Annotated in this window: 42 protein-coding genes, 1 tRNA gene and 2 pseudogenes (2 of these 45 cut by a window edge); 25 read left to right on the forward strand and 20 right to left on the reverse strand. The window is 33.2% G+C overall.

The window, feature by feature from the left end; translation table 11 throughout:
- Window positions 1-3,902, reverse strand: the 5' portion of a protein-coding gene (locus tag PZ898_RS06560) for an alpha-2-macroglobulin family protein (RefSeq protein ID WP_277695086.1). 2,041 nt of this gene lie to the left of the window's left edge; the window shows 3,902 of its 5,943 coding nt (coding positions 1-3,902); it begins with the start codon at window positions 3,900-3,902; the stop codon falls past the left edge of the window.
- A gap of 18 nt (window positions 3,903-3,920) precedes the next feature.
- Between PZ898_RS06560 and PZ898_RS06565 the strand changes: the two genes are divergently transcribed.
- From PZ898_RS06565 to PZ898_RS06585, 5 genes are all read left to right on the forward strand, one after another.
- Window positions 3,921-4,676: a hypothetical protein gene (locus PZ898_RS06565; protein ID WP_216444334.1), complete on the forward strand. Its 756-nt coding sequence runs from the start codon at window positions 3,921-3,923 to the stop codon at window positions 4,674-4,676.
- 3 nt (window positions 4,677-4,679) lie between these two features.
- Entirely contained in the window at window positions 4,680-5,759 is a 1,080-nt protein-coding gene (locus PZ898_RS06570; protein ID WP_277695087.1) for a DNA replication/repair protein RecF, read from the forward strand.
- A 137-nt stretch (window positions 5,760-5,896) separates the two neighbouring features.
- Window positions 5,897-6,274, forward strand: coding sequence for a four helix bundle protein (locus PZ898_RS06575; RefSeq protein WP_277695088.1), 378 nt, complete (start codon window positions 5,897-5,899; stop codon window positions 6,272-6,274).
- 81 nt (window positions 6,275-6,355) lie between these two features.
- Window positions 6,356-6,649, forward strand: coding sequence for a hypothetical protein (locus PZ898_RS06580; protein WP_062671740.1), 294 nt, complete (start codon window positions 6,356-6,358; stop codon window positions 6,647-6,649).
- 104 nt (window positions 6,650-6,753) lie between these two features.
- A complete protein-coding gene (locus tag PZ898_RS06585; RefSeq protein WP_157885754.1) occupies window positions 6,754-6,921 on the forward strand; it encodes a hypothetical protein in 168 nt (55 codons plus the stop codon).
- Between the two features lie 50 nt (window positions 6,922-6,971).
- Here the strand turns inward: PZ898_RS06585 and PZ898_RS06590 are convergent, their stop codons facing one another.
- From PZ898_RS06590 to PZ898_RS06600, 3 genes are read right to left on the reverse strand one after another with little or no spacing between them, the layout of a single operon-like run.
- On the reverse strand, window positions 6,972-9,002 hold the full coding sequence (locus PZ898_RS06590; RefSeq protein ID WP_062671738.1) for a recombinase: 2,031 nt from the start codon (window positions 9,000-9,002) through the stop codon (window positions 6,972-6,974).
- A gap of 13 nt (window positions 9,003-9,015) precedes the next feature.
- Complete coding sequence (mtgA, locus tag PZ898_RS06595) at window positions 9,016-9,660, reverse strand: monofunctional biosynthetic peptidoglycan transglycosylase (RefSeq protein WP_062671736.1); 645 nt, start codon at window positions 9,658-9,660, stop codon at window positions 9,016-9,018.
- Between the two features lie 43 nt (window positions 9,661-9,703).
- Window positions 9,704-10,750 (reverse strand): ABC transporter substrate-binding protein, encoded by a 1,047-nt coding sequence (locus PZ898_RS06600; RefSeq protein WP_062671734.1) that lies wholly within the window; start codon window positions 10,748-10,750, stop codon window positions 9,704-9,706.
- 59 nt (window positions 10,751-10,809) lie between these two features.
- Here PZ898_RS06600 and PZ898_RS06605 point away from each other — a divergent pair.
- Window positions 10,810-10,883: transfer RNA gene (locus PZ898_RS06605), tRNA-Arg, on the forward strand.
- On the opposite strand, the gene PZ898_RS06610 is transcribed toward PZ898_RS06605, so the two are convergent.
- From PZ898_RS06610 to PZ898_RS06620, 3 genes are all read right to left on the reverse strand, one after another.
- Complete coding sequence (locus PZ898_RS06610) at window positions 10,849-11,250, reverse strand: hypothetical protein (RefSeq protein ID WP_277695089.1); 402 nt, start codon at window positions 11,248-11,250, stop codon at window positions 10,849-10,851. The two genes, PZ898_RS06605 and PZ898_RS06610, sit on opposite strands and share 35 nt — an antisense overlap.
- A 114-nt stretch (window positions 11,251-11,364) precedes the next feature.
- Window positions 11,365-12,420 carry a recombinase family protein gene (locus PZ898_RS06615; protein ID WP_277695090.1) on the reverse strand — a complete coding sequence of 352 codons (1,056 nt, stop codon included), beginning with the start codon at window positions 12,418-12,420 and terminating at the stop codon, window positions 11,365-11,367.
- Window positions 12,421-12,519: 99 nt separating this feature from the next.
- The gene (locus PZ898_RS06620; RefSeq protein WP_277695091.1) at window positions 12,520-12,747 is read right to left on the reverse strand and encodes a hypothetical protein; all 228 of its coding nucleotides are present in this window, start codon (window positions 12,745-12,747) and stop codon (window positions 12,520-12,522) included.
- 646 nt (window positions 12,748-13,393) lie between these two features.
- On the opposite strand from PZ898_RS06620, the gene PZ898_RS06625 reads away from it, so the two are divergent.
- The 3 genes from PZ898_RS06625 to PZ898_RS06635 all read left to right on the forward strand — a co-directional run bounded on the left by PZ898_RS06625 (window position 13,394) and on the right by PZ898_RS06635 (window position 15,520).
- Window positions 13,394-14,311, forward strand: coding sequence for a putative phage abortive infection protein (locus PZ898_RS06625; protein WP_277695092.1), 918 nt, complete (start codon window positions 13,394-13,396; stop codon window positions 14,309-14,311).
- A 78-nt stretch (window positions 14,312-14,389) separates the two neighbouring features.
- Window positions 14,390-15,310 (forward strand): hypothetical protein, encoded by a 921-nt coding sequence (locus PZ898_RS06630; RefSeq protein WP_277695093.1) that lies wholly within the window; start codon window positions 14,390-14,392, stop codon window positions 15,308-15,310.
- A gap of 6 nt (window positions 15,311-15,316) precedes the next feature.
- Complete coding sequence (locus PZ898_RS06635; RefSeq protein WP_277695094.1) at window positions 15,317-15,520, forward strand: hypothetical protein; 204 nt, start codon at window positions 15,317-15,319, stop codon at window positions 15,518-15,520.
- Window positions 15,521-15,602: 82 nt separating this feature from the next.
- Here the strand turns inward: PZ898_RS06635 and PZ898_RS06640 are convergent, their stop codons facing one another.
- Window positions 15,603-16,562 (reverse strand): hypothetical protein, encoded by a 960-nt coding sequence (locus PZ898_RS06640; RefSeq protein WP_277695095.1) that lies wholly within the window; start codon window positions 16,560-16,562, stop codon window positions 15,603-15,605.
- 291 nt (window positions 16,563-16,853) lie between these two features.
- On the opposite strand from PZ898_RS06640, the gene PZ898_RS06645 reads away from it, so the two are divergent.
- The gene (locus PZ898_RS06645) at window positions 16,854-17,138 is read left to right on the forward strand and encodes a DNA-binding protein (RefSeq protein WP_277695096.1); all 285 of its coding nucleotides are present in this window, start codon (window positions 16,854-16,856) and stop codon (window positions 17,136-17,138) included.
- Entirely contained in the window at window positions 17,125-17,430 is a 306-nt protein-coding gene (locus tag PZ898_RS06650; protein ID WP_277695097.1) for a hypothetical protein, read from the forward strand. The genes PZ898_RS06645 and PZ898_RS06650 overlap by 14 nt, the downstream gene beginning before the upstream one ends.
- 521 nt (window positions 17,431-17,951) lie before the next feature.
- Here PZ898_RS06650 and PZ898_RS06655 read toward each other — a convergent pair.
- Together PZ898_RS06655 and PZ898_RS06660 are read right to left on the reverse strand one after the other, a co-directional pair.
- Window positions 17,952-22,322 carry a hypothetical protein gene (locus PZ898_RS06655; RefSeq protein WP_277695098.1) on the reverse strand — a complete coding sequence of 1,457 codons (4,371 nt, stop codon included), beginning with the start codon at window positions 22,320-22,322 and terminating at the stop codon, window positions 17,952-17,954.
- A 3-nt stretch (window positions 22,323-22,325) separates the two neighbouring features.
- Window positions 22,326-23,396 carry an MBL fold metallo-hydrolase gene (locus PZ898_RS06660; RefSeq protein ID WP_277695099.1) on the reverse strand — a complete coding sequence of 357 codons (1,071 nt, stop codon included), beginning with the start codon at window positions 23,394-23,396 and terminating at the stop codon, window positions 22,326-22,328.
- 305 nt (window positions 23,397-23,701) lie between these two features.
- Between PZ898_RS06660 and PZ898_RS06665 the strand changes: the two genes are divergently transcribed.
- The 3 genes from PZ898_RS06665 (at window position 23,702) to PZ898_RS06675 (ending at window position 30,620) form a co-directional block, all read left to right on the forward strand.
- Window positions 23,702-25,009 carry a hypothetical protein gene (locus tag PZ898_RS06665; protein WP_277695100.1) on the forward strand — a complete coding sequence of 436 codons (1,308 nt, stop codon included), beginning with the start codon at window positions 23,702-23,704 and terminating at the stop codon, window positions 25,007-25,009.
- 505 nt (window positions 25,010-25,514) lie between these two features.
- Entirely contained in the window at window positions 25,515-28,604 is a 3,090-nt protein-coding gene (locus PZ898_RS06670) for an SIR2 family protein (RefSeq protein WP_277695101.1), read from the forward strand.
- A 627-nt stretch (window positions 28,605-29,231) separates the two neighbouring features.
- Entirely contained in the window at window positions 29,232-30,620 is a 1,389-nt protein-coding gene (locus PZ898_RS06675) for a hypothetical protein (RefSeq protein WP_277695102.1), read from the forward strand.
- 345 nt (window positions 30,621-30,965) lie between these two features.
- Here PZ898_RS06675 and PZ898_RS06680 read toward each other — a convergent pair whose 3' ends face one another.
- A complete protein-coding gene (locus tag PZ898_RS06680; RefSeq protein ID WP_277695103.1) occupies window positions 30,966-32,294 on the reverse strand; it encodes a recombinase family protein in 1,329 nt (442 codons plus the stop codon).
- A gap of 291 nt (window positions 32,295-32,585) precedes the next feature.
- On the opposite strand from PZ898_RS06680, the gene PZ898_RS06685 reads away from it, so the two are divergent.
- From PZ898_RS06685 to PZ898_RS06700, 4 genes are all read left to right on the forward strand, one after another.
- Window positions 32,586-32,837, forward strand: a complete 252-nt coding sequence (locus PZ898_RS06685) for a hypothetical protein (RefSeq protein ID WP_277695104.1) — start codon at window positions 32,586-32,588, stop codon at window positions 32,835-32,837.
- A 149-nt stretch (window positions 32,838-32,986) separates the two neighbouring features.
- Window positions 32,987-33,532, forward strand: a complete 546-nt coding sequence (locus PZ898_RS06690; RefSeq protein ID WP_277695105.1) for a hypothetical protein — start codon at window positions 32,987-32,989, stop codon at window positions 33,530-33,532.
- Between the two features lie 56 nt (window positions 33,533-33,588).
- Window positions 33,589-34,752, forward strand: coding sequence for a hypothetical protein (locus tag PZ898_RS06695; RefSeq protein ID WP_277695106.1), 1,164 nt, complete (start codon window positions 33,589-33,591; stop codon window positions 34,750-34,752).
- Window positions 34,753-34,808: 56 nt separating this feature from the next.
- Complete coding sequence (locus tag PZ898_RS06700) at window positions 34,809-35,672, forward strand: restriction endonuclease (RefSeq protein ID WP_277695107.1); 864 nt, start codon at window positions 34,809-34,811, stop codon at window positions 35,670-35,672.
- A 247-nt stretch (window positions 35,673-35,919) separates the two neighbouring features.
- Here the strand turns inward: PZ898_RS06700 and PZ898_RS06705 are convergent, their stop codons facing one another.
- On the reverse strand, window positions 35,920-37,167 hold the full coding sequence (locus tag PZ898_RS06705) for a DUF3945 domain-containing protein (protein ID WP_277695108.1): 1,248 nt from the start codon (window positions 37,165-37,167) through the stop codon (window positions 35,920-35,922).
- A gap of 882 nt (window positions 37,168-38,049) precedes the next feature.
- On the opposite strand from PZ898_RS06705, the gene PZ898_RS06710 reads away from it, so the two are divergent.
- The 4 genes from PZ898_RS06710 (at window position 38,050) to PZ898_RS06725 (ending at window position 45,778) form a co-directional block, all read left to right on the forward strand.
- A complete protein-coding gene (locus PZ898_RS06710; RefSeq protein ID WP_277695109.1) occupies window positions 38,050-40,848 on the forward strand; it encodes a P-loop NTPase fold protein in 2,799 nt (932 codons plus the stop codon).
- Complete coding sequence (locus PZ898_RS06715; protein WP_277695110.1) at window positions 40,839-43,181, forward strand: hypothetical protein; 2,343 nt, start codon at window positions 40,839-40,841, stop codon at window positions 43,179-43,181. Before PZ898_RS06710 ends, PZ898_RS06715 begins: the two co-directional genes overlap by 10 nt.
- 137 nt (window positions 43,182-43,318) lie before the next feature.
- On the forward strand, window positions 43,319-44,743 hold the full coding sequence (locus PZ898_RS06720) for a hypothetical protein (protein WP_277695111.1): 1,425 nt from the start codon (window positions 43,319-43,321) through the stop codon (window positions 44,741-44,743).
- A 57-nt stretch (window positions 44,744-44,800) separates the two neighbouring features.
- The gene (locus PZ898_RS06725) at window positions 44,801-45,778 is read left to right on the forward strand and encodes a hypothetical protein (RefSeq protein WP_277695112.1); all 978 of its coding nucleotides are present in this window, start codon (window positions 44,801-44,803) and stop codon (window positions 45,776-45,778) included.
- Between the two features lie 199 nt (window positions 45,779-45,977).
- Here PZ898_RS06725 and PZ898_RS06730 read toward each other — a convergent pair whose 3' ends face one another.
- The 8 genes and pseudogenes from PZ898_RS06730 to PZ898_RS06765 all read right to left on the reverse strand — a co-directional run bounded on the left by PZ898_RS06730 (window position 45,978) and on the right by PZ898_RS06765 (window position 54,601).
- The gene (locus PZ898_RS06730) at window positions 45,978-46,874 is read right to left on the reverse strand and encodes a 3-hydroxyacyl-CoA dehydrogenase (RefSeq protein ID WP_277695113.1); all 897 of its coding nucleotides are present in this window, start codon (window positions 46,872-46,874) and stop codon (window positions 45,978-45,980) included.
- Window positions 46,875-46,957: 83 nt separating this feature from the next.
- A pseudogene (locus PZ898_RS06735) lies at window positions 46,958-47,641 on the reverse strand (oleate hydratase); the annotation flags it as partial.
- Window positions 47,642-47,929: 288 nt separating this feature from the next.
- On the reverse strand, window positions 47,930-48,625 hold the full coding sequence (locus tag PZ898_RS06740; RefSeq protein ID WP_277695114.1) for a hypothetical protein: 696 nt from the start codon (window positions 48,623-48,625) through the stop codon (window positions 47,930-47,932).
- A 319-nt stretch (window positions 48,626-48,944) separates the two neighbouring features.
- Window positions 48,945-50,042 carry a serine protease gene (locus PZ898_RS06745; protein WP_277695115.1) on the reverse strand — a complete coding sequence of 366 codons (1,098 nt, stop codon included), beginning with the start codon at window positions 50,040-50,042 and terminating at the stop codon, window positions 48,945-48,947.
- On the reverse strand, window positions 50,035-52,368 hold the full coding sequence (locus PZ898_RS06750; protein WP_277695116.1) for a hypothetical protein: 2,334 nt from the start codon (window positions 52,366-52,368) through the stop codon (window positions 50,035-50,037). The genes PZ898_RS06745 and PZ898_RS06750 overlap by 8 nt, the downstream gene beginning before the upstream one ends.
- Before the next feature lie 360 nt (window positions 52,369-52,728).
- Entirely contained in the window at window positions 52,729-53,160 is a 432-nt protein-coding gene (locus PZ898_RS06755; protein ID WP_277695117.1) for a CinA family protein, read from the reverse strand.
- 104 nt (window positions 53,161-53,264) lie between these two features.
- The gene (locus PZ898_RS06760) at window positions 53,265-53,534 is read right to left on the reverse strand and encodes a heme oxygenase (RefSeq protein WP_277695118.1); all 270 of its coding nucleotides are present in this window, start codon (window positions 53,532-53,534) and stop codon (window positions 53,265-53,267) included.
- A 506-nt stretch (window positions 53,535-54,040) separates the two neighbouring features.
- Complete coding sequence (locus PZ898_RS06765; protein WP_277695119.1) at window positions 54,041-54,601, reverse strand: AraC family transcriptional regulator; 561 nt, start codon at window positions 54,599-54,601, stop codon at window positions 54,041-54,043.
- A 165-nt stretch (window positions 54,602-54,766) separates the two neighbouring features.
- Here PZ898_RS06765 and PZ898_RS06770 point away from each other — a divergent pair, with 165 nt between their 5' ends.
- The 3 genes and pseudogenes from PZ898_RS06770 to PZ898_RS06780 form a co-directional block, all read left to right on the forward strand.
- Complete coding sequence (locus PZ898_RS06770; protein ID WP_277695120.1) at window positions 54,767-54,898, forward strand: hypothetical protein; 132 nt, start codon at window positions 54,767-54,769, stop codon at window positions 54,896-54,898.
- A pseudogene (locus tag PZ898_RS06775) lies at window positions 54,899-55,927 on the forward strand (pesticidal protein Cry7Aa).
- A gap of 248 nt (window positions 55,928-56,175) precedes the next feature.
- Window positions 56,176-57,671, forward strand: the 5' portion of a protein-coding gene (locus PZ898_RS06780; protein WP_277695121.1) for a glycosyltransferase. 565 nt of this gene lie beyond the right edge of the window; only the first 1,496 of its 2,061 coding nucleotides appear in the window; the start codon lies at window positions 56,176-56,178; the stop codon falls past the right edge of the window.

A 57,671-nucleotide genomic window follows, 5' to 3' on the forward strand; every position in this document is an offset into this window, starting at 1 on the left:
TTATCGGTAAGATTGGATAACTTCGACTGTAGATTCAACTCGTCTCCTTCTCTCAGGAATCTAGGATAGTTTGGCGTTACTGAGAATTCTTTCTGCGTTACCACTTCTTTTTCCAGGGTAGCTGCTCTTGCATCTTTGGTGTGGGCAAGGAACATCAGTTTCCATTTTGTCAGTGCTTCCGGAGAGGTGAACTCGAAGCTTACATTACCTTCTATATCGGTTTTCAGATCCGGATAGAAAAATGCTGTTTCATTCAGGTTTTGACGAACAGCTACTTTATCCAAGTCTTTCTCTACATCAACAGAGCCAGGAACGTCTGTATATCTTTTTCTCTTCTCTTCCGTCAATTGTCTTCCTGAATCAAGGAGATCAATCGCACTATCATTCAATACCACAGCTTCTTTTGCCACGGCAGCTCTTGCTGTTTTAAATTTGGCACCAGCAATTGGTGACGGAGGAGATGCATACGCAGGAGCTTTCACTCCTTCCTGATTGCTAAATCCTACTATAGTTTCCCTTGAAATTGAATAATAATTTCCATCAAACCAGTTAAACTGAGGAACAGTTATATATCTGTCTTCAAAATACTTTAATCTCTTCTGATAGTTTTGCTGCTGCAGATAATTTCTGATTCCATAAGAAGTCACCATTACAAATGGAGTATATAATTTTCTCCAGCTGTACGTGTTTTTAGCAAACTGATCCAAAGATATATCATACATATTCGCTAATACCTCGGCATTGATCTTTTCCTTGTCATTTCCGGTAACTTTTACCGTCCATTTTTCCTTAGCGTTAGGTTCAAGCTTATCTCTGAAGGTTACAGTTTCGATTTTTAAAGGTTTTTCTGTGTCTTTTATTTTTAAGGAAACAGATTCTGTATTCACATCATTAAATGCTACCAGCTGAAACTGAAGGTTCAGATCTGAAACACTTTTATCTTTAGAAATCTCAGCCGTGTATTCTAATATTCCCTTTTTCATCTGATGAACTTCAGAAACGGTTTTTCCGGATCCGTCCTGTACAAAAACATTGATTAAAGCATCAGGAACAGCTGAGTAAACATACACTTTTGCTTTTTCTCCTCTTGATAATTCTTCTTTGGGAGCGATAACTGTAAGGAATGTTTTCTGAGTGGGTTTTAAAGCGGTTTTATCCCAAACACTGAAATACTGTGAAGTTTTGATCGTATCTCTTCCTTCTATATTGAAAAGTTCAAGTTCATAATCCCCTGCTTCCAGTTTTCCTAAATCAAGACTGGCTGCTGCCTGAGAATTATCAGCGGATGGCTGCTGCTGTTTTTCAATCAATACTTTTTCGGTTTTCCAGTTTTTGATCTCATCATTTTTATCAAAAAGATCATGTGGAAATTTGCTAATGAACTCTTCCTTTGAATATTTCGGAAGATTCTGAACATCAGATTTGAAATTATCTCTGAAGATCCTGTCCGGAGCAGTCAGCTTCGATAACTTAACCTGATAAGGTTTCTTTAGATTCTGATCGTTATAATTTTTGGTTTCCACCTTTACTTTTACATTTTCGTCTGTAAAAGTATTGCTGATATTTTCTGCCTGAATGTAATGAGAAACCGAAGCTACTTTTAATTGAGTATTGGCAGTCTGCGTTTCCCCGTTGATGTCTGTAACAGAAGCATTGATGGCATAATTATCAATCTGTATTCCTTCCAGCTTTTCATCTTTTTTAAGTTCCAAACGAATCGTAAACTCTCCTTTTTCATTGGTTTTTGCTTCGCCTAAAATTGAATTTTCATTGTCATCATTCTGCGGATACCAGCTGAAATATCTCCATCGGATATTCTGTTTTTTGATTTCATAGTTTACGGCTGTATTACTCAGCGGAACACCGGAAAACATAACAGCTTTTCCTTTCAGTTCTATAGTCTGGCCATATTTGTATTCCTCTTTAACAGGAGCAAAGGTTACTTCAAATTTTGGTCTTTTATACTCTTCTACCCTGAAATTTTTATATCCAGCACTTTCCCCTTCTATTCTCAGGTAAAAATTACCATTCAGTTTTCCTTTTGGAAGGATGAAACTTCCATGATAAGAACCGAATTCATTAGTGGTAAAATCTTGTGAAGAAACTTCTTCACTATTGGTATTTAATAAAGTGATTTTTTGTTTTAGTCCTGAAAGAACTGCTTCAACTTCCTTATTCATTCTGGTGTTGATCACCTTGAAATAAACAGTCTGTCCGGGACGATAGATCCCTCTGTCGATAAAAATCTGAGCCGTTGAACGCGTTTGTTTATTTGGATTATAATCATCGGCATATCCTCTGTTTCCGTACACCTGCATGATCTGGAAATCATTAGTTTTAGGTTGTTGAATCAGGAATGTTCTGTAATATTCTTTGCTGTCTGTAGCAGGAAGCTTAAATACTCCGTTGGCATTGGTTGTTCCTTCAATCTTATTTAATGTTGTATTAGAAACAAATTCATAAAACCGAAGCCCTTCATTAGCCAAAGGCTTACCGTTCTCACTATTCACCAATTTCAGCTCGTCGGAAAGAGGGCTTCTATCCGTTTTGGATTGATAAATAATCTTGTTTCCGGAAACCAGAAAATATAAATTATGTCTGGAGTCTGTATCTTTCATATCTGCTCCTGCAACTGTAAATTCTGCGACATACACTCCTGAAGGAAGGGGTTTCACTTCCAAAGAAGTTTTATGATTCTGATAATCTTTAGGATCCGGAAGCTGGAATGTTTCCTTCCTTACAAGATTCTTCTTTAGTTTGCTAAAAGTATCTGAATATGAATCCTGAACATATCGAATTAACGAAGTAAAATCGTCTTTTACTTCATAAATACTCAGAGTAAATTCTGATACATTCTGATACTGTGCTACAAAATGAACCGGCAGATTATTCTGGGTCTGGGATTCATATTTTAAAGTCAGATAAGGATTGACAATCTGGGTCTCTTTACTTTTAATATTCTCCAGGAAAACAGATTTCGGGTATTCACTTTTAGCTTGTGCCGCTAATGCAAGAGCTTCTTTAGGTTTCTTCTGATTAGTGAGTTCATCCATGACATCTCCCATAATCAACACTTTATAATCTCCCTCTATATTAGATTTCAAAAGATTCTGAAGCTGCTGAAGTTTATCCTCGCAATGATTGAAATTACAGTTTTCCGTTATCTTTTCTTTCATGAAATACAACTTTGGATTTCCCGTATTCTGCTCGATCAGTTCATCATACATTGCATTGATTGCTGTACGATTGGCTGTCAACTCATTTTTGGTAAAAATGTTGTTTTCAGATAGAAACGTTATTTTTTTAACGGCATACCAATCCGCCAATGTCGGGAAATAAACAAGGTCTCCTGCTTCTGAAAAGATATTCTTATACTTTTCCAGAGAGATCTTTCTCATTTCAGGTTTTTCTTTATCAAGTTCCTGGAAGTTTTTCGTCAGATAATTTTTGAAATCAAGTTTACTCCAGGTTTCAATCTGCGAAACATCCTGAGAGTTGATATTGGTTCTTCCGTTTATTTTCCATGAGTTCTGGTTGTAATAATCCATAAAAAAGCCATTCAGCAGAACTTTGTACACCAGTTTACCTTCTCCGTTTATTTTTCCTTCTGCCTCTTTAAGTTTTTTAAAAAACTGAGAAGCAGCATCATTCTGGTCATCGTCAACAGTTTGGTTTACAATACTGAATTCCGCTTTCAGAGAACGGATCAGCTCGAAGGCATTATTTTCTTTCATGGCTTGTTTTTGTATGTCTAAAATAATGGGAAGATTAGATTTATAAGCTCCTTTCACACTGTTATCAGCTACTTTTTTCCATTGGGTATCGTAATATTTCTGTGCGGATACCGTTGAAAAGCTTAGCATTACAAGCAAAAGCAGAAAAATCTTGGAAAATCTTTTCATATATATTAATTTTGATAAATGAACATCTTAAAAATACTGAAAAAAACCGTCATAGACAGCCAGGTTTATGTCTCTCTTATGGGAACTCTTTTTGCAGTATTTTTCATGAAAGAGCAAAACACATTCCGTTTCCCTACTTTTGCACTTATTTTCATCACTTATTTCAGTGGCTATCTGTATACTAAATATCAATATACCAGGTATTTTTTCAGAATAGTGATCATCAACGCCATTGCAGGAATCATCTGTGCTTTTTTAATCATTCATAATCATAATGGAATAAGACTTCTGAAATGGTTTGTCATTGTCGTGCTGGGGTTGCTTTATAATAGCTTTTTTCTTGATGTTTATATCCGGAAAATTCCTTTATTGAAAGTATTTTATGTAGGTTTGGTTTGGGCATTGGTCAACTGCTGGCTTACCCTTCCTGAATTCAGCATACCTATTTTTCTGATCAGTTTTTTCTTTATCACCGCGCTTGTGCTTCCTTTTGATATCCGTGATATGAACAGCGATACCGTAAAAACCTTTCCTATGCTGATTGGGGTACAAAATACCAAGTACATTGCTTATGCACTTGTTTTCATCAGCAGTATCATTTCTGCTTTTTATCTTGATTCGGAATATGCGCTTGCTTTTTTTATGGCCAGCATTCTAACTTATATTCTCATCTACTTCTCTGATAATAAAAGAGATGACGCTTATTTCTCATTTGGAGTGGAAACTTGTTCGGCACTTCCTTTTTTATTTTTAGTAATAATGGAGTATTTTTGACGAATGATTATCAAGAAGCTTTCCCTCTACAATTTCAAAAACCATTCTGAGAAAAAGTTTGAATTTTCCCCACAGATCAACTGTTTTGTGGGAAATAATGGCGTAGGAAAGACCAATATTCTGGATGCTTTGCATTATTTATCCGTAGGAAAAAGCTTTCTGGGAAATACGGACCTCAACAATATTAAACAAGAGGAAGACTTTTTTACCATTGACGCGGAAATTCAGAATGAAGACAGCGAAGATATCATCAGAATTACCCAGCCTAAGGAAGCTAAAAAGGTGATCAAGAAGAATGATAAAAGCTATGACAGGCTTGCAGATCATATCGGCTATCTTCCAAGTGTTATGATCTCGCCTTATGATTCTAATCTTATTTCGGATTCCGGAGAAAGCAGACGCAAGTTTCTGGATGCGATGATCTCTCAGACGGATTCAGAATATCTTTTTGATCTCATCCAATATCAGAAAACAATTCAGCAGCGAAATGCTTTACTGAAATATTTTGCCAAGAACAGAACCTGGGACAAAGATTCTCTGGAAATTTATGATGAGCCTATTAGCAGATTCGGGACTAAAATCTTTAAGAAAAGAAAAGAATTTGTAGAGCAGCTCAACCCTATTGTTCAGAATTTCTATCAGATTATTTCTGGTGGAAAAGAAAGCGTATCAGTAATTTATGAATCTCATTTGCTGGAAGATTCTTTTGAAAAACTTTTAAAAGAAAGCCATGAAAGGGACCGAATGCTTACTTACACATCAAAAGGAATTCATAAGGATGATCTTCTTTTTGAAATGGATTATATATTAATCAAGAAAATCGGATCACAGGGACAGCAGAAATCGTTCCTGATCTCTTTAAAACTGGCTCAGATGAGTCTTGTAAAAGAACTCACCAAAAAGACTCCTATCCTGTTGCTTGATGATATTTTCGATAAGCTTGATGATACCAGAGTTTCTCAGTTGATTGAACTGGTTAACAAGGAAAATTTTGGACAGATTTTTATCACAGATACGCATAGAGAGCGTACGGAAAGTGTGGTAAAGAAAATAAATGAAGAAAGTATTATTTTTGAAGTTTAGTAAGAGGTTCGGGATGCGAGTTATGAGGTATTAAATGCAGGTAAATAAGTGTGGATGTAGATATGAAGTAAAAGACTAATATTCTTTATCATCAAACCGTTTTTTGTCTTAACTTAAGATCCTAAAACATGAATGATATGAGTTATAGAAATCTGGATATTTATAAAATAGCTTTCGACTTATTTTTAAAAACCCATAAAGCCTCCCTGCTTCTGCCTAAATATGAACTGTTTGAATTAGGCAGTCAGTTAAGAAGGTCTTCAGACTCAGTCATTACAAATATTGCTGAAGGTTATGGTAGATCAACTTATAGGAATGACTACATTCGCTTCCTGATTTACAGCCATGCGAGTAATGATGAAACAATCAACCATCTGGAAAAAATCATGATATTATATCCTAATTTTTTCTTAGAATTTGAGACATTAAGAAATGAATACAACACATTAGGCGGAAAAATCAACATTTATAAAAAATTGGTCATAGAAAATTGGAATAAAAATAATCTACAGTAAAAAAATAAATCCCCAAGCCAAAACCACGCAACCCGAAACCCCGAATCACGCATCCCGAAACCCGAAACCCGAAACCCAACTATGAAGAAGAAAAAACGTGAATATCAATCCTCTGAACTGGTAAAATCTTTTGCCAGAATTTATGGTTTTGAACACAAACTAGTTGCTTTTGACATTAAAGATTTCCTTGAAGAATATCTTGATGAAAGTCTTTTCAATGAAATCAAAAGTGTGAATATTGAAAACGAATGTATCATAATTAAAATTGATTCTCCTTTGCTGAAACATGATTTTAAAATGCGAAAAAGCTTTTATCTCAAAAAGTTTCAGGACAAATTTGGGGCAGAGAAATTTAATGATCTTCAGATATTATAGGAGTAGAACGCAAATTCATTTTAAATAATTCACCAACGTTAAAATTATTTTATTCTATGCAATTTTATATGTATTTTTAATGCACATTAATTAATATTTTTACCATGAAAAAATCAATTGCATCAAAAAAACTGACAAGAAAAACTTTAAAAACAATACAGGGAGGAGGCGTTGGACAGATCTGCTGTGCTGTAAGCTGCGCTAACGAAAACGAATGTGCTTATTGGACAACATTGCCGACAAAATGCCCATTACTTCCTATTTGTCTTTAATAGCTATAACAATAGAAAAATGCTACCCGAGGGTAGCATTTTTTATGATATTAATGTTCTTCTGATTTATTAGAAATGGTACTGCTCATCAAATCGTCTGCTTTCTTGTCCAGACCAGAGCTAAGCGGCAGGAAGAATTTCAGCGGATGTTTCGTAAAGTATCTGAAAATCTCTTTATAGATCTCACTTACCTGTCCGAAATTCATTTTTCTTGACCTAAATGCCAGGAACATCGATAAACTGAAACTTACCAGAAAGTTGAAGAAACCAATCAGGAATACCGTTACAAAAGACATCCAGAATGTATAGGAATCTACAGAGAAATCTTTTCCATATAACCCTAAAGCAAAGTTTCCGGCTGCAAAAGTAATGTGTCTGATATCCAGATCCAGTCCGAAAAACATTCCGACCGGAGCAGTTGCTCCAAGGAAAACCCCAAACCAGAAATTGGAAATGATTCCCGGCCAGTTTTTAGCATAATATTTTGAAAGTCCTTTCGCAAATTTCTTTCCAAAAAAGCTTCTGATGGAAAGGTTTTTGGCAATTCTCTCCGGTATCTGATAAAACACAGAATTGTTCCCGATATTTCCAGAAATAATCCCGGAAATAAAAAGATAGAATCCGGCAATGCTGGCGTGCAGAATAGCTTTTGATTTAAAAGGATCAAGGTCTTTTAACAGTTTGTCAGAGCGCTCTACAGCAAGATTTTGTGAGAAAAACACATCCAATCCGTAAATAATGGCAAGCGCTACCGGAAAGGCAAGCAATACATTCCCTACAAAGGCAATGAACTGGCTTCTAAACAACTTAGATACCAAATGGGCAAATTCCGTATTATTTCTTTGAGCATTTCCTTCTTCAGATAATACTTTTGTCATCGTTGCAGCAGTCATAGCCGGCTGCTTTGTAGCAAGTGTAAAACCCATCAGATAAATCATCACAAATCCCATCGCATAGTTCATGGAATACAGAAATGCATGTGAAAAATCACTTCCCGGGATGTATCCATAAAGCATTTTCAGAACACAAAGGGCTCCTACGATAATACCACCACCACTCGCTTTGTAGAACATGGTCATATATTCCTTCCGGGTAGAAGTTATATAATGCGTGCCGGTTTCTGCAGTGTGATTGGTAATAAGGTGTGAGATCAACCTCGTGCTGTCGTTGATAAGATCTGAAATATTATTTTTGTGAGATTTATAATTCAGAATATTAAAAATCAACTGCTTGGATTTTATCTGAACATCTTCATCTGTATCAATAACCAATAACTGAACGATTTCATATATTCTTTCAGTTTGTTGACGGATTTTTAACAGAGATTGATTAATCTTCCCGGAAATACCATATTTGGCAGAATTTTTAAAAGCAATATTCACAAACTCCTGGCATTGTTCTGCGTAGATTTTGATCTGCTTATATCTGCTGTCTTTTGAATGCAGTTGTAATTCAGGATCTTTAACCAAATCATCGGCCAATGTTTCCAGCTCATTCTGAAGGGCAAGAAACGGATTATCCAGATTTCTGTATTGAGGGGCCATTCTCACCACTTCCACTTCCATCGCCATTCCTGTTACCCTCCAGGAAAGGATGTTCATAGAGAAAATAAGTTCTTTTTTAACGTTAGGGCGGATAATAAAATCCGCAGCTCCCATCATATTTAAAAATTCATTGATCTCGTTTTCAGGAAGATTATGCAGATATTTTAAATCCTTTTTCGGTCTCATACTGACGTTATCGATCATGTACCATACCGTATTTTCGTTTTCAACGGGTGGCAGAACCTTGTTCAGTATTCTTTTTTTAAGCTCCGGAAAGAAGGCATTTTCTGAAAGAATATTCGCTTCCGTCAGTGAAAGGTTGAAAGGTCTTCCTCTAAAAATATTGTGGATATAATATTTAAAGTTCTCAGCAAAATTAGGATTGCTTCTGAAAAAATTGAGCACATCTGTAAAGTCGGCCTCTTTTATCGTCTCTAAAAACTCTGCAAAAGGTTCTAAAGAAAGAGTTTCGTTCTTAAAAGAAAAATATTTTTTAAGAACTGACTCAAAATTTGTGCTGGAATTAAAGAATTTCATTAGTACAAAGATACTATTTCAAAGTCACATTCCTCATCTGTCTCATGATCCAATTATGTTTCTTCCTTAAATAGGGTGATGGATTTTTAGGATCATACTTTTTTGGATTAGGCAATACAGCAGCAATCCAGGCTGCATCTGAGGTACTTAAGTCTTTGGATGATTTTCCAAAATAATATTGAGCAGCGGCTTCTACTCCAAATACACCTTGCCCCATTTCTATGGAATTCAGGTATCTTTCAAGGATAATATCTTTTGTCCAAACTTTTTCGATGATGAAAGTATACACCGCTTCCAGTCCTTTTCTTACCCAGCTTCTGCCCTGCCAAAGAAACACATTCTTCGCTGTTTGCTGGGAAATAGTACTTCCTCCTCTTATTTTTTTGCCTTTCTCATTATATTTCATGGCTTTTTCGATTGCTGTATAATCGAAGCCGTCGTGATCAAAGAACTTCTGATCTTCAGAAGCAATTACGGCTTTTTTCACATTATTTCCCATTTCGTCATAGGAAATATAATCCCTGTGCAGTTTTCCATATTCAAAAAGTCCTCCTATCTGGGTAAGAGTAATGGGTGGATTAAAGAATCTACCCCAGATGATAAAAACTACATTCAAAATAAGAATGATGAAGATAAGCTGTTTAATTTTTTTCCACATAACTTGATAAAAAGGAAAGGCAAAAATAAGCAAATAGTATGAGTTACTGCAATTCTTTCATGTAAGTAAGGTGATAATTAGGTAAAAGTTCAGGATGAAAGATCTTTATATAATCTTTAAGAATCAAATCTGCTCTCACCACACCGCTTTCAAAGAAATCATTCGCTTTCAGTTTTTCTTTTCCTGCAATGGTATAGATCTTTCCTTTATTGAATACATCCAGCTTTCCATAGAAAGGATTCATACCCAGCATTTCTTTTTTCGAAGTATGGCTTCCTGCATTTACCCAGTACTGAACGCCTCCTGCTTTCGCATATACTTCCTCAAAGCTCATTGTCAAAGCTTTTTCATCTTTATTATCCTTCATGATATAATTCGCATTGGCATCCGAAATATAATGAGCCACAGAAGTATTTCCTCCCGGAAGATACCAAACGTCTCCATACATTTCATTAGCAAGCACCACAGGTTTTTCTTTTGCTTTTGACGCAAGCTGTTTCAGATCACTATAGTTTTTCTCCACTTCCTGATATTTAGCTTCTGCCTCTTTTTCTTTTCCTAAAAGCTCTCCGAAAAGTTTGATATAAGCCGTTTTTTCCAAAGGTTTCTGCTCCATGTATTCATCCAGAAATATTACCTGAATGCCGTTATTCTTTAAAAGCTCATACGCATTGTCAAAACTTGCGATATGATTGGTAAAAATAGCATCCGGTTTCATAGCGATGATCTTTTCCACATCATATTTCTGTTCGCTCCCTACATTCTGGATTTTTCCTTCTTTAATCAGATTTTGAATTTTATCTGAAAAAATATACTCCGGACTGGAAACTCCTATGATTACATTTTCTGCTCCAAGCTCTGAAATATACCCTGCCATACTTGCATTCAGTAGGATTATTTTCTTGAAAGGAGTTTGATTCTGCTTAAAATTATAAGTAAAATTCCCCGATTTCAACTCCAGGTTTCCGTCCTGTTCCTTGTATTGGGTACGATTTGAGATATTTGTCCAATCTGAGGACGAAATTTTTGATTCTCTTTTACAGGCAATTAGCGAAAATACCGTAAATAAAAGTAAAATTTTCTTTTTCATGTTTCAAAGAACGGAAAAAAGTGGTATATTTGCAACCGTTAAACAACAAGATAACAAACGGCCTCGTGGCGCAACTGAATAGCGCATCTGATTACGGCTCAGAAGGTTACAGGTTTGAATCCTGTCGAGGTCACAAGACGGGGATTAAAATTTTTTAAATTTTGGTCCCCTCTTTTTTTCCCACCTAATTCCTTCTTAATCAAGAAAATACTTTTAGCAAAACCATTCATTTTAGCGGTTCGAAAACTAGTTCCGTCAAAAGTTAACTTTTCAGGAAATATCGAACCAACAATCGCACGCTTATCAATGAGGCTCGCATTTCTGTAGCGATCTGCTACATTTGTTACAGCATCTAATGCCAAAGAAAGTTTTGTTTCAATTTCACTCTCTGGACTTTTCTTAATCAAACTTAACTTTTCTTTTAATTCATCCAGTTCCCCCTTATACCTATTCTTAATGTCTCTAAAATCATCCTCATCGATTTTATCAGATAAAAACATATCTCTTGCCTTTGAGATTCTTTCATTAAGAGCGTTGATTCTATTTGTAATAGTAGATTTTTCATCTTTTACCGTAGATGAAACACTTTTAAAATTATGTAGAATTATAGTATTTTAAATTTTTCTAATACCAGGCTGAAACTCGTATTTTGAAAGTTCATTTTCAAATAGTTCATTAACTAAATCAGAATTATGTCTAAATCCACAGGCAGAACTGCAATGATAATAGTAGTAATGCTTTTTTCTTCCTTTTGAACCGCTCGCAGTAAGATTGTTTCCGCATTTAGGACAGAGCAAAATTCCTCGCAAAGGGTATCTTTCATCATTAATTGCTTTTCCTCCTGGCAACCTCAGTTCCTTGGTCCCTTTTCGTCGTAAAACATTCTGAACCTTCATAAAGAGCTCTTCTGATATTAGCGGCTCGTGTTTTCCCTCCATTATTTTCTCCTCTTCTTTTCCATTAGCACGTAATAATAACTTCCCACAATAAGCTACATTCTTTAAGGCTTCCATAAAAGCATTTAAAGAAATATTCCTCCCATCACGTTTGTTCATTTCAACACGCACTATAGCTGTAGGTAAATGACCTTTGGCCACTTGTTTAAATGCCCATATTATATTAGAAGCTTCCGGCTCCTTTATTGCGACGTATTTTCTTCCATCTTCTGTGCATTTATTAATATAGCCATAAGGAGCAATTCCCATCATTCTACCTTCCTTTATAGCTCTCCTCATACCATTTGTTACATTCAGGGCTCTTCGATCGTTTTCAACTTCAGGTGTAGATAAATAAATTGCTAACAACACCTTATTTTCAGGGATGCTCAAATCCAAAGATTGCTCAATGGCCTGAGGAGTGATATTTTTCTTTTTAAGATGACCGATCATCTGATATGCGTCGCTTGTATTTCTACTAAATCTGTCCCATTTTGTAAAAAGCAGCAACCGCCCTTCTTTCTCTGCTTTCCTCCTGCTAAATTCAAGCATATATTTTTTCCATTCAGGACGTTCAAAAGACTTTGCTGAATGATCTTCAAAAATCACCTTACCAATTATTAATCCTGCGCGAAAGCAATGACTGCGCAGCCTCTCCTCTTGATCTCTTTGTGAATACCCTTTATCCGCATGTTCATCTGTGGAAACCCGTATATACAAATCAGCAATAGTCATAATGGAAAAAATTTAAAATTGGAAATCAATATAAAATCACACGATACTGTAACAAATTGATTATTAAAGTATTTTAGAGGACTAAAATACAAAAAAGATTTATTTAGCAGAGAAAACCTCTTTCAAAGTTATTTTTGCTATAATGTTCAGAAACTGCATTAGCTCAGTTACCTCTTCGACAGTTAAATCAAAACCCGAATCTATCAATATTTTCTCTGACTGCTCCAATGTCAATTCTTCAAATTTCATAATAGGTTCCAGCTCAAATTTCTCTGTGCAGTTCCCTGTATGATTTTTTAAAGATTTTTTCCTTTTGTTAGCAGCCATCTTATATACTCTAAAAGCAGAAATGAATATATTCAGCTGAAAATAAAATGGATGTCGAATCTTGTGCAAATGGGTAATTTGACCTATAGTTTCCTATTTAAGATAAAAAAGAGGGTTAAAAGGATTAAAAAAATCTGTAACGGAGTGTTAGATATTCCAACCACTTGATATAAATGATTAAAATAAAACAAATTACAATTTAATTTCCAATAATATAATAAAATCATGCCTAATCAAATTCACTTTTTTCTAGACATTGATTCAGCATAAAATTTTGAAGAAACATTTGTACATCATAGATGTTTTTTAGAAGTAATTTTCTAAAAAAGATACCACTCTGCCATGCAACGAAATGTAAAAAACATAGTAACAATCAATCAAAAATTAACTTATTATCACTCTGTAATTGATATTTATTTTCCACCAAAATTCTCCTTTTTTCTACTAAGTTTTTAACATGGATATCCAAAAGACATATTGATAAGAAACAGTCTGCAAGGGAGGAATTTCCTATATTCCCCCTTTTATAATGACAAAAAATTCTTAGTTTTGTTAAACAGCCATTTCAAGCACATCCTATCTGTTTGACCTAGATAAATCAAATTTAATGCTTGAATAATGCTGCTAATAACCATTTAACGCTATTATGAACAAGTTTATTAAAGTAATATTCATTTTACTTTCAGCTCTTTTTGGAACCATTGGAATTATATCATTTTTTATAATCATTTTTAATACATCCTATCAATTCAATGATTCAAAAATTATAGATCCGGAATTAGCCTCTAAATTTGGTGATTTTTTTGGTGGATTTATTGGGACAATATTTAGTATAATGAGTGTTTTACTTCTTATTTACACCATTCTACATCAAAATAGAGAGGCTCAGAAATCTACTCTGGAAACAAATTTCTTTAGGATGATTGATTATCATAATCAAAATGTCAATCAGCTAAAAGTATCAAATCTTGATAGAACACGAACAGATGATTTCTATGAAGGTAGAAGAGCTTTTGTTCAGTTTAAAATTCAAATCCATAGGCTCTTCCCAATCGTAAGGGAAGTAATTACCGAAAATAATTATGAATTTACAGAAGAAGAAGTTGCTGATATAGTCTATATGATTTTTTTCTACGGCATCGAAGGCTCTTGGATTTCTTTTATTCAGGATAAACTAAGCAGATATGCACCTATACATCTTGAATTAGCAGCTAAAATACAAACGAAAATCGATCTTAATCCTGATTTAAAATGCGGAAGAACAAATCAAACACACTTAAGTACATATTTTAGGAATATGTATAATGCCATAAAACTAGTTGACAGCTCAAAATTTCTAAACCAAAAAGAAAAAGAAGATCTCATAAAGATTTATCGAGCACAGTTATCTAATCCTGAATTGTATATCCTCTTTTTCAATATCTTATCCAGATTTGGAAAAAAATGGATAAAAAATAAATACATCATCAAATACAATATCATCAAAAATATTCCTAGAAATTACTGTGAAGATTATGAACCTAACGATTATTTTAAAATGAATTATGAAGACGATGATAATTAAACATTAACAAATTAAAATAAGTAAGAATTACATTCTGAACTCAATGACTTTTAACCTTTTAAATGAAATATTTTTATAATGGAATTACTTGAAAATTACAAGGGCGCAGTGTTTTTTGTAGATATTTTGGGAATCTCTGCACTTACCAACAGTAAAATCGAATTGGATGAAAATGATTTTACACCATGGCTTGATGATCCAACAAAATTTTCAAATCAGTTCCTCGGAGCCGCAATTCTGGCTAAATTCCGAGACTTACTGTCTTCTCTGGGGGATGAAAATACAAGCCTCAAAATCACACAATTGTCTGACTGTGCTTTTGTATGGTCCAAAAAGATTGAAGATGTTGTAGTGTTTTGTTCTAAATTTATGCACCATGCAGTAAATAACGGAATTTTATGCCGAGGAGGATTAGCGTATGGTGAAATTATCGAAACAAATCAATTCCATAAATTAGGGAGGTTTATTCTTGGTGATGCGGTAACTCAAGCCGCAAAATTAGAAAGCATATCTAAAGGATGTAGAGTCCTGATCAACCAAGATCTGCCCCATGAACTTTTTCATCAAAATGACGAGATGTTTAATAAGATAGCTAAACTATTCCAACCTTTTGATAATACCATTAATTTCATTACATATGACGAGTTTAAATGGTATATGGCTCCGGAACTTGAATATAAAAATCAGTCAGATCTGAGTCGTATAAGCTTTAGAGAAAAAGTAGAACATACTAAAAATAGATTGATCCTTGCAAATAAATTACGTTGTTCCACTAAGTTTAATTGGAATTCCAAAACCACTGAAGGGCAATCACAATTAATTCCTAGTATTCGTTTTTTATCCGAAAATTGTATAGATGGTGTAATGCATAATTTTGAATGGAAAACAATGTTCAACACAAGAGGTGAAGAGAAAGAACTACGCATAAAAAATGAAGTTAAGGAATATCGAAATTACAGAGAGTATAAACCAGTTCCAACCCCTGATGATTGGGAATAGAGTTTTGTGAAAGAACAAATTGAAGAAGAAACCTTAGCAATGAATGTTAAAGACAAACTTAAGATTACCGGAGGTGATCAAGCTTCTGATGAATCATTATTAACCTTGGATAAAACATTAGCAGAAATACCTAACAAAGCAAAATTAGTGCAAAACGCCAGTGGTTTAAGCGGTTTTGAAAGTTTTACATCTCCTACCAGCGGAGAGTGAGGGATTCGAACCTCCGGAGGTTTTCTAAAAACATCATATTCCCTTTGTTTAAGGTATTTCAATGAATTATTTAAAAAGTGATTTATTTGAATATTCTGATATAAAACACCTGATCATTGTCATCATTTTCAAGATCGTCATCGAAACAAATACTCTTCCATTCTTCATTCTGATCATAGAAATTCAATTCACAATATTCTAGACAACAAACTTGTAAATCAAATATACTTACCATGGTAATAACTGCTAAAGGATAAAGGATCTCTTCATTGATATTCCAAGCTAAATCAATCCAATTAGTATTTCTTTTAGATTGATCAATAAACTTTTGGAACATTTTTCGAATTTCATTCTTCCTGTTCTCAAGACTCTCATTTGGCCCAATGAATATTCCCGTTCTCCTAAAATTATCATTAAGACAAATCTCAAATTCATTAGACATCTTAGAAAGGAATTTATGCTTACCAATATTTTCATCATAGATCTCGCTCCATATATCAGCCTCAGTCAGTTCCACTATATCAAAATATCTTTTGTTTTGAACAATTTCCTTAAGCATTAAGGATTTTCCAGCATAAGTATCCATTTCATAAATTTCGTTATTAGTATGAAAATGTAGTATATAATCTATAATTTCAACTTTATAATCTTTCTGCCGTAATCCTGTAAACTTTTCAAATGCTTGTATATACTTATCATATCTATTTAAACTGAATTTATCTGCGTAGAAATTAAAAACATTCTTGGAGATATCAACAATTCCTGAGTCTTTTAATAAACACAAAGCCTCTGCTTTTAAGGATTCTAAAATCTTTTCTTTACCTAACTTTTGTAAATCATAATACCTATTAAAAAGATATGACTCAAAATTTTTTAAGGTAAAAAAATGAAGGTCGTTACCACTTATTTTTTGGTTATTGTAATTCCATGTTTTAGGATCAACATTATATTTCATATTAATGCTTTCCTTAATATTTTCATCAATAATCTGACAAAACAGATTATTATCACTGTCCAAATTTAAATAATACTTAACAATCATAGTTGATAAATAATAGGGTTAAACAAATAATTATATTCAGTTAAAAAATAGATATGTGAAAACTCATATCTTTTAAAACTTTAGCTAATTTATCCCACCTACTTTTAAATTCTTTATCTAGGGTAATAGGTTTCCTAGCTTTTCCTTAGATTTCTTAATTAACTGCATAAATCGTTTTACAAATCACTTAGCATTATATATTAAACTATGTTAACAACAAAATCATGCTTAAACAATTATTAATCAACAAATAAACACAATCATCATATATTTGATGCAAATACAAAAAAAATGGAAGTTTCATTAATAACAAAAGAAGATTTACAGGAATTTAGAATCCAATTATTGCTTGACATCGAAAGAATTATAAATGAAAAAATGAAATTTGAGTCAGCATCTGTAGAAACAAATCCGGAATGGATAAGAAGTAAGGCTGTACGTACATTTATGAATATTTCGCCTGCTACGCTCCAAAATCTAAGAGTAACTGGAAAGATAAAATTTAAAAAGATTTTAGGGTCATACTATTATAATTTAGATGATTTAAAAAAATTATTTGAAAATGAAAAAAGATAATACAATTAATTGGCTTAATTATTTAATTCAAATCACAGCAGATGAAAGGCTAGCTGTATGGCATATTGTATTGCTCGTTGCAATTATTAAAATTGCTTATATCCAAAATGATAAAGAAGTTATATTTGTTAGTAGGAGCAAATTGATGTTTCAATCACATATCAAAACAGCTCCTACATATCATAAGTATTTTAAGGAACTTCAAGATTTTGGATACATAAAATATACACCGTCTTATCATCCAGGCTACCAAAGTAAAATTGTCTTTTTAAATTACAAAATTATTTATTAAGTACATTTAAAATCTTATCAGTATCAGTAAAAAATTGGTTCGAGGCACCTGGCACAGGTCCAAATTCTAAATGTAGCCAGTTTTAAATATCTACTCTCTTATATGCGGAGGCAAATTATGTCCTTTTTACAGACACAACATGATTGAATCTAAAAACAAAGTGGTTTTTATCTAAATGCTTATTTCTACTGCTTATTTTCTTCGGATAATTCGAAATATTTAGTTTAAGAACAATATCACAACATAGCATTGATTCATAAAAAACGACTAGAATTAGCACATTACCAATTTATTGAAAAGAAGATCAGAGCCAGTCCATTGTGTGATTTTTTAAATGCAGAATAATGGCAGTAATTTTAATATGCTTAGGACGAAGCATTTATACTGTTTTGAATAGGATAGTTCGAATATGCGTAGATTCCACCACCTTAAATTATTTCGAATAGTTAGATCTATCGATAACTGGAATACAAAAAGTAATCTTGACTACTTAGGTAAAAGCACTGCTCAGTTACAATTCGCTAAATAGGAGCATTATTAAAATTTACATCTATGTTTTCACTCTTCTTCAATTTATTTTTCTGAAAATACAATACCATTGATATATCAGTATTTGGAAAATATTTCAATTTTTTATTTTCACCCCGCTCTTGTAACTGTTTTTCTCCTAATACTGTCCAAAAGATATTCAGTCCATTCTCTCTCAGTTTATTTAAAAGTTTTTTCTTATTTACTACTAAGCAGGAAATCTTCGAATCGTTGTATGATGGATCAAAGGCTATGATTTGACCTTCAGAGTCCTTAAAAGTAGCTTGTCCAGTAGTAGGTTGCAGTTCCAAAATTTTAAACAAATATTCATTCGGTACCTTAAACGCTTTACTTCTTTCTATATCTTTTTCCCATATATACTCAAGTGCAGTTACCGACACTTCTCCGATGGACGCTCCTCCGCTTTCCCCACGTAAATCTTCCCAAAAATTACCACTATAGTAGGAATTTCTGAAGGTCTTACATGAAGGAGACCAGAAAAACTCTCCTAAGTATTGTTCCGTTCTATTAGCGCATTCGGGCATCCAACGCCCCATAAAATTCTGACTTTTTGACCATTCAAGAATTTTCTGATGCTCAGTTTCTTTAGTGATGTAGCTCCTAATTTGGTACCAAAGTGTTTTCTGAGAATTTGACCTGTCCTGACCATCAGTCCAAGTATAAGACATTTCCAGTATAAGCCAATCTTCTCCTTCTTTATCTTTATAAGTTATGATTTTCCTAGGATCAGGAATCGAACTTTTGGAAGTTAACCAATCAGTATATTCTTCTTCGAACTTATATTCATAACCATTTAATAATTTTCGGTCGTTTTCCTCAGTAAAAAATGAAACATCAGTTGGATCAAAATCTCTAACATGCGGAAGCCAAGGTCCTTCATAACTTAAATTATGGTTTTTGATACCATATCTATTGGAAAATGTATAGTGATCTGAAACAATCGATAATAATTCATGAAATGCTATCCATTGATATTTTTTTCCAATTCTTTCGATTTTTGGAGCCTTCCTAGAATAAGAGTTTTGACCAGCGTCGAGATCACTTAAAATTTTGTTGTAACCATATTTTTCAACGATTAATTTTATTGCCAGATTACTCAATTTGTTATCATCAACATTAGCCCAATTTTTAAACGCACTTCCGAAGGTGTACCTACCAAAGTCACCATACATATTTCCAGGCCTTCCATATTCGGTTACCATTGAACTCAACAACTCGTGAATTCCCGCATATGAATCTTCTTTATAGCCTAGTTTCTTTGGATAATTATCAATAACATTATTAGTTGGAAATCTCCCAATCTTTCTGCTATTGTATGGGGGCCTAATGGCTTTAAAATCTATCTCTAGATCATTGAATTTAAATTGATAGTATTCGATTGTTAATCTTGCATAATCTCTTAACAAAATGTCTGCAACAACTTCAGTCTGCTTAAATATTGAATGGTACAGATGCAGAGAAAGTTCATTGAGTAAATCTCTATTATCATTTTTTATCGCACTGCCGAAGGCAACAGCATATAGCCTTTGTTTAATATATGGGTCATTGACATCTTCAAACTCTTTTATTAATGGCAAAAGACAATGTAGGTTATTTGCCATTAGCAAAATCAAAATTTTCGATGCATCATCTCTTAAATTTCGATTAGAACTACTTAAGAACCAAGTTATGACTTTTGCAGCAGAAAACATTAGTTCCTTTTCACTTTCTTTGTGAGGTATTAATGATAAACCTTTGAGTAAAACCATTGAGATATAACTGCCATCCTCAAGCCTATCATATTGATTTATATACAATGTCCAATTTGTATCCCTCTCATTAAGTTCTAAACTAAATAGAAAACTATGTAAAAAATCAGCATTTAATGAATTACCAGGTTCGAATAAAAATGAAAATACGTTTTCCCAAATTTCGTAACCTCGTACACTCCTTTCGTTTAGAATTCGTTTTAAATGATGTATTGTCCTTTCATTGATACCCGAATTAGATCTGTCACTTAAGGAGGACAAAAAGGCTGTTTCAAGATTTTTACTACTAATGTAATCTGGCCAAATATCAAAGATCTCTGTTTTGAATAGTTCAGGCAACTGGACACAAATTGATTCCAATATCCCTAAATTCTCCTGAGCGTAAGTAGTATCTTCTAAATATTTTAATAGTTGATTATTTTTTGTCTTCAAGTTTTTTACTTGATTTAAACTTTTTCCCTGAATCAAGTGCCTGGCCAAAAGGAAATCTCCGATCTTTTGATATGAAAATACAATTCCGTATTCATAGTTACCACTATTCCAATAAATAGTTTCATTGAATAAATCCTCAGAAATTAAACTTTTAAGGAATCCTGAGTCATTCAAAAAAATACTCACGGTCTTCTCAATTAGCAGGTATGAGTCCATATAATTTATGTAGCCCTTTTGGCTTTTTGCTAATTCATAAACAAAACTATCTATACAGAGACCAACAAGATCAAGCTTTTCACTTTCATATGTATGTTTTTTTCCAAGAGTAAAATTTATGTACTTAAAAAAATTGTTGAAAATATTTGAAATTCCCAATAACTCATTCCGATTTAAACGTCCTTCATACTTTTTACAATAAATTACAAAGAGTTTGAGAAATAAGGGATTACTAAAATTATCTGAATATTTAGGAAGTTTTGGAACTGGTAAATTAGCTTCCTCAAAAAAGAACTTAACGGCCTGTTCTTCCATTCCTTTAAATCCCTTATGCTCAATTTTTATTTCAGAATTAATTTCAATACCATCGAAAAGTGCATCTTCATATGTTGTCCTATAACTTAAAACAATTTTTATCATTGGGTAATGTTCCAACTCTTCTATAAATGACGTGTAAAACTCGTTCCATAAAGGAATTCCTTTTCCCTCATTAATCGCATCAATAAAAATTACAAAAGGGTGATTAGCTATAACTCCTTTTTTGTTTAAAAGTGATAAAAATTCTTCCAGGGTACTATCCTTGCCTGTCATATGTTTTTGTATCTGCAGCCAAGGAGATCCATGCTCAGAGAAACTTTGACCTAGAATCAAAATACAGGGAACATTATTGCTACTCCATTTCTTTGCTATATGTCCTAAAAGTTGCGATTTGCCATTCCCAGCTTTACTTTTAATCATCATGATTTTATTTTGATTAAATGCAAAGTTTGGAATCGAAATTTTGATCATATTTAATGCTTGAACAGTTGCACTAATAAATCTTGTTAAATCAGTGATGGAAGATAACTTCTCTAAACTTTCATTAAACTCAATAAGTGATTGTAGTGCGGAATTAATCGAAAGTTCCAACTTTTCTAAAATCTGAGGATTTCTACAATTAAGGCTATGGTCGTTACAAATAGAGGCAATTTCATTAATTTCAGGTATGATTTGATCGATCTTATCCTTTACGGTTAGATTTCCGTCCTTAGTAGAGAGAACAAGGTGGCCCGTGTTTTTTATTATTTTTTTTACAGTCGCATTATTATTATCACTTAAAATATTATTAGGCCTGAAAATATGCTTAAAATAATCAGCTAAAAACTTCTGACGCTCTGAATTTCCAACAAAAGAATCAAATGTTTTCTCAATTGGTAAATCAAAATTACTTTCTGAGTATCTGGGCTTTAACTGTTGCAGTGATTTTTCAAGTACTCTCAATAATGATTTTTGAGGTAATAGTGATTCTTCATGAAAATCATATATTTTTACTTTTTCTTTAAAAAAATCATGTACTGGATGACAAACAAATTCTCCACTTCGCTGAAATTCACTGATTATGCCTAATAAATATAAATCATTTTCACTATGAGCATATATACCGCTTCCTGAGAAGCCCATTACCACGGCCGGGACCTCTAGTCCATCATAATATTTCAAAAAGTTATTTTCAACTTTAAACTCATACAATAGACTTACTGAATTTAAAGAATCTAATGAGGTTGAATATGTTTTTGCTTTGCGATTATTCTCAAATCTCGGATAACCACAAAAATAGCATTTTGTTGTAAATTCATCAGCTTGAGAAATTCTTACAACGTCCACATCTTTAAATAAATCATCTTTACAAAAGATTTCAATGACTGTTACATCATTATCTAAATGCACAATTTTATCATTTTTTGTGAGTTTGTATTTAAACACTCTCTGCTCGCCAACAAATTTTTCAATTTTTACATTTTTATAGGTTGCCTTGTTATTAAACCTTGTTCCGAGGATATTATGTTTGGCAGTTACAACAAATACCGATTCTGCTTTCTCATCCAATTTAAAAATTGTTGCGCTACCTAAAATGCCTTTACAGCTTGTACGTACGGTATTTTTTTTAAATCTCTCTTTGATTTTCATAGGTTAAAATTTCAATTTTAATACTTTCCCTTTTTTAGGAAAAAGAGAAATAAAATTATATTTTTCTCTTTCCTTATCATCAACTTCAAACATTTTTAAAAACCGTTCATCTGCATGATTAAAATGGAACTTTATTGTTTTTTTAAAATCTCTGTTTGCATGTAAGATGATCTTAGAAAGCACCTCCTTATCCGGTATTCCATGCACGTTATTACCGTTCGCAGAAATTATGAATTCGTCACAATCAATGTAATCCATTAACCCTTTATTAAAATTTGCCCTACTCCCATGATGGGCAAGTTTAAGATATTTTATTTTTAATCTCTTCTTTTTTGAATAGCCCAGGGACTTCAATGCTTCTATTATTATATGTGGTAAGGCATCACCAAGAAAAAGAACTTTGTCTCGACCTACTTCGTAGATAAATGCTATAGAACTTCGATTCGCTAAATCTTTGGATTTTGTGGATATCTTAAAATCCTTTAATTCTGCGAGCGCCTTAATCTTCATTTTATCATAGTCCTTTCCCGTAGCAGCATAAGTACTATTATGTATCATGTCATACTTTATTTCTTCATCTTCCCACTGTTTTATAAGTTCTTTATATGTTTTACGGTCAGGCGAAAGGATAGTTATTTGAGCATTATTTATTTTGATTTTTTTATGACCTGCAATAATTTCATTATTAAATGGAATACATAATTTCTTCAACTGTTTCTTTAACTTAATTCCTTTTCCAAAACTTACATATCCGTCTTTATTTTTAATGCTGAAGGATTCAAAAAAATTAAACCATAATTCCTTAATTTTTGGTACGAGCTCAATATTTTCGTGATCTGTTAAAAACTGAATTGCCCCATTAATATGATCTGCATCTAGGTGTGTCAAAATCCAAAGGTCAATCATTGATTTACTTTCAAGAATATCTCTTATTCCATCTTTAAGTACTTTATAGGTGTTTATATATCCAGAATCAATAAGGATATTTCCTACAGTTTTACCATTTCCACTTTTTTGAATAATACGAATTGCATCTCCACAATTGACAGGAAACACCTTAATAATACTTTTCATTACCCAATAGATTTTTTCTCAAATTACAAAATATCTTTCCAATATTAATATTTACTTACTAATTCATGAATAGTCATCCAAATGAATAAGTTTTTAGATAACTTTAAATATAGCTCGAAAGTTCCAGCCCTTGTAACCATAAGCAATATTATTTTAAACTTAGTAGTTTCTAAAATAATATTTCTCTAAAAAAGTATTCGGAATTAAGAATAGTTAAAAAAATATTAAGAGCTTCATTATAATCATTAAATTTAAACGTTACAAATTAATTTTGACCTGTAAAACACCTTATATTATAATCTACGATGCGCACAGAAGTATTAACAAGAGACCAAATAAAATTGAAATTTCAGGAACTTGATTTGGGAATTAAATACAATGCTCAACAACGAGGATTTGAGCTTGAAAAGCTAATATATTCGGTTTTAAAATTGGAGAAACTTAAACCTCGCTCAGGGTATAAACCTGAAGGCGAACAGATAGATGGCTCGTTCTATTGGAAAGGCCACACCTATTTATTAGAAGCAAAGTGGGTCACAGCGCCAGTACCTGCATCTAGTATATATTCTTTTAAAGGAAAACTGGATGGGAAATTTCACACAACAAGCGGAATTTTTATAGCAATGAACGGGTATAGCGAGGAGGTTGAAGATGCTTTAAAGTTCGGAAAGGCACTTAACATTCTTTTATTTGACAAAAATGATATGGCCTTAATATTTAATGGACAAGTCTCATTTCTAAAGGTCTTAAAATTTAAGCTGAGAGAAGCTGGAGATACAGGCAGCCTTCAAGTACCATATAAATTAAAGGAGAAAGCAAAAGAAATCTCAATCACCAAACCGACACACGTTTCAAAACCAGATGAAATGGCAATCCCAAATACAAAGAATCGGACTATCGATGATCTGCTTATTTTTGTTGAAGGACAATCTGACATTCCGCTCATTAATAACTTCATAAGTCCTATTGGGCAAAAATACTCCCTTTCATATAGAATTGAAACTTTGAAAGGAATTGTAAATTTGAGACAAATACCTTCATTATTAAATATATATGGTGATCTACATAAAACCAAAGGTCTTATCATTATTCTAGATGATGATGTGATCACAAATCAAAACTTGAGGACACTAGTAGATAATGTTGAAGAACAGCTGAAAAAATCATCAATATACATTAATACACAATTTTTGTATTTATCTGAGTCCCTAAAACAACAATTAGGTAGCGGTAAGGAAATGGAAGATTTGCAACGCATACCAGCCTTTAAACAATTAGAAAGTTTCATCAGCCAGATCGCAGACGAGTATTTTGATCCAGTGGTTGACGTCCCTCAAGAAGCTCTGCATGGTGCTATGTCTCAACTTGAGTGGAACTTCGAAGATAGCGTACTGGAAGGTACTGGCGAGTACGATATGCCTTTTGAAATAACAACACTAGAAGAATTGATAGAGCATTTAGAAAAAGAAATTGGTCTAGCTTTAAATGCAGAGATGCCGCTAGAGTGGTTGCATTCACATGATTTTGACCATAGGGATGAAATTCAAGAATTTTTGTTAGAAAACTGGGCAAAAGAAATAGACGAAATTGGTTGGGATTCAGGCAATCTTTAATCTATAAATAAAGAAATGTATTATTTTAAACATTAACAGTAAAACCTTTGAAAAATAGGATTTCATAATCCCGTTTAAATTATCTAAATTTTTGAGGAAATTTATTTTTTACCACTAAAATCATGACAAAGAATTGAATTTGCTAAAAATTAATATTTTAGTCCTTTTTCAATAAAGGTTGTTCCGGCAATAGCGGATATATATTTAAGTTAATCATTCTCTATGAAAAAATTAAATGTGCGTAATAAGGAAAACCGTAATTCAGCTTATTTTTTCTTATTTACTTTTGTTGGTTAAAATCAGATCCTATCGATAATATTAAAAGAATTAATGGAAGCAGATACTGTTTAATAAAGAAGAATTATGGTATATTTATATAACTTATAGTGTGCAAAGCAAAACCGCCTCATATTGCCACTGGATTATTACACCTTAAAAATTAATGGAAGAAAATTTATACTTAGATTACGATGCATTTCTGCGATCAATAAAACGAAATATTGATGTGCCTCATTCTTTTCTGCTTGGTGCGGGTGCCTCTATAAGTTCAGGTATACAATCCGCATATGATTGTATTTGGGAATGGAAAAGAGACATTTATATTTCAAAGAATCTGAATGCTGCTGAATATTATAAGAATCACAGGAATGAAGGTGTCCGCAAGAGCATCCAAAAATGGCTGGATAACCACGGTGGATTTCCAAATCTTGATACCAATGAAGAATATTCATATTATGCGGAAAAAGCATATCCTATAGCTGAGGACAGGAGAAAGTATTTTTTAAGTCTGATTGAAGGTAAGAATCCTTACATTGGCTATAAACTACTCTGTTTTTTGGCTGGACAGGGAATTGTTAAATCAGTATGGACAACCAATTTTGATGGTCTTATGGTAAGGGCTGGGCATCAAAATAATCTTACACCGATCGAAATAACACTAGATAATGCGGATCGGATCTTTAGAAATCAAAGCACAAAAGAACTGCTTTGTATTGCATTGCACGGCGACTATAAATATACGACATTAAAAAATACAGATAAAGAACTAGATTCCCAAGATGAAATTTTTAAAGAACATTTAGGAAACTACCATACGGACAAAAATCTTATTGTTGCCGGCTACAGTGGACGTGATGTCTCGTTAATGAATGCCCTTAAATCTGCTTTCTCGAAAAGAGGAACTGGACGCCTCTACTGGTGCGGATATGGCGACAACATTAATAAAGAGGTAGAGGAACTGATTCGGCTTGCGAGAGTCTCGGGCAGAGAAGCCTACTATATTTCGACAGATGGCTTTGATAAGACTTTAATACATCTATCAAAGACAATATTTGAGGATAACAAGAGTATATCCGATCAAATTCAACAAGTACTTGAAGCATCGGATCAGGAAGAAACGGCGAGCACTGATTTTAAGCTGGATTTCAGCAAGACTGACAAATACATTAAAAGCAACCTCCATCCTATCGTATTTCCTAAAGAAGTTTTTCAGTTTCAAATAGATTACGGACAAAACAAACCGTGGGCCTTTCTCCGTGAGCTCACTGAAAAAACAACTATATCGGCAGTTCCGTTTAAGGGCAAAGTATTCGCTCTTGGACCCCTCAGTGAAATCAGTTCCATTTTTAGACCTTATCTACAGTCGAAAATTGTACGTGAACAGATTTCTAACCACGATATAGCGAATGTCACTGCTTTTAAAAATCTGATGTTAATGGCTGTTGCAAAGCACTTTTGTGCTACCAGAGAGGTGAGATGCAACTTTAAGGACAAAATATGGCTCAAAGATGCCAAAAGCAGGATTGGTGATGCATCTGTTCATAGCGCCCTGTACCTTTCACTTTATTTTGATAAAAAATATGCTTATTTAGCGTTGGCTCCTACAATACACTTAGAGTCTCCTACAGAAGTGCCCAAGACCTTGAAACAGCAAGTAAGCAAGGGAATCCTGGAAAAGCTGTATAACGATAAATATGATAACGAACTGCATTTCTGGAATGGGGTCCTATTCGGCCATAAAAAGCTTATATTTGAGTATCCCATCAAATCTGGAACGGGCTTTGAGTTCCAAATAAGTGCCAATACAGCGTATGGAGAGATTGATGTACTGGACAATAAATACCGTTCTTACACTCCACAGAACTACAACGGAAAACAGACCCAATTTCGCGGAGTCCAGTTTCTGGAGCCACAGCTAATCTTTAAAAACACCTCCACTAACAATGATTTTAGGGACTTCCACCCAATGCGCGGCCTTATCAATAACCGTCCTTATGACGTTAATCTTAATGGCATTATAAATTCCAACGAAATTAATTTAGCGGTGATCTGCGGCTCTAAATACGCCCAGCGTTTTTTTAGCTTTCTTTCGGGTTTGAATTCCAAACACCCAACCCAAGGAATTAATACGGACTATCTCATCGACTATCCCGGATTTTTTGCAGCCTACAATATACCCATAAATATTCCCACTGCCCAAGACAGTTCATCATGGATGGACATCAACTTTGTTGGTGACAATTCAAAGCAGACACATGAAAATGCGGTTGCACTGGCGCATATGATAAAAGACCGCATCCAGAAAATATCTGCTATCCAAAGTTCAAGTTCAGTTGTAATATTTATTCCTGAGGAATGGCAGCCTTTTGAAAGCTACATTAATGATACAGAAAGTTTTGATCTCCACGACAATATTAAAGCGTTTGCAGCTTCTATTGGTATATCTACCCAGCTTATTAGGGAAGATACATTAGAAGATAAGCTGAAATGCCAAATATACTGGTGGCTTTCACTATCTTTCTATGTCAAATCGCTGAGAACACCATGGATTCTAAATAGCCAAGAAAGGAAAACTGCGTATGCAGGAATTGGTTATAGCGTTTCCAGAATAAAGGACAAACAGGAGATCGTTATCGGATGCAGCCATATATATGATTCCAATGGCCAGGGACTGAAGTACAGACTTTCAAAAATAGATAATTATGTTTTGGACAAACAGAACAACCCTTACCTTTCTTATAAGGATGCCTTCCAATTTGGAGTTTCTATACGGGAGCTTTTTTACCAATCCCTCGATACACTTCCAGAAAGAGTAGTAATTCATAAAAGGACGAGATTCACAACGGATGAAATAAATGGTATTAGAGCAAGCCTAAATCAGGCTGGAATAAAGAAAATCGATCTGATCGAAATAAACTACGATGTTGATGCTAAGTTTGTTGCAATGAGTGTGTACCAGAACAATCTTCAGGTCGACAGGTTTCCCATTTCAAGAGGTACTTGTATTGTAACAAATAAAAAGACAGCCCTCCTATGGACACATGGTATTGTCCCTTCTGTAAAACAGCAAAATTATAAATTTTACCTTGGAGGAAGAAGCATTCCTGCTCCTATTAAGATCACAAAACATTATGGAGAATCAAACATTGACCTGATAGCTACAGAAATCCTTGGTCTTACAAAAATGAACTGGAATTCATTAGACCTATATTCAAAGCTTCCGTCAACGATTGATTCCTCTAATCAGATCGCCCGAATTGGAAAACTGCTTGCAAGGTATGAGGGCCGAAGCTATGACTACAGATTATTTATTTAAAAATATAAGAATTTGCATCTTAAACGTAATTGTTCCAATTATATATATAAAAGTGACTATATAATTGTAAATCAATAGTCACTAATTCCTATAAAATGGTTATATTTTTAATGTTAGGATTGACATATTTTAAGACAATTGAGTGCATTAACTTAAAAAAATAACCAATGAGATTAACAAAAGCACGCGTACAGAATTACAGCTCGGTAAAAGATTCCGGAGAATTCAGCATAGAAAACCATAAAACAATATTGGTCGGTCCAATGAGGCCGGAAAGACACTAGTAATGAAAGCCCTTTAACAATTAAACCCGCCAGAAGGTGTCGATGGTTTTGATGAAATACGAGACTACCCGAGATCTTTTTATAATGATATAACCACAGGAAAATTAAACGCTTCAGAAATAGAAGTCGTAAGGGGATGATTTACGTTGGATGCAGAAGACAAGGCCTTAATTCTCTAACTCAATGATTGGGGTCATTAGGTTTTACAAGTGATTTTTAAATTTTAACAGATGATTCATAGTTTAAAAAGTTAACAATTTAATTCTTGCTGTTAAGAAAAATGTAAATATTCGAATTGACGGCGCATTGGCAGACTTGTAACTTACAAAATTATTTATATCAAATGACTAATAACCAGGAAATCAACATTGACAAAATTAAATATTATCCAGATAGATTCTATATTTGTGTCGATGGCATAGACATTCAAAGTCTCGATAACTTCGGAGCGATACAAGAAATCGGGCTTCAACATGCGGTATTCATTCACGAATACTATCATTATCTAACCAACATTACCACATTTGCAGGTATTAGATCTTTTAATCTGAACTTCTGCGGGAGGTTTAAACTAACTACTAAACTTTCTGAAAAGGAAGGATTAAATGCTTTCTCTATAGATACGAATAGCCTAGAAAGTTGTAAAACTGAGATCGAAGATTGGAATGATATTATGGCGATACTGGACAATGATGATATTAACTATAATGTCGTAGAGAAGACAGCTAGCTCCCTCACTAAGAATTTTCAGCTTTTATCTGTCCAGAGAAAATCAATAAAGGTTCAAAAAAATGTAGATGGAGAAAAGAGACACTTGCAAAGCGATATCGTTGAAATGCAAATTGAAGGTCTCCAAAACTTAAGTAGCTTCAACTTGACCTTTGGAGCAATAGATGAATTTCTAAGTTCTGCTATTGATGAATATCTTTTTGAGAACGGCCTTTCTCCAATTGAACCTAGCGAACTAAACAAAAGACCATTTTATCCTTACCTTTTCTTTGACAAATTACTTTTGCATTATGATATAAGGATAAGTTCAGCATTGGAAAAAATTTATTTATCCTATTTTTCTTTGCACTCATCTAATCCGCCAGTAGTTTTAGTAGAAATTCTCGAAAAATTAAAAGCTGGAGATTATCTTACATTTCAAGAAAATCCAGAAAGGTATCTTACAACAAATTTTCCTGAAGTTCCGATGTATGATCAACTATTAGATCAAATTGCAGAATTTTCTAAGGTTTCCTACGAGCAAGGTCGAATACATATATCGCAAGCGCTTAAATATTTTTTTGACAAATTCTATATTGCTCAAAAACTTAAGGAAAAGGATTTATTTTACTTCATTAGGCCATTCCTTGTAATTGCCCCAGACAAGATTAGGCTAAGACAACGATTTCTACTTGAACTTTCTAGAATTTTAAGTGTTTACATGCCACCTGTCTTACTTCAAAATAAAACATTCGTTGTACTTGACCATTTGACAACTTTAGGTGAATCTACATTGCACATATTGGCCACTTATGAAATTCTTGAAAGCTTGAAAAAAAATCAAATTGCTAAAAGGCCAAATCATCAAAAGAGTAAATATACTTTTCCGTTCGAAAAGGAAGATAGTGACGATTTTAGGCTGTTTACGCCACCGCCTATTAGTGGATCAGCTTTCAAAATTGCTTTAAATGAATTAGGTCTGTATGGTACTTATCTTCAAGAAGCGGAAAAGCTTAAGCAATAGTTGACTATTAAAACAACAAAGAATTATGAAGCATTATATTAAGATAACGTACTTATTTTTGTAAAACCAATTTCTATGATATTTGTATCTTTGTAAAAATTAAATGTTGTTCTTTGGAGTCGCTGACAAAAATTTATTTCTTAAAATTAGCTAAATATTTAATGGCAAATTCGTGGCAGTAAATTAAAAATACCTTTAAAAATTGGGTTTAAAGTAATTTGGAAGTGGTGGTTCGAATCCCTCCCTTTCTCTTACAGAAACTTATTTGAATAGTCAATTGACCTCCTCCACGTTATTTATAATGTGAAAATTGGAGTTTTGAGCTTTTATAAACTGTGTATAATATTAAATATGGATTTCTAACCTTAAAATTCTATCAAGATCTTCTAGAAATTGGTTCGAAGATAATCCTGTCAAGTTCACAAAACCGACATTTGAAGATTTTTCACTTCTTTGTCGGTTTTTTTTATTTCCTACTTCCTTCTTTATCAGAAAGATAGTATGTACAAAAGTATTGATTTTTGCGGTTTGAAAATTCTCGCCGTCAAAGGTTAACTTTTCAGGATATATCAAACCAATTATAGCTCTTTTGTCTACTGAATCTGCTTTTTTATATCTCTCAGAAATTTTCGTAACAGCCTTCAAAGCCTCATCCAGCTTAAGTTCTACGTTATTATCCTTCTTGGCTTGCTTTATCGAATTGAGTTTGAATAAGAGTCGGTCAAGTTCATCCTTATTTTTTGTTTTCACTGCTCTAAAATCCTCTTCATCTAATTTATCATCAAGATATAAATCTCTTGCTTTTGCTATCTTTTGTTCTATTCTGGTGACTTGCTCAGTCAGTATTTTTCGCTCATCATCAAGGCCGTCCGAAACACTTGAAAAATTTTTCATCATTATAGTTTTTAACAAACTTGCAAATGCTGGAATAAACTCAAATTTTGAAAGTTCTGCCTCAAATAGTTCATTAACTATTTCAGAGTTGTGACGGAAGCCACACGCTAAAGTACAATGGTAATAGTAGTAATGCTTTGACCTTCCCTTAGCACTACTTGCAGTTAAATTTTTTCCACATTTTGGGCATAGCAGTAATCCGCGCAGAGGATACCTATCTTCATTGATCACCCTACCTCCCGGTAAAAAAATATCTTTATTGCTTTTCCTTCTGAGTATATGTTGAACTTTCATAAAAAGCTCTTCTGAGATTAAAGGCTCATGTTTGCCTTTAATAACTCTCTCTTCTTCGTCACCATAGGCTTTTAGGACAATATTACCACAATAAACCACATTGCGAAGAGCCTCAAGGAAAGAATTACGTGTGAGCTTCCTACCCTCCCTTTTATTCATTAGCTCTCTAACTTTTGCACTTGGCAGATGTCCCTTCGCTACTTCCTTAAAGGCCCAGATGATGTTAGAGGCCTCAGGTTCTTTTACTGCAACATATTTTCTGCCATCTTCCGTGCACTTATTGATATATCCGTAAGGCGCAGTTCCCATCATTCTACCTTCTTTAATGGCTCTGCGCATTCCATAAATAACATTCAATGCACGACGATCATTTTCTACTTCAGGAGTTGAAAGATATATAGCCAATAAAAGTTTATTTTCTGGAACTCTCAAGTCTAAAGGCTCTTCGTACGTCTTCTTTTTGGATATGGTAACGCTCTGCTTCATCAATTCCCATAAGAAAAGTTGCAGCTGCAACACGAAGCCCCTGCAATATGGACGATTTACCTTTTCCATTCTCTCCAATAACAACAGTGAATTGAGTTGAAAAGTGAAAGGTTGAATTTTCGAAGTTTCGAAAATTTAGCAAATCTATTTTATTGATTATCATAATTTTACAAATTCACAACAATTAACAAACACTGCTAATTAATATTTATACACAAATATAACAGAATAGATCTATATTTTGAAGCGAAATTAGTAAATTTTACTCCCCATAAAAATATTCTTTAATACATGGACAAAAGTTTAAATTGTTTTATTGACTCCCTTATTGAACATAAAAGACTTCAATTTTCAGTGGATCAAATTCATATTGCCCCTGATGAGTTTGAAAAATCAGTTATAAACAAGAAAGAAGCTTTGAAATTATACGCAACGGATGCTTTAGGGCTTTCATGCGTAAGGTATTTGGCACACAGCTATTTCAAAAATGAGATTTTGCCTGAGGAATGGCGAGCTTTGATGAAAGATCAAAGTATGAGATAAAATGTAAACCCTATAAGCTAGACAGTTAGTTGAAAAACAATCTACCAAATATATGTTACTGGTGTGGATGTCCTTTGACAGAAGTTTTTTCTAGCAGAGAACATGTTCCTCCATTAGCCTTTTTTCCAAAAGATCATAGAAATAATCTAATGACAGTACCTGCTTGTGAAAAGCATAATAATAACCTTTCGGAACTTGATGAAAAATTTCAATTTTTTATCAAAGCATTTAAAACCAACACTATTGCAAAAAAAGACTTTGAAGATAGAGTTATAAGAGGTTTGCAAAGAAAGGAAAAACAAAGATTTATACAAGACTTAGAAGAAAATGCAAGATCTGGGACTATCTATGGCAAATCACATTTCTTTCTTTCCTTAAAGGAAAATGAAGCCGAAATGTTTATTGAGAAAATAGTTAGAGGTATTTATTTCTATCATCATGAAAAACCTGCAAAAGGAATTATTCACAGTGTCTCACAAAGAATTGTTTATGAGGGTTTCAACACCCTTGCCGCAGTTGATTTTTTAAAGGAGGATTTGCATCCACTACTTCTCAAAGATGGCGAGTATAACAATCCAGAAGTATTTAGATACAAATACTTTTCTGCTCAGGGCCTATTCATAGTCTTTATGGATTTCTATGAGCACGCAGAATTCATTGGAATTGTTTATCCGGAAGGTTTTACATTTGATTAAATTATTCGCAGTTGCGATAAAAGTTATAAACAATTAATAATCTAGATAATATTTAAATGACCCCATCAGAAAAATTTGTATTCGAATTGTGCGAGAAATCCTTTCTTCCTTTCTGGAGTTTCGCAAGTCCCTTAGGAAAGAAGAATAAAGAACTTTGTGATGTTTTGGTAGTTTGCGAAAATACTATCATTATTATCTCTATAAAAGATATCAAAGTCTCCGAACATCCGGATGAGAATATCCAATATGAGAGATGGCAGAAAAAAGCAATCGAAGGTTCAATAGATCAGATCTACGGAGCAGAGAGGTTTTTAAAAACAGTTAATGAAATAACATTAAGCGATAAGATCACAAAAATAAAATTACCTGAGTTTTCAAAAAGAGAAATATTTAGAATAGCGGTAGCTTTCGGTAAAAAGGATAACTATCCTTTGGACAATGGAAACTTTGGAAACGGATTCGTTCATGTATTTGACGAACAGTCAACATTTACAGTTTTAAAAGAATTAGATACAATAACAGATTTTGTAGCATATCTTAAAGCAAAGGAAGATTTTTTAGCAAACAAGATCGTCTCCGTTCCTAGAGAAGTTGATTTTCTCGCTTTATATCTTTCGACATCTTTGAAATTTGATTTTGAGCCTGACAGCGTTTTGCTTGATAATGGGATATGGGAAGAATATTTGAAAACCGACGAATATGCTTATTGGCAAAGAGAAATACCACAAAGTTTTGTTTGGGATGAGATAGTTTCTCACCTTCATAAAATTCATATTATTGAAAAGGGGAATACAGAAATGATGTCCGATCTTGAAAGAGCTACCAGAATTATGGCAATTGAATCAAGAATGAACAGAATTGAACTGGGAATGATTTTCAGAGATGCTATCAAAAAAAAACTACGAGGCAGAATTATAAAGCCATTTAATGGAAGTGATCATTCATACGTCATTATGCCTCTTAGTTCCAAAAATTGGGATAATAAAGAAAAAGAACTGGAATTAAGATGTCTTATTTCCAGAAAAGAAAATCCAACTGCCACAAAAGTAATTGGAATCTCTATGGGAGAAGATCCTCAGAAGAAGCTTCTTTTCGATATTGTCTATCTTGACATCGAAACATTAAATGAAGAGATATTGGAAAAGATTGAGAATGCTAAACAGGAATTAGGATATTTTACAAATACGATTATAACTCGAAGTAGGGATATGCGTAATTAATCACTATTAACTTAATACTTATTTCACATTTTGTCTGTTTAGAAAATTTAAAATTGATGAAACAAAGAAATACTCTCAATTGGAAAACTTATGAGTCCATTACAAAATATATTTACGAAACTTTGAAAAAAGAATTCAAAGTCAATATAGAGGGATATGGTAATGACTGTAAAGTTAAAGGAAAATCTGGTGTTCAGCATCAGATAGACGTTTTAATATCTGAATCTAATGATGTTCATACCTTCAGAACTGCCGTAGAATGCAAGTATTGGAATAAAAAGATAAACAAAGATACTGTTATGAAGTTGTGGGCAATCATAGCTGATTCTGATATAGAAGAAGGTATAATTGTTTCAAAAAAGGGGTACACAAATGATGCACAACAATTTGCCAGCCATTACAATATAAAACTAGTTCAATTACGTGAAATTGGAAGCGAAGATCATGACTTACAAAAAGAGTTAGAATTCGGAATTCTAAATTTATGTGTAAAAAGCACCTTAAGTCGCCCTAAGGTCCTTGAAATTGCTGCAAAGACTATTGACGGTGACTCTATAATATTATCAGAAAAACAACAATACCAAATCTTTATTGAGAACCACAAAGGAATTAAAAATAAGCTATCGGATGCTATAATGAATTTTAAGAATGAGCTACATAATGAAAAACCTTTTTTTGTTATTGCTAAAGCTTATGACTTTACCGGCTCTATATTACACCACAACAATATTAAAGACCCTATCAGTAGTATAAATTTCATTGGAATTTTAACTATCCAAAATGATAGCTATAATAAAGAATATACACTTGTTGACAAGGTGTGGCTCATTATGAAATCTATTTTTGAGAAGCGGACTTTCACTATTTCTGAGTTTGGATATATTTCTGAAAATCTTGATTTAGATATAAAGAGAGCTTAAATATTCCTAAAATCTTCGCAACCTTACTTCAAAAACATTACAATGTTAAGCCGGGCATTTTTTTGAAATGGGGTTGCACCAAATTCCGCAAAAATGCGTTTCCGACCGCAGAAGGAAATGCATTTTTGCCGCAACATTTTCCAGAAAAAGCTAAAAACCCGCAAGCTTTACTGTTTGCAGGTTTTTAATTAATAATTCTAAATGATGCACTCAATTATTTCTCTAGAGACTATTAATACCTTAAATATCATTCAATCGCTTTCTTAAAAGAAAATACAATCCTCCCAACCTCCTTATCAAAACGAATATATCCCTGGTACTTTTTCCCATTCTTACTAACAAGCCCTCTTATATACGCCGCCTCCCCTGCTTTTAATTTCTCAATCTGCCATCTTCGAAGCTTAACACCTCTATAAGTTGTAGGGACATACCACTCAAAACCATCCCCTTTCAATTTCAGATTAAAGAAAAATTCCAGCCACTGCTTCTCCGCATTAAACTGAACCGTCGCATTAAAAAGCATGTTATGCTTAGACACCATATTTTCAACAAACAACGGTTTTCCAGAGCGAAGAATTTCCTGCTGATCTGCACTTAACGTCACACCACAGATCACCTCCGGAATCCTCACAAATTCCATCCTCAAAGAGAACAATTCATTGGTTAGCTTATCCCTACTAACCAGCGAAGGTACTACTTCACCCGTCACCGGATTCACAAGATCTACCACCCTTCCCATATTGCCTGAGTTCAAAAGATTCAACCGATCCTCCTTTGAAAACCGATGCCCTAAAAACTTCCTCCTGAAATCAATCCTCTTCACCCGATGAACATGAAGCACCACTTCCCCATTGTCATCCAGCCTTAACTGCAACCTTGCATTCTCCCTACCACCTTCACCAGAAAGTATCGGGACCAGCATCGGCGATTTAAAACCTCTCATTAGCGGCTGCAAAGCACCCAACTCCTGTAACATCGACCTGTTAAGACCTATATCAGCCATTGAATTCCAGTCTACATCATCAATCTGATAGCGGTATTGAGCATCATATCCCGTAAAAGATGATTTCTCGTCAGAAGTCATACCTCCCATACCCGCATCATCTCCGAGTTTCTTTTTATTTCTGAAAGTTTCAACCGTTTCAATCGATACCTCGAACCGCTTCAAATCTTCTTTCTCAATGTATGACGAATTATTCAAATACGCCTGTAATCCTAAAGCCGCTTCATAAGCTTCAAACTCCCTCACCTTAAAAAATGAATAGTTATCAGGTTCTTTAAGCCGGTGATAAAAATCGATATAGAACTCCGCAAAAGAATCTGCCGACGCATCAAAACGCATGACTGCATCAATACCATTATTGTCAGGTTTAGTATCTACTAATTCCCCACCTTCACCAACGGCCTGAACCAGTCCAACTTTATTATTACTATGACGCAGTACCAGCAAGGTACTAAGCTCCGATATTCCCGTGTAATTTCCTGTGTTGTTCATAATTATAACTTTTATATTTGAATTCTTAATTCTTCACTATTAACAGCCTTTAGCTCCGTCTACGGTGGAAACCCGCTTCCCCACAGCTATCTTTCAAAAACCTGTATATTGCAGCTTGAAGGAAATTTTGACCTTTCTATTTTTACCTGGTGTATTATTAATTATTAACAAATCGTATCATTTGTTTTTTATTAATGGTATCATCTGGTTAACTGATCTGTAATGAAATCTAATCATATTACTTTATTATCATTTCAGATATACTGCCTGATACCAAGGCTATAATAAGGATCAAAATTTCAATGAACTGCATCTGCATCTTGTGAGGTTTCTTACTTTTCTATGCAGATACACCATTCAGGCAGACACAAGGAAAACTGCAATCAATTCAAAAAAAACAATAAGAAGCTATATTGATGTAAGCCTGAAATCTTTTTGCGGAGGCTCCGGGATCTCCGATCACGGATACCCAAAAAGATTTTTTTCAGCAGGGACAACGGAATAAATTTGCTATAGAAAATCGGACTACCTCACTCGCAAATTGAAAATTGAGATCAGATCATGTTAACATAGAATCATAGAAAGCTAATGATAGCAGAATTTATAGTGTGATAATTTACTTTCAGATCAAAAATAGGATTTTGTAGATTATTTATGAAAAGGTATAATATTATTGGTAGTTTAGAAAATTTTGCTGAAATTAGACAAAAACTATATCCATGAAAATCACTACGTTCAACAAGCTTACTTTTTGTTGGCAACCGTTTATTAAATCATTAATAATAAATCTGAGATTACTGCTAGACAGGCATTTTTTTCAAACTACCTGAATCTTGTACTTCTAAATCATACAACTTCTCTTAACCATTTATACTATAAATTATGAGTAGAGATATTACTATTAATTTGTCTAAGAGTGAAAATGCAAACTATTTTGAGGCAGGTGAAATCCTTCACGTTGCAGAGCTAGACAAAGTACAACGCGATATTGCAACTTTTTTAAAAGATATTGAGGTAAAGCCAAGCGAAAAATATCTACATAGGGCTATTACCATATTAGGATCACGGGGAAGTGGTAAAACATCGTTTCTTTTAAATCTGATTAACTATTACAAAAATAATCCTGATATATCTGTATTAGAAATTATTGATCCTACACTTATTGAAGAGAAAGGACACGTTTTTCTAAATATAATATCAGAGATATCTGAAACAGTCACCGAAAAATTTGCCAGTGATGTTACTAGGAACGTAATTGATGATAAAACAAGAGAAGACTGGGATAAAAAATTAATGAATCTTGCAGGTGGGATTCCTTCCATTGATGGCATTGGGAAAAATGACCATGATAAATGGATGGATGCAGAATTTGTTTTGGAAACAGGATTAGCAGCAGTTTCTGCTGCAAGAAGACTACAAAAGAACTTTATTGAATTCATTGAATTATCTCTTAAAATACTAGATAAAAAAGCCTTTTTAATAACATTTGACGACATCGATGTTGATTCATCAAAAGGCTGGGCAGTTTTGGAATGTGTAAGAAAGTATTTTACAAGCGTTAGGCTGATTATCATTTTGAGCGGTGACATGAATCTATATTCAACAGTGATAAGACAACAAAAATGGGCCAACTTTGGCAAAGAAATTATTAAGTATGAAAGCCTTGAAGATAGAGGTTATAAAGGGTCAATCGACAAGTTTAACAAGATGGTTACTGATCTGGCATCACAGTATATGTTGAAAATTATGCCCCCGCAATATCGAGTAAATCTTACGACCATTTATGAAAAAAAGAGAATAGACTCCTCAACTGAAATAAGTATTGTTTTATCACAAAGAAAAAAGATTTCTATAGAAAATGTTTATAAAACGATTTTGCTAAGATTTGGAATAACAAACCCTACTCAGGCAGAGGTCTTCAGAACCTTTTTACTATCTCTTCCGCTAAGATCTCAAATACAATTTCTGAAGACGAATGAATCAATAATTAAAGCACTTGAAAAAAATGATAAGTTTATCAGCGAAAATAATACTGACATCATTGATATTTTTATTTCTGAACTTCATGAAAAAAATGTGGACACATATACTGTAAAATATTCATCGAAATACATAAACAGTATTATTCTGAATTTACTGCTATCTACTAAATCTCTAAATGATGTTTATCAGTTACAGCCAATTACTACAGATTCTACATTGAATTCTAGTGTATTTGCTTTAAATTTAATATTATCATCTGCTCTTAACAAGGGGAATTCTGGCAAATACCTTGTTTTTGATTACATGTTAAAGATTGCATTTCCCAGAAATATATTAAATTTCATTCCTTATTCCAGCAGTTCAACTATTGATAACGCAGGACTGTCTATAGAAAACTTCAGTTTAAATACGGGGATTTTTGCTGATCGAGTTTTAAGGGATATGATGGGCGACATGCAAAGTCAAATTTTTGGCGTTATCAATGCTGCCACAGGTCAAAACTCTAACTTCTATATAAAGCTGCTAGGCCTCAAAGAAAGAGCAAGAAGACCTTTGAATGACAGGCTAGACACTGTCTTTTCAGTTCAAAATGGTTCCACTTTTTTGGATAGAGCTTTAGGTTATATTCCAAGCTTTATTATAACTCATTCTTACAGACAGGGTACTCAAGTGTGCTACTCAATCTATAGTCTATTAGCTACAGTAGGTGAGCTTTTAAAACGAGATGAACTTGTTGCCGGAGGACAGAATGTCGACACCAGAAAAAAAGAACTTGAATCTGCGTTGCTTAATCTTTCTCAAATAAGAGCATATTCTGCATATAACTCTGATAGTAGAGAAAGTTCTTTACAGGAAAATAATGAAACGGAAAACGAAGATATTACAATTGAAGAAAATAATTTTGATGAATACGACAATTTTAACACATGGAACACATTTTTAGATTCGATGTTGGAATGGTTTTCATCTCAAAATAACTGTCAACCTATATCAGTGCATGTTTTAGGTAAAATTTTTACCAGATTTTATTATGCATTGCAAAATATTGATAAAAGTATAAATAAGAAAACAAAACTAGGAGACTTGATCAACTATCAGATAATTGCATTTTTCAATGCAGTAATTATTGAAGACACACTAGAACAATTACAAAACTCTCCAAAACTTAACTTAGACAATACTAACCTATCAAATCGTAACTTTATTAATAACTTAAAAAAACTTAGTCAAACCCGCCTAATCGAAGAAAGAAAAAAACTAACGCTCTCCGATTGGATTTTATCGTGTCCATTATTGATATCGTACTTAAATCCTAACGACCAAAAACTTAAAGATTCGTTAAGCAGATACTTAAGCTCGGAGATAGCCAATAACATTACAAAATATTCTGTGTATAATATGCTTAATAAAGTTAGTCTTCTAAATTCCAATAATGATACTTCTTCCGGAATAAGACGAATAACAAATCACAGCACAATTAAAATATATAATGATAAGACATATTACCATGACTTAGTAAACCAATTAAAGGGTAAGTACTCTCGTGAATTGTTTCAAAATAGTGATAAGGCAACAACAACTTTAAATAACCAAATAATCAGGGAAAAATTGCCTAAAATCTTTGGAGGGAAAAATAGTTCCACAAAAATCAGGGAGTTTAGAAACTTCTTAGAGAAAAATCCTCATTTATGGCCGTAGACGTTTTTAAGTATTTGCTTTCCGATCAGGAATCGCTTATGCATTATCAGCAAAAAAAAGATGTTGATTTTGATGATATAAAGAGAAGACTGTTTTTAATCCATAGAAGTCAAAATAACATACTTCCCGACCACATTATCAGGACATCTCATCAACAAGCCTTTACAGATATAAGAAATTTAAGGGATATATTCCTAAAAGGAGTCTTAAGATTAGCAACAGAAAATCTTGAAATTAGAAATAAAATAATTAATATAAAGCCCAACAGAGAAAATATTTGGCAAGAAGTAATTACTTTTATACCTCCGTTATTTCTTCAAGCTTTGTTGATACATAGAGAATATGATAATAAAGATACAGAAACCTCTGATGCACAATTTTATGTCTCAAATATAATTCCTAACACTAAGTTTACATCGATACCTAGCACAGGCAATAAGTCTTTACAAAATTTTTTAGCTAGTGTAGGAGGGTTACACGATTTACACATGCACTTAAATGGTTCTATTGAGACAGATCAGGTATGGCAAGATTATTTATATAATCCAATAGCTTTGTATAAGGATCTGTCCGAAAGCTATAAAATTCCAAAAGTTAGGGAACAATTGGAACAAGAATCAACGCTGTTTGAACCATTATCTTTTGTAAGACTGCTTCGCGAGGCACAAAAGATGAGATCACTATTTTATTTGTATGTCTTTAACGAAACCGATTTGCTTAAATACAATCTATCATCCGGTCTCGACAACATCAGTGCCAGTTCAAAACATCCATTTCTACGAAAAATAACTACAGAGAGAAACTATCCCTACTTGATGTCTGTCGAAACTTATATGTATATCAGTGTTTTGGATAAATTGAACAAAAAAGAAAATAATTATATATTACAAAAACTTCATTACTATCTGCTTATTTTGGGATTAACAAACCGCCTTCTAGTGCAGCAGACCCATCAAAATGGCTTTGAGCAATTCCAGAAAAACACACTTAATGCAATGCGGGAAAATAGTGAGAAAACATTCAAAAGAAGATTTCTTCAAATGAATGGAAATGATTCTAAAAACTTAAATTTTTTAGAGGGTAGATTTTCACCCAAAGCCACAATTCCAGATTTAAAAAATCAGGTTGATAATATATACACTGGCTGGAAATATATGCATGATTTCTTAAAGATTGACGGCACTCAAACAGATTTAAAACTTATTGCACACTTTATAAAAAAGCCGGATACAAAGCCCAACTCTCAAATAAGACATAAGAAATTACGGATAGAGATTATTAGAAAAGCGAAAAACTTAATAGCACTTTTAAAGATCGCTCCAAAATATAAAGAGATGATATGTGGAATTGACGCCGCGTCCAATGAACTTGATGCCCCTCCTGAAGTTTTTGCTTTAACATATCGATTTATACGCAATCATGGAATATCCCACTTTACATACCACGCGGGAGAGGATTTTTTTCATATCATTGACGGGTTAAGAGCTATCTACGAGGCTATTGAGTTCTGCGGTTTAAAAACGAATGATCGCATTGGTCATGCTGTTGCAACTGGAATCGATGCAGAGCTATGGATTAAAATAATAGGACAAAAAATGCAAATATCACAAGGGATTTATCTCGACAATTTAACTTTTGTGTACCATTTATTAAACAAAGAAAGGAAATTAGAAAATAAGAACAAATTAATTACAAAGATTAAATCTGAAATCGTAAAAACATTTGAATCGATTTACAATAAGTCGTGTTCGATTGGTGATATAGTCAATGCATGGCTACTTAGAAAATTCTGTCCCCAACATATGTTTAATGATATAAACTACCTCAAATTAAACGGTGTATATGATAAACAGGAAATTGAATTTATTCGTGCTAACAATTACCATAATACCATTAATAAAAAAGATATAGAACTTTATAAAATGTATCATAATAAAAATTTTAGCGCAGCATATAACACCATCATAGAAATTGATACAGCCGAATTAATTGATCTAAAAACGATCAAGCATCTACAAATTGTGGTTTTAGAATTTATGTCTGCAAAAGAAATTGCTATAGAAACACTTCCTACAAGCAACGTACGGATTGGATTTCATAAAGACTTTTCAACCTATCATATCAAAAACTGGCTAAAATTAGAAAAAGAAGAAGGGGTTAAAATTCCCAAGATAGTTGTCGGCAGTGACGACACCGGAATCTTTGCTACTAATATATTTAATGAATATGCAAATATTTATTGCTCATTAATTGATGAAGGTAAAACGACTAATGAAATTATCTCAATATTAAACCAATTAAATCAAAATTCAAAACAGTTAAAATTTTCATGAATGACACAACATTTTGTTCATGGAAAATACGCTAGAAATTACTGATAACATACAAAGCAGACATTATAAGCTTATTGAAAATCAGTGCATGTGATTTTCTGAAGTATTAATTAATTTTACAATATATAGCTCGATAAATGACATATCTTCAACAAGAATTTACTATTCATCCTGTAGGGCAAGGACTATTTTATAGTGGGAAAATTTCGTATCAAAACAAAGTCAAATTTCGAATGGTTTTCGATTGCGGCAGTTTAACTGCTGATGCTTGCAAAGAAGAAATAGAAATTTACCGAGATAGCGATTTTTTAGGAGAAAAGATAATTGACCTTTTGGTAATATCTCATTTTGATGCCGATCACGTTAACAAGATTGGAATCCTGCTGAGAGGAGATATTAAGATAAAAAAATTGGTGATGCCGTTTCTAACTTTTAAAGAACGTTTATTTTTGGTACTTCACTATTTTAGTGATAAAACTTTTGACCCTGATGATGATTTTTTTTTACAATTTGCAATAGACCCCCTTGCCACCATTGATCAAAACCTTGGTGACGGATCAGAGCTTATTCTTGTAGAACCAGATCCAAACGGACCAATTGGTAGCGATCAAAATACCATCGGGGAGCTTTCAGAATCAATAAGTATAGGCCTAGAAAAGAGGTTTGAATTCGATTTTAAAGGAAAGAAGGCGATTCAGCCCAACGAAGATCCAGCTATCATTGGCTCAAAAATAAAGAGTTTTAAAGTTTTTGACTCGGAGAAAGGTATGGTCTACGCTGAAAATTTAAAGCTAATGGAATTCATTTTTTATCGACGTAAAGTAACAGCTAACGAAAATGATTTATACGATGAGATTTCAAGGTTATTTTATGAAAAATTTGATATAGACACAAAATTACCAAAACAGGAAGTGTTTAAAGCAACTACTGAAGTGATTAAAAAGATCACATCAGGAACTGTCATTAAAGAAATATTTCGCGAAGCAAAAAAGAAGATTAATGTAAAAGGTGTAAATATAGAAGATCTGAACACAACTGCTCTTTCCTTACTTCATAGAAACCTGCCCGATATCTTGAAGTTAGGCCAATCTCCGTATAGAAATTCAGAATCTATATTTTTAGACATGGATGCAAAAGTCTATACAATTCATAAATTCGTGGACTCAAGACTGGAAACTCCATTGTTGGCAAATCATCATGGGACTTTTAATGTTCAATTGAGAAAATATTCGCTCATTTTTCCCAATGTGCTACTGACCTCTGATAGTTTTCTGTTAAAGGAAAAAGATATTGATCCATTTATAAGGCATTATGAAAACTATTGGAATAAATTCTGGCTTTTCCAAATTCCTCATCATGGATCTGAAAAAAACAGTGACGGTATACTACACTCACACCTCAGATCAATAGATCACTGCTTTATTAATTATGGGCTTGGCAATAGAGATAATCATCCCTCATCCACTGTAATTCATAATTTAATTGCAACTGGAAATTCCCAAAAGATTATACCTGTCAATCAAACTCTAGGTTTGCGGTTTCAATTCTTATTGCGAAATTAGTATAATGCTATCTAAATAATAGTTTTCCAAGGAAAATACAATATAAAAAGGTTATAAATGGATACTAGACCAAGAGAAATGTTAGGCGAACATTACATCAAGTCGCGGCTGTTAAAATATGATTTCGAAATACATTCTGAATTATCATACGATAAAGGCGGAGCCGATTTTATGGTGACAAAAAAAATAGATAGAACCAAACTCAATTATATCATTATACAGAGTAAATCAAGAGAAATAAAAAAGAGCACTAGTGTAAAAATCCCAAAACAATATGTAAATAAAAACTTTGTACTCTTTGTGTACTTAATTAACCCTAAAAAAGAAGAAAATCTTTTTTGTTTTTTTCACGAAGACTATCATATCTTTAAGGATACAGGGTCAGAATATATACTGCATATAAATGAAAATAAAATTAATTTTTTACAAGAGGGGCACACTTTCGATCAAAGTAAAGCTGAAAAAATAAATTCAATATTTAATGAACTTCAAAGAAAAAAATATACCTCAATTATTATTGATGGTTTTTTTCTTGAGGAATCTATAATTAAAACCTATGAGATTTACACAAAAATTTGGAAGCGAGAATTTCAAACACCTTCGCTTGTGTATCTTGCCGAAAAAATCAATTCATACTTCAATAGATTCAGCAACAACTTTAACGATATAGCTTTTTACCTTTATATAAGCAAAGATCAAAATCTGAAGAAACATATTTTATTAGATGATAAATTCAACAATTTTAGTATGAAAGAATCTTTTGCAAAAATTTTTACTACATACACTGATAAATTAATTCCCTTTCACATAATGAATGATTTAGCAAGATTCAAGCAATCAGATAATATAATATTAATTGCAAATGATATTATTTACGAACACTTTTTATCTAATCTTGAAATCGATCCCCAAAGCATCATTGTTGCAAGATTAAAAACGGAGGACCGACCGCATGAAATGTTTGTTAAATATAGGTGGCAGGACATCACCTATCCTATTGGCTTGGCTTTGGGCCTGAAACCTTTCGAATTATAAAGATAATATTCTTAAACAGAGAAGTTTCAATAACGAAATTATTAACAAATTAAGTATACTTTAGTAAAATATACAATCACAGCGAAGCATAATGCGGAAAAACATAACCTGAATACCTTCAGCAATTAGTAAAAAAATAAAAGCAGAACTTATTTCTAAGCTCTGCTTTTCTATAGTTTGAAATATCACACTATTAAATCTACTTCAGGAAATCTTTGTCCTGATATGAAGGATTAGGATATTTATAAAACCCTTCACCACTCAGAACACCTAATTTTCCCTTATCAATATAATCTTGCTTTAACTTTTCAACAGCTTTTATCTTTAAAGGGTCCTTTGTTTCTTCAGCTTCCATTTTGTTGATATTATAAGCAGTGTTAATTCCCACAACATCTAAAATTCCAAACGGGCCTGTAGGAGCTCCGGTAGCTACCATCCATGTCTTATCAATTGTTTCAACATCTGCAACTCCATCCACCCAAAGATTGACCGCTGCACCAAGCAGAGGAACTAACAATGAGTTGACGATATATCCCGGCTGTTCTTTATTAATTGGTAACGCTACCATACCGATAGCTTTGGCAAATCGGATCACAGAATCAAATACTTCCTGCGAAGTTTCAGGATGACGCATTACTTCTCCGGTATTATGCTTCCATATTTCATTGGCAAAATGGAGCGCTACAAATTGAGGAGGTCTTCCTGTAGCTTCAGCAAACTGGCTCGGAAGAAGCGTTGAAGAGTTGGTTGCAAATACTGTTTTTTCCGGAGCCACCTGGGAAAGTTTGTGATAAAAATCCACTTTAATATCAGGATCTTCAGGAACTGCTTCTATCAGAAGGTCTGCATCTTTTACCGCTTCTGCAAGATCAGAAGTATAGCTGAGGTTTTTGAAGGTTGCCTCCAATTGTTCCGGTGTCGCATGTAAATCCTTTTGATAGGCATCACTTAAAGCCGTGAACTTACTTTTGGCTTTTTCCAGTACTTCATCATTGATATCATACACTGTAACTTTAAATCCGTGATAGGCGGTCTGAAAAGCAATTTGATATCCTAATACGCCACTTCCGGCTACTGTTATATTTTTAAAATCCATAAGTTTGGTTTTTGTGTTAAGAATGTTGTTTTAAAAGAAATGATAGGATGCTTTTAAAACAACCTTATAGTTATAATGGTTACTTACCCTTTTATTCCTTTAATCCAATCCTGGAATTTACCCATCTGTTCCATAAAGAGAGATTCATGTTCTTCCTTTTCTTCAGGACGGTCAACCAGTATATGTTCAAAGTAGGTGTTTTTAAGTATTTTTCTCAGGATCCCTTCTCCAAGGAACGGTTTATAATCATTCAATGCCTGGGTAGCCTTTAATAAATGTCTGATGTCATACTGCAACGGATTGATATCCGGAACCTGCTTGTTGAGGTTAAGAAGATGATATACCGCTATTCTGGCTGTTCGTACTGAGCTTTCCATAGTAAAGACAACATCATTATTGGTTTCTACGAACTGCCCAACCAGACCTAAATTGGTACAGCCTTCAGGAACGACTCTAGGACGGTCTCCCTGGGCTCTTGGCATAAACATAGAAGTGATGTAAGGCATAAATGCGGTACGGATGATTGTATTTTCAATAACGTTATCTAATTGGTCTGTTATTCCAAGATGATGGCATAATTCTGCAAGGATCTCATTTCCGGTACATTCCGGCATTGTTTTTTTGATGTAATTTCCTTCTTTATCCATCAATAAAGCATACACCCATACTACAAGAATATCATCAGGCTGGGTTGGGAAATGCGGTTGTCTGTTGCAGGTGAAGCTCATCACCCAATTGGAGTCTGTAATAGTGATGATACCTCCGGTATCCGGTTTTCGAAAAAGTGGAAAGATATTGTCAGTATTACGAACAGACAAGCCTTACTAATCAGACCAGACGATTTTGTTGTAGGAAAAGTGACACCAGAGGAACTATTGGAACAGTTATCTTCTGTATTACACATTGAGAATCATCCTAATTAGTCCTTTTTTTTTATAGGAATAGCATAAATGAGCCGATGCTGAATGAAGAATTTCTGTTACGCACTTTGAGCAAAATTTTTAAATGGACGACAAATATGTTAGCGGTTAGCTACCTTTGAAGATTAACTTAGATCATTCAATTACAAACGCCTTTCGTGGTTTACATAAGTACCATGAACATTTATACCCAAATCGGTTAATACTGAAACTAGAATTCGGAGAATAACCAGATGTACTTTTTGTTTCATCATAATAGCCGTAACTGGAATAAACAGCATGATATGAATTATAAAAAATTACATTATTATAATTAACTAATTCATTAGATGGAATTTGTTTAAACTTTAGCCCCAATAAAGAATAAATGTTGGGAGTATAATAGCCATCCAACATGGAAGATAGTGATTCCTCGTATGATTTAAATTTTTGTTTACTTATTAATTCATTTACTTTTACCATTACTGCAAAACAAGTGTCTGCATAAGACTTAATAGCTATGGCTGCTTCAGATGTAGAATTCAGTTTAAATCCATTCTCCTTTATAGATTGATCTATTTCGCTGTATTTAATATTACATTGAGTACTATTTTTTAACTTTACTTTTAAAACCATGTTCAAGTTATCCCTTTCTGATGTAAATACTTTTCCAAGCCCAAAAGTTCCAATAGAGGCCTTTATTAACGCTATTGATGCACAATTACCACCACCATTAACATTACTCTGCTTAAATGCATTGAAAAGTAAATTATCTTCAGGCAAATGTTGTTGAGCACTTACTGAAAAAAATCTTACTGTTATAAGAGCTAAGGTTAATAATTTTGTTTTCATATTTAAAGTTTTAATTGACATATTTTAAATAATAATGATGTAGTCTCCCACAAAAAAATGTATGTTAGAAAAACTTGCTTGGCATTTTAAATCTACTTGGAGATGGAACGATATTTTCCTTATAGCTAACAAAAAGATTTATAGATTAATTAGGATTTACATTTCAAAGTTTTTCTATATAGTGTAATATCAAAAAAATGTATTTTTAATTAATTTCACACTGAAGTTATAAACACTAATAATTTAGATTTTACAATCTAAACATTATCTTTCACCACTTGTACACTTCCAATACATAAAATATTATAAAAGTTTATATTTACTCTACAAACCGTTCGATTTTAATAACTTTCTCACCTTTACAATAAGGATATGCACAAAGAGGGCTATAATTACAGCTGCCATTAAATTTGAAATCCACTTCTCCGGAAACCAAAATCCCAATAATTTTATTTGTTTTTAAATTAAATACTGGTGAACCTGAATTACCCTGAAAACTATCTAACGATGTATAAAAATAAAACGGATCCTTATTTTCTATAATATTTGCATTTATTGCTAATTTCATAGGTAATCCCAACGGATGTCCCAACATATAGATTTCATCGCTGTCTTTTCTGTTGGCATCAGATTTTTCCCATTCTAAGATACGCCGGTTGAAATTTCTGTCGACCTTAATTTCTACCAAATCAATATCTGTATTTTTATTCGCCACTGACTGCGGATAGTAAATATCATCTTTATTTATAATAATTTCTTCAGCATTACTTTTAGAAACCACGCGAAACCCAAAAACTATTGCGTAGTGTTTTAAAGGTCTTTCTAGCACGTGCAATGCGGTAAGAACTGACTTTTCCGTAAAGATAAAAACAGTTCCTGTACCTACTACTGATTGATGTCCAAAAGGTTCAGAAGCACATAACTGGTATCGGCTTGCCAAACTTTGTGATACATCCAACTCATAAAAATCTTTTGATATTTGTGTAAGCTTTTCAATTTCTACTAACATTCCAACAGACTCAGCATTTTCCAATATCTGTTTTTCCCAATTTTCTTCTTCTCTTAATTGTAAAAGCTCAATTCTACTATCGTATTGTGAAGGACCTGTTAATCTTTTTTGATTATATTTCGGCTTACTATTATCCTTTTCAGTATCAGAAACAATGAGTGAATAAAGTGATAATTCTTTTACTGCTTTAACTAATCCGAATCTTTCTAAAGGACTTTCTATGACTTTATAATTCAACTGATTCAGCTGTTCCTGTGTAAAATTAAATTCAGTTAATTTCTGTTGAACTTCTCTTCTCAAATTTGATTCAATTGTTTTATCTTTAATACTATCTTTTTTATCTTTTTGTCCATATGTATTATTTGAAATAAAACATAGAATCAAAAGAAGTAAATATTTGTTAGTCATTCTCATATCGTGATGAAATAGTCACTAAAGGAATATCGATAGTAAGACCAAGACCAATTCTATAAGACTCAACTGACGTAAAAGACGACGAATCTCCTACAGGAATATTTCTCAGTTTTGGTCCGTATTGTAATCCTACATTAAATGCAAAAGGACTGTTCTTAAAACCTACAGAAACATAAAATCCAGGTGCCAATATATCGGCAAATTCAAAATCCGGCAAAGTTTGTGTATCGTTGTCTTTATCAAGTCGCAGTCGTACCGGAGCCGCAATGTCGATAATAGGAACAAAGAAACCCCATGTAACTTTATTATTGATATTTGACCAAGGCTGAATATACAAACCTACAGGCGCAGTAAGCCCCACAAATCCTACAGCAGATCTTCCATTACTTTTTTCTAAGCCTCCTAATATCCCAGGATATGAATTTATTGAATAGTAAGATTTTGTCTTTTCTTTAAGCGATGAACTTCCTACAGGTAGTACGTAAGATTCTATAGCCTTTTCATAAGCTTCAGGAGAATCCGATATGGCAATATCATTTATAAAATGAATGAGTTTGATTACATTGTTTCGCTCTTTATTTTCCGAATCTGTAAGCGGACTTAATTTAATAAATTGTGAAGGAATCTCAACTGCTTTGGTAATAGCATTTGTGTATCTCTTTTCATCAAGATCCAACATTATATTATTGGCTAAATGAGCTATTTTGAAATAACTGATTAATTTCTGGCTGTAATTTTGAGTACCCGCGTTTGGAACTAATTCCAGTAATTCGTCTCCAGATTTCACTGTTTCTTCAGCAAACGAGATTACATCATTTACCAGACCATACATCTCTTTGTAGGGGACATCTTCATTATTCTTATTTTTTCTTTTGATTTCAAGATATTGGCTATATAATCTTTCTGCATTTTCTGCGACAGGTGTGATCTGTGTTCTAAAATAATTTTGTCCTTTCGAAAAATTTGTATTTGTCTGTACAATAGATGATAGGTCTACAAGAGTATTATTAAAATACTTTTTATTTTGCTGATGTAGAAAACCAAAGTAAAGCTTTATAAAATCTTCACGGCTGCCATAGCTGGCTACAAAATCAGTCGTTATAAATCTGACTTCGCCATCTTTTATAATCGTTAAGCTATAAGCAAGCATTGTAGAAAGTGCCAATGCATCTGCAATTTTTTTTCTCTCACCTCCTTGTTTTGCCAATCGCTGTAAGTTTCTGCTGTTTTCAAGCATTGAAAAATAATCTATCGGACTTTTCATTTTTGAGATCTGATCAATAACTTCCAATCCTTCAAACGCAAAATCAACATCCGGATTATTCTTTATTGCACACATTACTCTAGGAGTATTTTTCAGATTCTGTGCATTTTTAAGTATATTTTTTAAATCCTGTTCTATATACTGCTTTAGATCATCACTGAATTTTAAAATCTGATCGGCTTCAAATGTTTTTAAATAATTTACAGTCACAGGAAGCACAGCCTCAAGCTCATATAGATAATCCTTTTTCTCTTTATTCTCGAGATATTTTTGAATATTCTCAACAGCATTTAAAGTCAATTCTTCTTTTATTCGCTTTGCTAAAAACCGGCTCAAACCATCTATACCATCAATAAGTAAATCACCACCGATAAAAGGAACTGACTTCTGCATAGACTGCATGTAGTTGTTTTGTGCCAAAACATCTGTTTGTTGATCTCTTAAGGCAATATATTTTTTTTCAAATTTTTCAACTACTGAAAACAAAAATTCATTTTTCTTTAAACTATCATTTTTCTTTAATAATACTAATTGATCAATATCATTTTCAGCAACCGCATCATAATACTGCGCTTTTTTATTTGTAAGTTTAGAAATATCTGGTTCTTTGTTATCCGCGATTTGTTTATTATAATCTTGTTGCAATTGCAGAAATTCTAATCTTAATGTAGTAATAGATTCGTTTTTTTTACCCGAATTTTTATTATTCTTATCATCCATCAGGTCTATAGCATAAGTCTTAAAAATCGCAATCACTCTACTACGATCAGCAGCAATATCTTCCATTAAGGTTTCAGGATTTCCTGCACTATAATTTTTGAAAAGGTAGTCTGTAAGCGTTGCTGCGTCACCGGCAACTGGAGCAGATCTTTGAGCAGATAAACTAAAAGAGATAAGAAGAAAAAATAATAAGTAAGTTTTAAGAAGGACCTTTTCTCGCTTAACAAATGATTCTTTGTATGAAAAAAATATGATTCCGAAATGTAACCACATTTGTTTAAGCACATACTTAAAGAATACAGTAAGTAAACCCATTCTCATAATTCGGTTAGCCATGGTATAAAGTTTTCACTAAGATAAGTTTTATTCGCTATCAAAGCAATATTTTTTTTCACACAACAATCTATATTTCAAAAACATACAAATTATTAAAAACATTAGAACGTAAAGTACTACAAAAATTATTAACCGCTTATAACCTTCAAAATATTATCTATATCTACTAATAAATGGTTTGGATAGAGTCCTGTCGAGGTCACCAAAAGCCAAACGGCGCCAACTGAAGACAGCTGGCGCTATTTTTATTATTATCAATAATTAAATTTGTAATTATTAAAAAAAATTATATCTAAATAATTTGGATCAGGTGCAAAAGTTGGGGCTAGGCAAAAATAAATGACAAGTTTAAATTAATATTTAATTTAATGCACTTTTATAACAGCCTAAAATAAATTCGGTATAATACAACTGTGCATCCAGTGCCTGAGCTTTATTATGAAGTTCTATACGTTTGGAAAGTACAATTTCTCCTTTGTAACTGAATGAACAGAATGAATACACTTTAAATCCCGAATTTCTTCCAGATGCAGCATATCCCGTAGATGCAATTCCCCAATCTGTTCCAAATGATTCAGCTGTCTTTACAGCCATTGTATCAGCCATTTTTGTGGTTTCAAAACCATTTCTCTGAACTTCAATTTTATTGATACCTAAGAATTTAGCTTTTTCAGGCAAAGTAAAGGTTGTTATTTCTCCTTTGTAAAACAGCCTTTCATTAGGCATCTGGGAAAAAGCCAGCTGTATTAATCCTGAGGTTACGCTTTCTGCTATAGAAACTGTTTCATTCATTGTAATGAGTGAAGTACTTATATAATCAAGTAAACTTGCTGAAATTTCATGGGGTCTATTATGTATGTTGATCAAAAAAATTTTTATGCTGCTGAAATCAATATTCAGATGACGTCATAATCATTCATGGTTGTAACAAAATAATGCTCAATCATTTCTCTGGCATTTTCGCACATTGACAAAAGATCTTCTATGGCCATATCTTCAAAAATAAAATCATCATGAACTTCAATAATGAACTCAGTCACTTTTTCGGTGTTCATCAGATCATAGACCATTAAATCATTTAAATTATCTAATCTACATTCTTCCTTAAAAAAAGGAGGTTTCCGGGTAATGGAATTCTTAAACTGAAAAAGGTGTATTGTTTTCATGACTCTTGATGTTAAAGTGATAATAAGAAAGTCTGTTTTGTATTTAAACATGTTGTTTACTCATAAATGTTCAAACAGTTTTTATGGACTAAGTTGATGAAATTCATTATATATCATCACATCAACATGGATAAAAAGGACAGAAACCATAGGTTCCTATCCTAAATTAATTAAAACCTTCTGAAAACAGATCTACTATTTTATTGGGATTTTAATATGCTCATTATCAAAGTTGAGAACCATTAAGTCTATTAATTTTATCATGGTGTATGTTGGCTTTTCCAGTATTTTTTACTACTACGATGTTTTCAAATACTGGAGAACAGCATTTTGTCTGATGCATACTTTCAACTGTTCACTCTATTTTCCAGTCTAAAAATTGCACTATTTATGGTGATATAAACTTTATGGATTTGGTGAATTCCTGATTATTATACTACAAAGATGGCCGTTTCAGTATATATTAAGCTATATATATCCAAAATAATCTTACATATATCACACATTTATAAGTCTTCTAAATTTCCAAGACGTCTTTGTTTTAACTGCTTATAAAATGAGGGGGAAAGTCCTGTGATTTTTTTAAACTGATTAGAGAGATGGGCCACACTGCTATAATTGAGTTTATAAGAGATTTCGGTAAGATTAAGTTCATCATACAAGAGTAATTCTTTTACTTTTTCTACTTTATTAATAATGATAAAATGCTGGAGTGTCATTCCTTTCACTTCTGAAAAGGTATTAGCCAGATAGGTATAATCATATCCTAATTTTTCACTTACATAATCTGAGAAATTTTCTTTTGGGAGTTCATCTGAATAATGAATCATTTCTATGACTACATTTTTTATTTTTTCTATCAGGATACTTTTTTTATCATCTAATACTTCAAGTCCTGTTTTAAGCAAATTTTCTTTCAGAATTTGTCTTAGTTCAACACTGATATCATCCAATAATTCTACTGTCCCTAAATCAACGACAGCATTTTTAATACCCAATCTTTCCAATTCCTGATGGACAACCATTTTGCAGCGCAAACTTACCATATATTTTACATACAACTTCATCTCCCTTACTATTTACATCTGTCAATTATTTCATTAACAGTCATTTATCCAAAGTTAGTCTATTAAACCGGAAATATCTATGATTTATACAACAAATTAAAAGACAATTGCAAAGCTTTCCTTTTTTAATGATTGAAATTTACAGGTAACAAAAAATATTTCACAATGTCAAAAGAAAAAGACGGAAAAAAGAAATCAGATAAAACTCCACCCGCAAAATCCGTAAAAGAGAAACGGGAAGAAAAAATGAATAAACGAAGAGACAGGGAAAACGAAGCCCAAAATACCAGCAACTAAATGGTATCCCTGAAAAAAGACGGAATTATACTCAGAAAAACGACATTAGACTTTGAGAGTGAAGGTGTTTTAAACCCCGCAGTTATTAAGGATAACGGAAAAATACATTTATTGTACAGGGCTGTTGCCAGGAATAACTTCTCGAGTATCGGGTACTGTATACTCTCAGATTATAAGACTCCTGAAATACGACTCAGCAATCCGGTAATTATCCCTGAATTTGAATACGAAAAACATGGTGTTGAAGATCCAAGAATTGTCAAAATCGATCACTTATTTTACCTTACTTATACCAGTTATGACGGGGTTAATGCATTAGGTGCACTTGCCGTATCTAAGGATCTAATATAATGGCAAAAGCTAGGAATCATTGTGCCAAAAATTCCATACAAAAAGTTTAAGCTTTTAGCAGAATCTCAAGGTGAAATAGGAGAAAAGTACAGACGTTTCAACAAACTCCCGCATACTCATATAAAGGATAAAGAGGTCTTCCTTTGGGATAAAAATGTGATATTTTTTCCAAGAAGAATTAATGGTAAGCTTTATTTTCTACATCGCATAAGGCCTGATATCCAAATTGTAAGGATAGAAAATATTGAAGACCTGAATCCTGATTTCTGGAAAGACTACTTCCTTCATTTTAAAGAACATATTGTATTATCTCCCAAATATGAGCATGAAGTAAGCTATATTGGCGGTGGATGCCCCCCTATAGAAACTGAACATGGATGGCTTTTAATCTACCATGGTGTACATGACACCATTGAAGGATATGTTTACAGCGCATGTGCTGCTTTACTAGACCTTGATACTCCTGAAAAAGAAATTTCAAGACTTCCCTATCCTCTTTTCAAGCCCGATGAAGAATGGGAACAGAAGGGAGAAGTGAACAATGTCTGCTTCCCTACCGGAGCCATCGTAGAAGGAGATACACTCCATATTTACTATGGCGCTGCAGACAAAAGAATAGCTATTGTTTCTTTAAGCATCCCTGAATTAATAAAGGAGTTACTACAGTACACATCATAATTGACCATTTTATACAGAATGTCAGATTTAAAATAAATATCAATATGAATAAAAATATAAAATCAGACGTGGAGGAAAAGACAAAAAGACAACCTTTACAAAGTAATAAAAACACAATTTATATACCTGAAATTATCTTTATAAGCACTTTTCCTCCAAAGGTATGCGGTATTGCAATATACTGTCAGGACTTGATACAATCCCTTATATTAAAATTTAGAGAATCATATAGCATCAGCATCTGCCCAATGGAAACTGAGGATGAGCATTATCAATATGAAGATGATCCAGAATATCGCTTAAATACATCCGATGCCGTGTCTTATCTGGAGCTGGCTGATAAAATCAATAAGAATAACAATATTCAACTGTTTATGCTCCAGCATGAATTTGGATTTTTCAACGAAACCCCCAATGGATTACTGCTTTTTCTTCAAAATACAGAAAAAGATATCATCATTACTTTTCACACCGTTCTTCCGAAGCCGGATCGGGAATTAAAAGAAAAGGTAAAAGAAATCAGCAGTTTTGTAAAATCTATTATTGTAATGACCAGTATTTCTGCGGATATACTGAACAATGATTATGATATACCACCTGATAAAATTAAAGTGATACCCCACGGCACCCATTTACTGCCATTTATCGATAAAATTTCACTGAAAACGAAATACGGATTTAAAGATAAAAAAGTTCTTTCAACCTTTGGTTTACTGGGTTCGGGGAAAAATATTGAAACCACCTTAGAAGCTCTGCCTGAAATCATTTCCAAAAACCCGGATGTAATGTTTCTGATTATTGGAAAAACGCATCCCGGCATCATTAAATATGAAGGTGAGAAATATCGTGATTTTTTGGAAGATACTGTTAAGAGGCTTCATTTGGAAAATCATACTTATTTTATCAATCAATACCTGCCTCTAGATAAGCTGTTGGATTATCTTCAGCTTACCAATATTTATCTTTTCACTTCAAAAGACAGAAATCAGGCAGTAAGCGGTACTTTTTCGTATGCCATCAGCTGCGGATGTCCAATTATTTCCACACCTATTCCCCACGCTTTGGAAGTACTGAATGAAGACCTGGGAATCATTATTGATTTTGAAGCTCCTAAACAGCTTGCTGCTGCCGTGAATACATTATTGAAAAATGAAACCGCACAGGAAAAATTACGATCAAATAGTTTAGAAAAAATGGCTCCCACAGCATGGGAGAATTCTTCTATTTCGCACGCCCTATTATTTCAACAATACAGCAAAGATAAAATGACATTACATTATACATTCCCCAACATTAATCTAAGCCATGTCAAAAATATGACGACGGATTTTGGGATGATTCAATTTTCTAAAATCAACAAACCTGATATCAATTCCGGGTATACTTTACACGATAATGCCCGGGCTATGATTGTAGCCTGCAGACATTATGAGCTGAGCAGAGATGAATCTGACCTAGACTTAATCTCCACTTATCTAAAATTTATTAAGTTTTGTCAACAACCGGATGGTAGTTTTCTTAACTATGTGAATCAAAACAAGGAATTTGCTCAGCAGAATTATGAAACAAATCTTGAAGATTCCAATGGAAGGGCTATCTGGGCACTGGGCAATCTTCTATCCATAAAAGCTATTTTACCGCAGCAGCTTTCTGATGAAGCGGAATCAATTATCGAAAAAAGTCTTCCGTCTATTGATAAAATACACTCTACCCGTGCAATGGCTTTTATCATCAAGGGATTGTA

The organism is Chryseobacterium sp. WX, from assembly GCF_029542485.1.
Classification (GTDB): domain Bacteria; phylum Bacteroidota; class Bacteroidia; order Flavobacteriales; family Weeksellaceae; genus Chryseobacterium; species Chryseobacterium cucumeris.

Excerpts from the sequence above, each read along its gene's own strand:
- PZ898_RS06565 (WP_216444334.1), top strand. The coding sequence starts at position 3,921 with ATGAACATCTTAAAAATACTGAAAAAAACCGTCATAGACAGCCAGGTT.
- PZ898_RS06570 (WP_277695087.1), top strand. The coding sequence starts at position 4,680 with ATGATTATCAAGAAGCTTTCCCTCTACAATTTCAAAAACCATTCTGAG.
- PZ898_RS06575 (WP_277695088.1), top strand. The coding sequence starts at position 5,897 with ATGAGTTATAGAAATCTGGATATTTATAAAATAGCTTTCGACTTATTT.
- PZ898_RS06580 (WP_062671740.1), top strand. The coding sequence starts at position 6,356 with ATGAAGAAGAAAAAACGTGAATATCAATCCTCTGAACTGGTAAAATCT.
- PZ898_RS06585 (WP_157885754.1), top strand. The coding sequence starts at position 6,754 with ATGAAAAAATCAATTGCATCAAAAAAACTGACAAGAAAAACTTTAAAA.
- PZ898_RS06590 (WP_062671738.1), bottom strand. The coding sequence starts at position 9,002 with ATGAAATTCTTTAATTCCAGCACAAATTTTGAGTCAGTTCTTAAAAAA.
- mtgA (WP_062671736.1), bottom strand. The coding sequence starts at position 9,660 with ATGTGGAAAAAAATTAAACAGCTTATCTTCATCATTCTTATTTTGAAT.
- PZ898_RS06600 (WP_062671734.1), bottom strand. The coding sequence starts at position 10,750 with ATGAAAAAGAAAATTTTACTTTTATTTACGGTATTTTCGCTAATTGCC.
- PZ898_RS06610 (WP_277695089.1), bottom strand. The coding sequence starts at position 11,250 with ATGTTTTTATCTGATAAAATCGATGAGGATGATTTTAGAGACATTAAG.
- PZ898_RS06615 (WP_277695090.1), bottom strand. The coding sequence starts at position 12,420 with ATGACTATTGCTGATTTGTATATACGGGTTTCCACAGATGAACATGCG.
- PZ898_RS06620 (WP_277695091.1), bottom strand. The coding sequence starts at position 12,747 with ATGGCTGCTAACAAAAGGAAAAAATCTTTAAAAAATCATACAGGGAAC.
- PZ898_RS06625 (WP_277695092.1), top strand. The coding sequence starts at position 13,394 with ATGAACAAGTTTATTAAAGTAATATTCATTTTACTTTCAGCTCTTTTT.
- PZ898_RS06630 (WP_277695093.1), top strand. The coding sequence starts at position 14,390 with ATGGAATTACTTGAAAATTACAAGGGCGCAGTGTTTTTTGTAGATATT.
- PZ898_RS06640 (WP_277695095.1), bottom strand. The coding sequence starts at position 16,562 with ATGATTGTTAAGTATTATTTAAATTTGGACAGTGATAATAATCTGTTT.
- PZ898_RS06645 (WP_277695096.1), top strand. The coding sequence starts at position 16,854 with ATGGAAGTTTCATTAATAACAAAAGAAGATTTACAGGAATTTAGAATC.
- PZ898_RS06650 (WP_277695097.1), top strand. The coding sequence starts at position 17,125 with ATGAAAAAAGATAATACAATTAATTGGCTTAATTATTTAATTCAAATC.
- PZ898_RS06655 (WP_277695098.1), bottom strand. The coding sequence starts at position 22,322 with ATGAAAATCAAAGAGAGATTTAAAAAAAATACCGTACGTACAAGCTGT.
- PZ898_RS06660 (WP_277695099.1), bottom strand. The coding sequence starts at position 23,396 with ATGAAAAGTATTATTAAGGTGTTTCCTGTCAATTGTGGAGATGCAATT.
- PZ898_RS06665 (WP_277695100.1), top strand. The coding sequence starts at position 23,702 with ATGCGCACAGAAGTATTAACAAGAGACCAAATAAAATTGAAATTTCAG.
- PZ898_RS06675 (WP_277695102.1), top strand. The coding sequence starts at position 29,232 with ATGACTAATAACCAGGAAATCAACATTGACAAAATTAAATATTATCCA.
- PZ898_RS06680 (WP_277695103.1), bottom strand. The coding sequence starts at position 32,294 with ATGAAGCAGAGCGTTACCATATCCAAAAAGAAGACGTACGAAGAGCCT.
- PZ898_RS06685 (WP_277695104.1), top strand. The coding sequence starts at position 32,586 with ATGGACAAAAGTTTAAATTGTTTTATTGACTCCCTTATTGAACATAAA.
- PZ898_RS06690 (WP_277695105.1), top strand. The coding sequence starts at position 32,987 with ATGACAGTACCTGCTTGTGAAAAGCATAATAATAACCTTTCGGAACTT.
- PZ898_RS06695 (WP_277695106.1), top strand. The coding sequence starts at position 33,589 with ATGACCCCATCAGAAAAATTTGTATTCGAATTGTGCGAGAAATCCTTT.
- PZ898_RS06700 (WP_277695107.1), top strand. The coding sequence starts at position 34,809 with ATGAAACAAAGAAATACTCTCAATTGGAAAACTTATGAGTCCATTACA.
- PZ898_RS06705 (WP_277695108.1), bottom strand. The coding sequence starts at position 37,167 with ATGAACAACACAGGAAATTACACGGGAATATCGGAGCTTAGTACCTTG.
- PZ898_RS06710 (WP_277695109.1), top strand. The coding sequence starts at position 38,050 with ATGAGTAGAGATATTACTATTAATTTGTCTAAGAGTGAAAATGCAAAC.
- PZ898_RS06715 (WP_277695110.1), top strand. The coding sequence starts at position 40,839 with ATGGCCGTAGACGTTTTTAAGTATTTGCTTTCCGATCAGGAATCGCTT.
- PZ898_RS06720 (WP_277695111.1), top strand. The coding sequence starts at position 43,319 with ATGACATATCTTCAACAAGAATTTACTATTCATCCTGTAGGGCAAGGA.
- PZ898_RS06725 (WP_277695112.1), top strand. The coding sequence starts at position 44,801 with ATGGATACTAGACCAAGAGAAATGTTAGGCGAACATTACATCAAGTCG.
- PZ898_RS06730 (WP_277695113.1), bottom strand. The coding sequence starts at position 46,874 with ATGGATTTTAAAAATATAACAGTAGCCGGAAGTGGCGTATTAGGATAT.
- PZ898_RS06740 (WP_277695114.1), bottom strand. The coding sequence starts at position 48,625 with ATGAAAACAAAATTATTAACCTTAGCTCTTATAACAGTAAGATTTTTT.
- PZ898_RS06745 (WP_277695115.1), bottom strand. The coding sequence starts at position 50,042 with ATGACTAACAAATATTTACTTCTTTTGATTCTATGTTTTATTTCAAAT.
- PZ898_RS06750 (WP_277695116.1), bottom strand. The coding sequence starts at position 52,368 with ATGGCTAACCGAATTATGAGAATGGGTTTACTTACTGTATTCTTTAAG.
- PZ898_RS06755 (WP_277695117.1), bottom strand. The coding sequence starts at position 53,160 with ATGAATGAAACAGTTTCTATAGCAGAAAGCGTAACCTCAGGATTAATA.
- PZ898_RS06760 (WP_277695118.1), bottom strand. The coding sequence starts at position 53,534 with ATGAAAACAATACACCTTTTTCAGTTTAAGAATTCCATTACCCGGAAA.
- PZ898_RS06765 (WP_277695119.1), bottom strand. The coding sequence starts at position 54,601 with ATGAAGTTGTATGTAAAATATATGGTAAGTTTGCGCTGCAAAATGGTT.
- PZ898_RS06770 (WP_277695120.1), top strand. The coding sequence starts at position 54,767 with ATGTCAAAAGAAAAAGACGGAAAAAAGAAATCAGATAAAACTCCACCC.